The organism is Micromonospora sp. NPDC005172 (assembly GCF_040608555.1).
Classification (GTDB): domain Bacteria; phylum Actinomycetota; class Actinomycetes; order Mycobacteriales; family Micromonosporaceae; genus Micromonospora.
The window spans coordinates 1-44,793 of record NZ_JBEXIL010000049.1; the positions used below are offsets into that span (position 1 = coordinate 1).

The 44,793-nt window shown below is 70.5% G+C and carries 44 protein-coding genes; 29 read left to right on the forward strand and 15 right to left on the reverse strand.

Annotated features, from left to right (window positions below; genetic code table 11):
• Positions 1–505 precede the first annotated feature (505 nt).
• On the reverse strand, positions 506–1,969 hold the full coding sequence (locus ABZV06_RS25990) for an SDR family oxidoreductase (protein WP_355237483.1): 1,464 nt from the start codon (positions 1,967–1,969) through the stop codon (positions 506–508).
• Between the two features lie 144 nt (positions 1,970–2,113).
• Between ABZV06_RS25990 and glyA the strand changes: the two genes are divergently transcribed.
• From glyA to ABZV06_RS26055, 13 genes are all read left to right on the forward strand, one after another.
• Positions 2,114–3,403: a serine hydroxymethyltransferase gene (gene glyA, locus ABZV06_RS25995; protein WP_355624775.1), complete on the forward strand. Its 1,290-nt coding sequence runs from the start codon at positions 2,114–2,116 to the stop codon at positions 3,401–3,403.
• Positions 3,396–3,818: a hypothetical protein gene (locus ABZV06_RS26000; RefSeq protein ID WP_355624777.1), complete on the forward strand. Its 423-nt coding sequence runs from the start codon at positions 3,396–3,398 to the stop codon at positions 3,816–3,818. The genes glyA and ABZV06_RS26000 overlap by 8 nt, the downstream gene beginning before the upstream one ends.
• Positions 3,819–4,009: 191 nt before the next feature.
• Positions 4,010–4,246, forward strand: a complete 237-nt coding sequence (locus tag ABZV06_RS26005; protein WP_355052858.1) for a hypothetical protein — start codon at positions 4,010–4,012, stop codon at positions 4,244–4,246.
• 11 nt (positions 4,247–4,257) lie between these two features.
• The gene (gene atpB, locus ABZV06_RS26010; RefSeq protein WP_355237491.1) at positions 4,258–5,055 is read left to right on the forward strand and encodes a F0F1 ATP synthase subunit A; all 798 of its coding nucleotides are present in this window, start codon (positions 4,258–4,260) and stop codon (positions 5,053–5,055) included.
• Positions 5,056–5,120: 65 nt separating this feature from the next.
• Positions 5,121–5,354: an ATP synthase F0 subunit C gene (locus tag ABZV06_RS26015; protein ID WP_091405890.1), complete on the forward strand. Its 234-nt coding sequence runs from the start codon at positions 5,121–5,123 to the stop codon at positions 5,352–5,354.
• 32 nt (positions 5,355–5,386) lie between these two features.
• Positions 5,387–5,926, forward strand: a complete 540-nt coding sequence (locus ABZV06_RS26020; RefSeq protein WP_355237653.1) for a F0F1 ATP synthase subunit B — start codon at positions 5,387–5,389, stop codon at positions 5,924–5,926.
• The gene (locus ABZV06_RS26025; RefSeq protein ID WP_355237495.1) at positions 5,926–6,747 is read left to right on the forward strand and encodes a F0F1 ATP synthase subunit delta; all 822 of its coding nucleotides are present in this window, start codon (positions 5,926–5,928) and stop codon (positions 6,745–6,747) included. Before ABZV06_RS26020 ends, ABZV06_RS26025 begins: the two co-directional genes overlap by 1 nt.
• Before the next feature lie 116 nt (positions 6,748–6,863).
• Positions 6,864–8,516: a F0F1 ATP synthase subunit alpha gene (gene atpA / locus ABZV06_RS26030; protein ID WP_355624779.1), complete on the forward strand. Its 1,653-nt coding sequence runs from the start codon at positions 6,864–6,866 to the stop codon at positions 8,514–8,516.
• 4 nt (positions 8,517–8,520) lie between these two features.
• Positions 8,521–9,450 carry a F0F1 ATP synthase subunit gamma gene (locus tag ABZV06_RS26035; RefSeq protein WP_355237501.1) on the forward strand — a complete coding sequence of 310 codons (930 nt, stop codon included), beginning with the start codon at positions 8,521–8,523 and terminating at the stop codon, positions 9,448–9,450.
• Positions 9,450–10,904, forward strand: coding sequence for a F0F1 ATP synthase subunit beta (gene atpD / locus ABZV06_RS26040; protein ID WP_355237503.1), 1,455 nt, complete (start codon positions 9,450–9,452; stop codon positions 10,902–10,904). The genes ABZV06_RS26035 and atpD overlap by 1 nt, the downstream gene beginning before the upstream one ends.
• Positions 10,905–11,126: 222 nt before the next feature.
• The gene (locus ABZV06_RS26045; protein WP_355237506.1) at positions 11,127–12,269 is read left to right on the forward strand and encodes an LCP family protein; all 1,143 of its coding nucleotides are present in this window, start codon (positions 11,127–11,129) and stop codon (positions 12,267–12,269) included.
• Between the two features lie 89 nt (positions 12,270–12,358).
• Complete coding sequence (locus ABZV06_RS26050) at positions 12,359–12,640, forward strand: F0F1 ATP synthase subunit epsilon (RefSeq protein ID WP_355237508.1); 282 nt, start codon at positions 12,359–12,361, stop codon at positions 12,638–12,640.
• Between the two features lie 13 nt (positions 12,641–12,653).
• Complete coding sequence (locus tag ABZV06_RS26055; RefSeq protein ID WP_355237511.1) at positions 12,654–13,109, forward strand: DUF2550 domain-containing protein; 456 nt, start codon at positions 12,654–12,656, stop codon at positions 13,107–13,109.
• A gap of 405 nt (positions 13,110–13,514) precedes the next feature.
• Here ABZV06_RS26055 and ABZV06_RS26060 read toward each other — a convergent pair whose 3' ends face one another.
• Positions 13,515–14,087 carry a cob(I)yrinic acid a,c-diamide adenosyltransferase gene (locus tag ABZV06_RS26060; RefSeq protein WP_355624781.1) on the reverse strand — a complete coding sequence of 191 codons (573 nt, stop codon included), beginning with the start codon at positions 14,085–14,087 and terminating at the stop codon, positions 13,515–13,517.
• On the opposite strand from ABZV06_RS26060, the gene murA reads away from it, so the two are divergent.
• Both murA and ABZV06_RS26070 read left to right on the forward strand, forming a co-directional pair.
• Positions 14,086–15,528 carry a UDP-N-acetylglucosamine 1-carboxyvinyltransferase gene (gene murA / locus ABZV06_RS26065; RefSeq protein WP_355237516.1) on the forward strand — a complete coding sequence of 481 codons (1,443 nt, stop codon included), beginning with the start codon at positions 14,086–14,088 and terminating at the stop codon, positions 15,526–15,528. The genes ABZV06_RS26060 and murA overlap by 2 nt on opposite strands.
• A gap of 99 nt (positions 15,529–15,627) precedes the next feature.
• Positions 15,628–16,476: a 3-hydroxyacyl-CoA dehydrogenase family protein gene (locus ABZV06_RS26070; RefSeq protein ID WP_355624783.1), complete on the forward strand. Its 849-nt coding sequence runs from the start codon at positions 15,628–15,630 to the stop codon at positions 16,474–16,476.
• 44 nt (positions 16,477–16,520) lie between these two features.
• Here ABZV06_RS26070 and ABZV06_RS26075 read toward each other — a convergent pair whose 3' ends face one another.
• Together ABZV06_RS26075 and ABZV06_RS26080 are read right to left on the reverse strand one after the other, a co-directional pair.
• Positions 16,521–17,366: an ABC transporter permease gene (locus ABZV06_RS26075; protein WP_355237522.1), complete on the reverse strand. Its 846-nt coding sequence runs from the start codon at positions 17,364–17,366 to the stop codon at positions 16,521–16,523.
• Positions 17,363–18,214, reverse strand: a complete 852-nt coding sequence (locus ABZV06_RS26080) for an ABC transporter ATP-binding protein (protein WP_355624785.1) — start codon at positions 18,212–18,214, stop codon at positions 17,363–17,365. The genes ABZV06_RS26075 and ABZV06_RS26080 overlap by 4 nt, the downstream gene beginning before the upstream one ends.
• Before the next feature lie 151 nt (positions 18,215–18,365).
• Between ABZV06_RS26080 and ABZV06_RS26085 the strand changes: the two genes are divergently transcribed.
• Positions 18,366–20,366, forward strand: coding sequence for a protein meaA (locus ABZV06_RS26085; protein WP_355624787.1), 2,001 nt, complete (start codon positions 18,366–18,368; stop codon positions 20,364–20,366).
• A 17-nt stretch (positions 20,367–20,383) separates the two neighbouring features.
• On the opposite strand, the gene ABZV06_RS26090 is transcribed toward ABZV06_RS26085, so the two are convergent.
• A complete protein-coding gene (locus tag ABZV06_RS26090; protein ID WP_355063537.1) occupies positions 20,384–20,680 on the reverse strand; it encodes a DUF1540 domain-containing protein in 297 nt (98 codons plus the stop codon).
• Positions 20,681–21,479: 799 nt separating this feature from the next.
• Here ABZV06_RS26090 and ABZV06_RS26095 point away from each other — a divergent pair.
• A complete protein-coding gene (locus tag ABZV06_RS26095; protein WP_355624789.1) occupies positions 21,480–22,046 on the forward strand; it encodes a hypothetical protein in 567 nt (188 codons plus the stop codon).
• Positions 22,047–22,138: 92 nt separating this feature from the next.
• On the opposite strand, the gene ABZV06_RS26100 is transcribed toward ABZV06_RS26095, so the two are convergent.
• Positions 22,139–22,756: a DUF4126 domain-containing protein gene (locus ABZV06_RS26100; protein ID WP_355237535.1), complete on the reverse strand. Its 618-nt coding sequence runs from the start codon at positions 22,754–22,756 to the stop codon at positions 22,139–22,141.
• 71 nt (positions 22,757–22,827) lie between these two features.
• Between ABZV06_RS26100 and nucS the strand changes: the two genes are divergently transcribed.
• A complete protein-coding gene (gene nucS / locus ABZV06_RS26105; RefSeq protein WP_039908963.1) occupies positions 22,828–23,487 on the forward strand; it encodes an endonuclease NucS in 660 nt (219 codons plus the stop codon).
• A gap of 6 nt (positions 23,488–23,493) precedes the next feature.
• Here nucS and ABZV06_RS26110 read toward each other — a convergent pair whose 3' ends face one another.
• Positions 23,494–24,153 (reverse strand): methyltransferase domain-containing protein, encoded by a 660-nt coding sequence (locus tag ABZV06_RS26110; protein ID WP_355237538.1) that lies wholly within the window; start codon positions 24,151–24,153, stop codon positions 23,494–23,496.
• 79 nt (positions 24,154–24,232) lie between these two features.
• On the reverse strand, positions 24,233–25,729 hold the full coding sequence (locus ABZV06_RS26115) for an aldehyde dehydrogenase family protein (protein WP_355237541.1): 1,497 nt from the start codon (positions 25,727–25,729) through the stop codon (positions 24,233–24,235).
• Positions 25,730–25,987: 258 nt separating this feature from the next.
• On the opposite strand from ABZV06_RS26115, the gene ABZV06_RS26120 reads away from it, so the two are divergent.
• From ABZV06_RS26120 to ABZV06_RS26145, 6 genes are all read left to right on the forward strand, one after another.
• Entirely contained in the window at positions 25,988–26,404 is a 417-nt protein-coding gene (locus ABZV06_RS26120) for an FHA domain-containing protein (RefSeq protein ID WP_355237544.1), read from the forward strand.
• Between the two features lie 177 nt (positions 26,405–26,581).
• Complete coding sequence (locus tag ABZV06_RS26125; RefSeq protein WP_355624791.1) at positions 26,582–27,721, forward strand: alpha/beta hydrolase; 1,140 nt, start codon at positions 26,582–26,584, stop codon at positions 27,719–27,721.
• 120 nt (positions 27,722–27,841) lie between these two features.
• Complete coding sequence (locus ABZV06_RS26130) at positions 27,842–29,632, forward strand: 3-hydroxybutyryl-CoA dehydrogenase (RefSeq protein WP_355624793.1); 1,791 nt, start codon at positions 27,842–27,844, stop codon at positions 29,630–29,632.
• Positions 29,633–29,745: 113 nt separating this feature from the next.
• Positions 29,746–30,246 (forward strand): hypothetical protein, encoded by a 501-nt coding sequence (locus tag ABZV06_RS26135; protein WP_355624795.1) that lies wholly within the window; start codon positions 29,746–29,748, stop codon positions 30,244–30,246.
• 63 nt (positions 30,247–30,309) lie between these two features.
• Positions 30,310–30,633 carry a hypothetical protein gene (locus ABZV06_RS26140; RefSeq protein WP_355237558.1) on the forward strand — a complete coding sequence of 108 codons (324 nt, stop codon included), beginning with the start codon at positions 30,310–30,312 and terminating at the stop codon, positions 30,631–30,633.
• A 66-nt stretch (positions 30,634–30,699) separates the two neighbouring features.
• Entirely contained in the window at positions 30,700–31,497 is a 798-nt protein-coding gene (locus ABZV06_RS26145) for an alpha/beta hydrolase (RefSeq protein WP_355624797.1), read from the forward strand.
• A 3-nt stretch (positions 31,498–31,500) separates the two neighbouring features.
• Here ABZV06_RS26145 and ABZV06_RS26150 read toward each other — a convergent pair whose 3' ends face one another.
• From ABZV06_RS26150 to ABZV06_RS26160, 3 genes are all read right to left on the reverse strand, one after another.
• Positions 31,501–32,607 (reverse strand): AI-2E family transporter, encoded by a 1,107-nt coding sequence (locus ABZV06_RS26150; protein WP_355237656.1) that lies wholly within the window; start codon positions 32,605–32,607, stop codon positions 31,501–31,503.
• 83 nt (positions 32,608–32,690) lie between these two features.
• Positions 32,691–32,879 (reverse strand): DUF397 domain-containing protein, encoded by a 189-nt coding sequence (locus tag ABZV06_RS26155; protein ID WP_355237563.1) that lies wholly within the window; start codon positions 32,877–32,879, stop codon positions 32,691–32,693.
• On the reverse strand, positions 32,870–33,562 hold the full coding sequence (locus tag ABZV06_RS26160) for a DUF5753 domain-containing protein (protein WP_355624799.1): 693 nt from the start codon (positions 33,560–33,562) through the stop codon (positions 32,870–32,872). The genes ABZV06_RS26155 and ABZV06_RS26160 overlap by 10 nt, the downstream gene beginning before the upstream one ends.
• A gap of 260 nt (positions 33,563–33,822) precedes the next feature.
• Between ABZV06_RS26160 and ABZV06_RS26165 the strand changes: the two genes are divergently transcribed.
• Positions 33,823–34,152 (forward strand): hypothetical protein, encoded by a 330-nt coding sequence (locus tag ABZV06_RS26165; protein ID WP_355237659.1) that lies wholly within the window; start codon positions 33,823–33,825, stop codon positions 34,150–34,152.
• Positions 34,153–34,241: 89 nt separating this feature from the next.
• On the opposite strand, the gene ABZV06_RS26170 is transcribed toward ABZV06_RS26165, so the two are convergent.
• From ABZV06_RS26170 to mce, 4 genes are all read right to left on the reverse strand, one after another.
• Positions 34,242–36,317, reverse strand: a complete 2,076-nt coding sequence (locus tag ABZV06_RS26170) for a hypothetical protein (RefSeq protein WP_355624801.1) — start codon at positions 36,315–36,317, stop codon at positions 34,242–34,244.
• Between the two features lie 177 nt (positions 36,318–36,494).
• The gene (locus tag ABZV06_RS26175) at positions 36,495–37,757 is read right to left on the reverse strand and encodes a cell division protein DivIVA (protein ID WP_355237572.1); all 1,263 of its coding nucleotides are present in this window, start codon (positions 37,755–37,757) and stop codon (positions 36,495–36,497) included.
• Between the two features lie 285 nt (positions 37,758–38,042).
• The gene (gene ccrA, locus ABZV06_RS26180) at positions 38,043–39,398 is read right to left on the reverse strand and encodes a crotonyl-CoA carboxylase/reductase (RefSeq protein ID WP_355624807.1); all 1,356 of its coding nucleotides are present in this window, start codon (positions 39,396–39,398) and stop codon (positions 38,043–38,045) included.
• A 264-nt stretch (positions 39,399–39,662) separates the two neighbouring features.
• Positions 39,663–40,136: a methylmalonyl-CoA epimerase gene (gene mce / locus ABZV06_RS26185; protein ID WP_355237578.1), complete on the reverse strand. Its 474-nt coding sequence runs from the start codon at positions 40,134–40,136 to the stop codon at positions 39,663–39,665.
• Positions 40,137–40,198: 62 nt separating this feature from the next.
• Between mce and ABZV06_RS26190 the strand changes: the two genes are divergently transcribed.
• From ABZV06_RS26190 to ABZV06_RS26205, 4 genes are all read left to right on the forward strand, one after another.
• Positions 40,199–41,383, forward strand: coding sequence for an acetyl-CoA C-acetyltransferase (locus ABZV06_RS26190; RefSeq protein WP_355624803.1), 1,185 nt, complete (start codon positions 40,199–40,201; stop codon positions 41,381–41,383).
• A gap of 17 nt (positions 41,384–41,400) precedes the next feature.
• Complete coding sequence (gene meaB, locus ABZV06_RS26195) at positions 41,401–42,384, forward strand: methylmalonyl Co-A mutase-associated GTPase MeaB (protein WP_355237583.1); 984 nt, start codon at positions 41,401–41,403, stop codon at positions 42,382–42,384.
• 154 nt (positions 42,385–42,538) lie between these two features.
• Complete coding sequence (locus tag ABZV06_RS26200) at positions 42,539–42,952, forward strand: Asp23/Gls24 family envelope stress response protein (protein ID WP_355237586.1); 414 nt, start codon at positions 42,539–42,541, stop codon at positions 42,950–42,952.
• A gap of 105 nt (positions 42,953–43,057) precedes the next feature.
• On the forward strand, positions 43,058–44,746 hold the full coding sequence (locus ABZV06_RS26205; RefSeq protein WP_355624805.1) for a methylmalonyl-CoA mutase family protein: 1,689 nt from the start codon (positions 43,058–43,060) through the stop codon (positions 44,744–44,746).
• Positions 44,747–44,793 lie beyond the last annotated feature (47 nt).

Here is a 44,793-nt window from a genome sequence, read left to right on the forward strand (position 1 = left end):
CACTACACCCCCCCACCCACCCACTTACCCTACACCACCCCCTTCAGCTCTCCCCCGCCCCCGCCCCCCGCCCCCGCCCCGCCCGTCCCTGCCCGCGCCCCCGTTCCCGTCGCGCCCGCCCCGCCCGTCCCCGCGCCCCCGTTCCCGTCGCGCCGATCTTGCAGTTTCTGCGGGGATTTAGGGTGCCTAGGCCGCAAATCGGCAACACAAAGTGCAAGATCGCGTGAGGCGGGGGTTCAGCTCCGGGATGTGCGGGCTCTCGCCGCCGCTGCCGCCCCGCCCCGCCCCGCCCCGGGCCCCGCCCCGCCCCGGGCTCGGGCCCGCCCCGGGCTCGGCGATCTTGCACTTTCTGTGGCGACTTAGGACACCAAACGGGCAAAACGGCAACAGAATGTGCAAGATCGGCGTGGGCGTGGGCGTGGGCATGGCGTGGCGTGGGCGCTGGCAAGGGGTGCGCTTGGGCGAGCGGGTGGGCGTGGGTGTGGGGCGTGGGGCGTGGGGGTGGTTAGGGGGTTTGTTCGGCGTTGCGGGCTATGTTGCGGGCCATCCCGCCGAAGATCACCGCGTGGAACGGCGTCACCGAACCCCAGTAGGCGTGCCCGGCCAGACCGCGGGGGAGGAAGACGGCGCGTTGCTGGTAGCGGCTGTGGCCGTCCTCGGTCGGGAGCGCCCGCATCTCCAGCCAGGCGCGGCCGGGTAGCCGCATCTCCGCGCGCAGCCGTAACAACTCGCCGGGGATGATCTCCTCCACCCGCCAGAAGTCCAGCGCCTCGCCGACCTGGAGGCGGTGCGGGTCGCGCCGGCCCCGTCGTAGCCCCACACCGCCGACCAGCCGGTCCAACCAGCCGCGTACCGACCAGGCGAGGGGGAACGAGTACCAGCCGTGCTCGCCGCCGACTCCCTCGATGACGCGCCAGAGCGCGGTCGGCGATGCGTCCACCGCCCGTTCCCGCACGTCGGTGTAGACGGTGCCGCCGGACCAGTCCGGGTCGCTGGGCAGTGGCTCGGCGGGCGCGTCCGGGCCGCTGGCGGTCGACCAGCGTGTCTCCACCTGCGCGTCGCGTACCTTGGCCAGCGCCAACGCCACCGCCTCGTCGAAGCCGGTGAGGCCGTCCGGCGGGTCGGGCACGTACCGGGCGATGTCGTGTTCGTGGGCGACGGCCTCGTGGATCAGGCTCTCCACCAGCGGGCGGGCGATCTTGTTCGGCACCGGGGTGATGAGGCCGACCCAGTGCGACGAGAGCGACGGTGTGAGGGGCCGGACCGGCAGGATGATCCGCCGCCGCAGGCCGGCCACCCGCGCGTAGCGCTGCATCATCTCGCGGAAGGTCAGCACGTCCGGGCCGCCGATGTCGAAACCGCGGTTGACCTCGGGGGGCAGCGTGGTGCAGCCGACCAGGTAGCGCAGCACGTCGCGGACCGCGATCGGCTGGATCCGGTTGCGGACCCACCGTGGCGTGACCATGGCGGGCAGCCGCTCGGTCAGGTAGCGCAGCATCTCGAACGACGCCGAGCCGGAGCCGATGATCACCGCGGCGCGGAGCACCGCCGTGGGCACCCCGCTGGACAGCAGGATCCGGCCCACCTCGGCCCGGGACCGCAGGTGCGGCGAGGGGACCTCGGCGTCGGCTGCCGGCTCCGGACCACCGAGGTAGACGATCCGGCGTACGCCTGCCGCGCGGGCCGCCGCCGCGAAGTTCGTCGCCGCCGTGCGGTCGGCCGCCTCGAAGTCCTTCCGGCCGAGCGAGTGCACCAGGAAGTACGCGACGTCCACGTCGGCGAAGGCTGCGGCCAGTGTCTCGGGCCGGCTCAGGTCACCCTCGACGATCTCGGCCGCCGCCGCCCAGGGCACGTCGCGCAGGCGTACGGCCTTGCGGGCCAGGCAACGCACGGTGTGCCCGTCGGCGAGCAGCAACGGCGTCAGCCGCCCGCCGATGTATCCGGTGGCTCCGGTGACGAGGCATCTCACGGCTTCCAGTGTGCGGCTCCCGAGGGCCTGTTGCACAAGAACTGGCCGGCCTGCGGCGGGCCCGGACGACGCCTTGCCGGATCGCCGCCCGGACTCCACCTCGGCTCGGCCGCCCTTGTGCAACAGGCCCTAGACTCGTTCGCTGTGGAGACCGAGACGAGCACCTTCTGGGGGCCGGATTTCGCCCAGCTCAGGGCCACCGATCCGGAGATCGCCGGGGTGGTCCTCGGCGAGTTGGACCGGTTGCGGGGTGGCCTGCAACTGATCGCGAGCGAGAACCTGACCTCGCCGGCGGTGCTGGCCGCGCTCGGCTCGACGCTCACCAACAAGTACGCCGAGGGCTACCCGGGCCGGCGCTACTACGGCGGCTGTGCCGAGGTGGACCGGGCCGAGGAGATCGCGATCGCCCGTGCGAAGGAGTTGTTCGGGGCCGAGCACGCCAACCTCCAGCCGCACTCCGGGGCGAGCGCCAACCTGGCCGCGTACGCGGCTCTGGTGCAGCCGGGGGATACGGTGCTGGCGATGGACCTGCCGCACGGTGGGCACCTGACCCACGGCAGCAGGGTGAACTTCTCCGGCAAGTGGTTCCACCCGGTCGGTTACCCGGTCCGCCCGGACACCGAGCTGATCGACTACGACGAGGTCCGCGACCTGGCCCGTGCGCACCGGCCCAAGCTGATCATCTGCGGGGCCACCGCGTACCCCCGGTTGATCGACTTCGCGCGGTTCCGGGAGATCGCCGACGAGGTCGGCGCGTACCTGATGGTGGACGCGGCCCACTTCATCGGCCTGGTGGCCGGCCGGGCCATCCCGTCCCCGGTGCCGTACGCCGACGTCGTCTGCGCCACCACCCACAAGGTGCTGCGCGGCCCGCGCGGAGGCATGATCCTGTGCCGCGAGTCGTTGGCCCAGCGGATCGACAAGGCCGTCTTCCCGTTCACCCAGGGCGGCCCGCTGATGCACGCGGTCGCGGCCAAGGCGGTCGCGCTGCGCGAGGCGGCGCAGCCGGAGTTCCAGACGTACGCCCGGCAGGTGGTCAGCAACGCGCAGGCGCTCGCCGCCGGGCTGGCCGACGAGGGGATGCGCCCGGTGTCCGGTGGAACCGACACCCACCTCGCGCTGATCGACCTGCGGGAGCTGGGGGTGACGGGCGCGGAGGCGGAGGCACGCTGCGACGCCGCCTCGATCACGCTCAACAAGAACGCCATCCCGTACGACCCGCAGCCGCCTCTGGTGGCCTCGGGTATCCGGGTCGGTACGCCGAGCGTCACCACTCAGGGCATGCGCGAGGGTGAGCTGCGGCAGGTGGCCGCCCTGATCGCGCGGGCGGTGCGCACGAACCCGGGTGAGCCGGGTGGCCTCGACGCGCTGACCACGATCGGCGCCGAGGTGGCCGAACTGGTCGCGGCCTTCCCGGCGTACCCCCGTGGCTGAGCCCGGGGTGGTCGAGCCCGCCGCCGACCGGCGGTGGCGGTTGCGGCACCTGCCGGTGCTGTTGGCCGCGTCGGCGGCGCTGGCGGTGGTCGCGGCCGTGGTCGGCGGGGTGACCGGTGGCGCGTCGGCCGCGCTCGGCGCGGCGGCCGGGGTGGGCGTGACGGTGTTCAGCTACACGCTCACGACAGTGGTGCTGGCGCGGGCCGACCAGGTCAACCCGCAGTTGCTGCTGCCGCTCGGTGTGGGGCTCTACGTGCTGAAGTTCACCCTGTTGGGTGTCGTCCTGGTGGCGGTGGCGTCGACCGGTTGGGCGGGGTTGATCCCGCTCTGCCTCGGCATCGTCGCCGGGGTGGCAGTGTGGACGGCGGCGCACCTCTGGTGGCTGACCACGGTGCACGCCCGCCGCTCCGGCTGACCTGGTCACCGACTCGGGGTGTCCCACCTATCGGACGCGCGGCAATGTGTCGGCCTCCGGTCATTTTCCGACGGGCGGAAGGGGAGTAGCGTGCCCACAGACGACGGCGCCCACGAGAAGCCCACACAACGACGGTTGTGCGGGGGGTGAGGCACAGCCTCGTCTTCCCGGCTGATATCGTTCGCCCCGTCATGGCTGATGACCAAACCCCCCGTCCCGCCGGTCAACCGGACGACTATCCGTCCGGGGCCGGTCAGGGTTGGACCGCGCTGAGCTACCTCATCGGAGGCATGCTCGTGTGGGGTTTCATCGGCTGGCTGGTCGACCAGTGGCTCGATACCGGTGGCGTCGCCACCGGGATCGGCTTCGTGCTCGGCATGGCTGGGGGAGTCATCCTGGTCATCCGCCGACTCGGCACGCCTACTTAGGAAGGGACGCGGTGTTCGGACAGGCGAACGTCCTGGCAGCGGGCCAGGCAGAATTCCCACCTAGCAAGGAGGACTTCTACCTGCCCAGCATCCTGCCCTGGGGTGCGGAGAACTCTTACTGGTTCACCAAGTTCACGCTGATGATCTGGATCGCGGTCGGTGTCCTGATCATTTTCTTCCTGGCGACCTACCGCAACCCGAAGCTGGTGCCGACCAAGAAGCAGTGGTTCGCCGAGTCGATCTACGGCTTCGTGCGGAACAACATCGCGGTCGACATGATCGGGCACCAGGGCGTGCGGTTCGCTCCGTACTTCACCACGCTCTTCTGTTTCGTGCTGCTGACGAACGCGTTCGCGATCATCCCGGTCTTCCAGATCTCGCCGAACTCGCACATCGCCTTCCCGGCGATCCTCGCGGTGATCAGCTACGTGCTGTTCAACTACATCGGCATCCGGCACCACGGCTTCGCCAAGTACTTCAAGCACGCCCTGATCCCGCCGGCGCCCTGGTACATCCTGCCGCTGCTGATCCCGATCGAGGCGTTCTCGACCTTCATCATCCGGCCGTTCTCACTGGCCGTTCGTCTCTTCGCGAACATGTTCGCCGGCCACATGCTCCTGCTGGTCTTCACGCTCGGCGGCTTCGCGATGCTCAGCGCCAACGCCTGGTTGGCGCCGGTGTCGGTGGTCTCCTGGGTGATGACCGTGGCGCTGACCCTTCTCGAAGCGCTGGTCATCGTCCTGCAGGCCTACGTCTTCACGGTGCTGAGCGCCAGCTACATCCAGGGCGCGCTCGCCGAAGAGCACTGATCCACGCACCAACCGTTGTCGTCCCGCGTGAGAGTCACGCGTGATAACCAGGAGGAACCACACCAATGGACGCTAGCGTTCTCGCCGAGGTCACCGGTAGCACCGCTGCCATCGGCTACGGTCTCGCCGCCATCGGCCCGGGCATCGGCGTTGGCCTGGTCTTCGCCGCCTACATCCAGTCGACCGCCCGGCAGCCCGAGTCGTCGCGCATGACCCTGCCGTACGTCTGGATCGGCTTCGCCGTCATCGAGGCGCTCGCGCTGTTCGGCATCGCCTTCGGCTTCATCTGGGCCGGCTGATTCCGCCCCTTCCGACCGGGAGGTCACCCATGTTGTTCCTCCTCGCCGCCGAGGGTGGTGAGTCGGGCCACAACCCGATCATTCCGATCTGGCAAGAGATCGTGGTCGGCACGATCGCCTTCGCCGTGCTCTGCTTCGTGCTGATGAAGTTCGTCTTCCCGCGCATGGAGCAGACGTTCCAGGCTCGGGTCGACGCGATCGAGGGCGGCATCAAGCGCGCCGAGGCCGCGCAGGCCGAGGCGAACCAGCTGCTCGAGCAGTACCGTGCCCAGCTCGCCGAGGCTCGGACCGACGCCGCCAAGATCCGTGACGACGCGCGGGCCGACGCCGAGGGCATCCGTCAGGACATCCTCGCCAAGGCGCGGGAGGAGTCCGACCGGGTCATCCAGGCGGGCAAGGACGCGCTCGCCGCCGAGCGGGCCACCATCGTGCGCGAGCTGCGCGCGGAGGTCGGCACCATCGCGGTGGACCTGGCCAGCAAGATCGTCGGCGAGTCGCTGACCGACGAGGCGCGGCGCAAGGGCACTGTCGACCGGTTCCTGAGCGGTCTCGAGAGCACGGGGGCCCGCTGATGCAGGCCGCCAGCCGGGAGTCGTACAAGATCGCGGCCGAGCGCCTCGACGCGTACGTCCGCGGCGCGGAGCCGTCGGCGGTGGCCTCCACCGCCGACGCCGTCCTCTCCGTGGCGACCCTGCTGCGGCGTGAGCCGCGGCTGCGCCGGGCGCTCTCCGAGCCGGCCCGTTCCGGCGAGGACCGCGGGGCGCTGCTCGGCGACATGCTGGGCGGGCGGATCGGCGCGGACGCGCTCGACCTGCTCGTGACGCTGGTCTCCGGCCGGTGGTCGGCACCGTCGGAACTGCTCGACGGCACCGAGCGCCTCGGCGTGGAGGCGCTGCTGGCCAGCGCCGACTCCGCCGGTGAGCTGGGCGAGGTCGAGGACGAACTGTTCCGCTTCGGCCAGGTCGTGGGTGGTCAGCCGGCGCTGAGCAACGCGCTGGCCGACCCGGTCGCCCCGGTCGAGCAGCGGGCCACCCTGGCCCGCGAGCTGCTCGCCGACAAGGCCCGTCCGGTCACCGTCCGCCTCGTCGAGGCGGCGCTCGGCGGTTTCGGGGGACGCTCCTTCAGTGGGGCGCTCACCCGGCTGGTCGAGCTGGCCGCCGACCGGCGTGACCGGCAGGTGGCGTACGTGACCGTCGCGGCCCCGTTGAGTGACGAGGACGAGCGTCGACTGGGTGCGAGCCTCACCGCGATATACGGTCGAGAGGTGTCCGTCAAGCAGACGGTCGACCCCGCCGTTCTCGGTGGAGTGAGCGTCCGGGTCGGTTCCGACCTGTACGACGGCACCATCCTGCGCCGCCTCAACGAGACCCGCAACGCGCTCGCGAAGCGCTGAACGGCTCACCGCCCAGCAACCGGGCGGTTCCGCCGCCCAGCGCCTGGATTGACAGACGCCATTCGGACCGGTTGGTACTAGGTATCCCGGGCCCCTGAATTTTAAGGAAGCAGAGGATGGCCGAGCTGACCATCTCGACGGAGGAGATCCGCGGCGCCCTGGAGCGCTACGTCTCCTCCTACTCGTCCGACGTCTCCCGCGAGGAGGTCGGCACCGTCGCCGACACCGGCGACGGCATCGCCCACGTCGAGGGCCTGCCCTCGACCAAGACCAACGAGCTCCTGGAGTTCGAGGACGGCACGCTCGGCGTGGCGCTGAACCTCGACGTGCGGGAGATCGGCGTCGTCGTCCTCGGTGACTCCGCCAAGCTGGAGGAGGGGCAGCGCGTCAAGCGCACCGACCGGGTGCTCTCGGTTCCGGTCGGCGACGCCTTCCTCGGTCGCGTGGTCAACGCGCTCGGCCAGCCGATCGACGGTCTCGGCGACATCGCCGACGAGGGTTACCGCGAGCTGGAGCTGCAGGCTCCGAACGTGATGGCCCGGCAGTCGGTGTTCGAGCCGCTGCAGACCGGCATCAAGGCGATCGACGCGATGACCCCGATCGGTCGGGGCCAGCGGCAGCTGATCATCGGTGACCGCAAGACCGGCAAGACCACTGTCGCGCTGGACGCCATCCTCAACCAGCGGGACAACTGGCGCACCGGCGACCCGAAGAAGCAGGTCCGCTGCATCTACGTCGCCATCGGCCAGAAGGCCTCCACCATCGCCTCGATCAAGGGGCAGCTGGAGGAGGCGGGCGCGCTGGAGTACACGACCATCGTGGCCTCGCCGGCGTCCGACCCGGCCGGCTTCAAGTACCTCGCCCCGTACACCGGCTCGTCCATCGGCCAGCACTGGATGTACGGCGGCAAGCACGTCCTGATCGTCTTCGACGACCTGAGCAAGCAGGCCGAGGCGTACCGGGCCGTGTCGCTGCTGCTGCGTCGCCCGCCGGGCCGTGAGGCGTACCCGGGTGACGTCTTCTACCTGCACTCCCGCCTGCTGGAGCGCTGCGCGAAGCTCTCCGACGAGCTGGGTGGCGGCTCGATGACCGGTCTGCCGATCATCGAGACGAAGGCCAACGACATCTCGGCCTTCATCCCGACCAACGTCATCTCGATCACCGACGGCCAGATCTTCCTGGAGACCGACCTGTTCAACCAGGGCGTTCGTCCGGCGATCAACGTCGGCACCTCGGTCTCCCGAGTCGGTGGCGCCGCGCAGGTGAAGCCGATGAAGAAGGTCTCCGGTTCGCTGCGGCTCAACCTGGCCCAGTACCGCGAGCTGGAGGCGTTCGCCGCCTTCGCCTCCGACCTGGACCGCGCCTCGCAGAACCAGCTGAACCGTGGTTCGCGTCTGGTGGAGCTGCTCAAGCAGTCGAACTACTCGCCGTTCCCGGTGCAGGAAGAGGTCGTCTCGGTCTGGTCCGGCGTCGAGGGCAAGCTCGACGACATCCCGGTCGGCGAGGTGCGGCGCTTCGAGTCGGAGTTCCTCCAGTACCTGCGGCACAAGCACGAGGGTGTCCTCGCGTCGATCGCCGACAACCAGTGGAACGACGACATCACCGGCTCCCTGGACACCGCGATCGCGGAGTTCAAGCAGGTCTTCCTGAACAAGGAGGACGAGCGCAAGGTCAACGACGCGCCGGCCGCTCCGCTCGAGGGCGACGAGAACCGCGAGACGGTGACGCGCTTCCGCGACGGCGCGACCGACCGCCCGGCCGAGAGCTGATCCGATGGCGGCCCAGGTACGCGTTCTTCGTCAACGAATCCGCTCGGCGAAGTCGATGAAGAAGATCACCAAGGCGATGGAGCTCGTGGCGACGAGCCGGATCGCCAAGGCCCAGGCGCGGGTGCAGGCGTCCCTGCCGTACGCCCAGGCCATCACCGGTGTGCTCACGGCGCTGGCGTCCAACGCGCGGATCGACCACCCGCTGCTCACCCCGCGCGAGCGGGTGCGGCGGGCGGGCGTCCTGTTGGTCACCAGCGACCGTGGCCTGGCCGGCGGTTACAGCTCCAACGCGATCAGGATGGCCGAGTCGCTGATCGCGCGGCTCAAGGCGGACGGCAAGGAGCCGGTGCTCTACGTCATCGGGCGTAAGGGCGTCGGGTTCTACCGGTTCCGTGACCGGCCGATCGAGGCGAACTGGACCGGGTTCAGCGAGCAGCCGTCGTTCGAGGACGCCCGCGCCGTGGGTGAGACGCTGATCAAGGCGTTCACGGCCGGTGCGGACGACGTCGACGGTGCCGCCGGCGCGGACGGGGTGCTCGGCGTCGACGAGTTGCACATCGTCTACACCGAGTTCCACTCACTGATGACGCAGAACCCGGTCACCAAGGTCATCGGTCCGATGCAGGTGGAGGACCGGCCGCGCTCCGAGGGGCTGCTGCCGGCGTACGAGTTCGAGCCGGAGGCGGAGGCGCTGCTCGACGCGCTCCTGCCGAGGTACATCAACACGCGGATCTACGCGGCGTTGCTCGAGTCGGCGGCGAGTGAGTCGGCGGCACGGCGGCGGGCGATGAAGAGCGCCACCGACAACGCCGAAGAGATGATCGAGAAGTACACGCGTGAGATGAACTCGGCCCGTCAGGCCGGGATCACCCAGGAGATCAGCGAGATCGTCGGCGGCGCCAACGCGCTCGCCGCGTCGGGAAGTGAAGTGTGATGACTGTATCGACTGCGGCTGGCGGACCAGCCGAGACCAAGACGGCCACGGGTCGCGTGGTCCGGGTCATCGGCCCGGTCGTCGACGCCGAGTTCCCGCGCGACGCCATGCCGGCCCTGTTCAACGCCCTGAACGTCACCGTGAACCTGTCCGGCGGTGAGAAGACGCTGACTTTGGAGGTCGCCCAGCACCTGGGTGACAACCTGGTCCGCGCGATCTCGATGCAGCCGACGGACGGTCTGGTTCGCGGCGCGGAGGTTCGTGACCGCGGCGAGCCGATCACCGTTCCGGTGGGCGACGCGGTCAAGGGCCACGTGTTCAACGCGATCGGCGAGGTGCTCAACCTCAAGGAGGGCGAGACCCTCACCCCGGACGACCGCTGGGGTATCCACCGCAAGGCCCCGGCCTTCGCGGACCTGGAGCCGAAGACCGAGATGCTGGAGACCGGCATCAAGGTGATCGACCTGCTCGCCCCGTACGTCAAGGGCGGCAAGATCGGCCTGTTCGGCGGCGCGGGCGTGGGCAAGACGGTGCTCATCCAGGAGATGATCACCCGGGTTGCCCGTAACTTCGGTGGTACCTCGGTCTTCGCCGGCGTGGGTGAGCGCACCCGCGAGGGCAACGACCTGATCGCCGAGATGACCGAGTCCGGCGTCATCGACAAGACCGCGCTGGTCTACGGCCAGATGGACGAGCCGCCGGGCACGCGTCTGCGGGTCGCGCTCTCCGCGCTCACCATGGCGGAGTACTTCCGCGACGTGAAGAAGCAGGAGGTGCTGCTCTTCATCGACAACATCTTCCGCTTCACGCAGGCCGGTTCGGAGGTCTCCACCCTGCTCGGCCGTATGCCGAGCGCCGTGGGTTACCAGCCGACCCTGGCCGACGAGATGGGCGAGCTCCAGGAGCGGATCACCTCCGTCCGGGGCCAGGCCATCACCTCGATGCAGGCGATCTACGTGCCGGCGGACGACTACACCGACCCCGCCCCGGCCACCACGTTCGCCCACCTCGACGCGACCACCAACCTGGAGCGGTCGATCTCCGACAAGGGCATCTACCCGGCCGTGGACCCGCTGGCGTCCTCGTCCCGGATCCTCGCCCCGGAGTTCGTCGGCGCCGAGCACTTCCAGGTGGCCACCGAGGTCAAGCGGATCCTGCAGCGATACAAGGACCTGCAGGACATCATCGCCATCCTCGGTATCGAGGAGCTCTCCGAGGAAGACAAGATCACCGTGGCCCGAGCCCGGCGGATCGAGCGCTTCCTCTCGCAGAACACCTACGCGGCGGAGCAGTTCACCGGCGTGCCGGGCTCGACGGTCCCGATCAAGGAGACCATCGAGGCGTTCCGCAAGATCAGCGAGGGTGAGTACGATCACTTCCCCGAGCAGGCGTTCTTCATGTGCGGCGGTCTCGAGGACCTGGAAGCCAAGGCTGAGGAGCTGATGAAGGCCTGACAGCCCTCGTCGTACCCGTACCGCAAAAGACTGCCCCGGCAATGTCGGGGCAGTCTTTTGTTCATCTTCACGTCTTACCATCGTCGCGGTCCGTTACTCGTGGTCGTCGCTCGACCGGTACGCGAGATACGGTCGGTCCGCGCGTTCACGTGAACGGCGCTGACTTCTGCAACCTTTCGACGACGTGCGCCCGTCTCCACTACGTGGGCGTAGCGAACGGAGATGAGCGTGGGTAAGGCCGGCAAGCGTGGCCGCAAGTCGTCCATCTGGCGGGGTGTGCCGCGCTGGGCCAAGCTCTGCACCGTCTTCGGCCTCGTGCTGACCGTGCTCAGCGGTGGGGCGCTCGTCGGCAGCGAGGTGCTGATGGCCCGCTACGAGGGTGCCGTCGGCAAGGCCGACCTCTTCGGTGACCAGGCGGCGGGCGCCAAGGAGAAGAAGAGCGACATCAAGGGCCCGCTCAACCTCCTGCTGGTCGGCATCGACCCGCGTACGCCGACGGCCGCGCCGCTGGCCGACTCGATCATGGTGCTGCACGTTCCGGCGTCGATGGACCGGGCCTACCTCTTCTCGTTGCCGCGCGACCTCTACGTCGACATCCCGGCGTTCAAGAAGGCCAACTTCGGCGGCGAGACGACGAAGATCAACGCTGCGATGTCGTTCGGCAGCCGGGTGCCGGGCGGCAACCCGGACGCGGCGCGCGGCTTCGAGCTGCTGGCCACCACCGTGCAGAACGCCACCGGCATCAAGCGCTTCGACGCGGGCGCGATCATCAACTTCACCGGCTTCCAGAAGATCGTCGACGCGATGGGCGGCGTCGACATGTACGTCGAGCGGGACGTGAAGTCCGAGCACAAGCAGCCGGACGGCAAGCCCCGGCCCGGCAACACGCGCGGCGAGGGCTACGTCGGCCCGCAGGCGATCTACAAGAAGGGCACCCACCACCTCAGCGGGTGGCAGGCCCTGGACTACGTCCGGCAGCGCTACCCGAAGAACGGTGTTCCGGACGCGGACTACGGCCGGCAGCGCCACCAGCAGCAGTTCGTGAAGGCGATGGTCGGCCAGGCGTTCAGCGCCGACGTCGTGGCCAATCCGATCAAGCTCGACAAGGTGCTCCGCGCCGCCGGCCAATCGCTGATCTTCAACGGTCGGGGCAACAGTGTGGTCGACTTCGGGCTCGCCCTGAAGAACATCCGCCCGAACACCATTCAGATGATCAAGCTGCCGGGCGGACCGGTCTTCGAGGGCAAGACCTACAAGGGTGAGCAGTTCCAGGCAGGCGTCCCGGAGTTCTTCACCGCCCTGCACAATGAACAACTGGACCCGTTCCTGCTGGAGCACCCGGAATTCCAGAACAAGAGCAAGTAGGCGTGGCGCAGCTCTCGCCACCCGCGTTGGGGGCGGTTCGGCGGCACGACTAGACTTTTGGCAATCCGTAGCCGCAGCAAGGAGACAGCGTGGCACAGCAGCTTCACGTCGAGCTCGTCGCCGTCGAGGAGAAGGTCTGGTCAGGTGAGGCCGAGATGGTCGTCGCCCGGACCACCGAGGGCGAGCTGGGTGTCCTGCCGGGTCACGCGCCGCTGCTCGGCCAGCTCGCCGAGCCCGGCCAGGTTCGCATCAAGCTGGCCGGCGGCGAGCAGGTCGCGTACGAGGTAGCCGGCGGCTTCCTCTCGGTGAGCGCCGAGGGCGTCACCGTGCTGGCCGAGAGCGCTACCCCGGTTTCCGCGCAGAGCCGCTGAGCCACAACCGCGGATGCAGATCGTCGAAGGGATCGGGATCGGCGTCGCCGTCATCCTCGTCGCGCTTCTCGTGCTCTTCGTCCGGCGGGCCGTCGTCACCCGCAGCGGTGGCATCATCCGGCTCAGCGTTCGGGTGACCACCGTACTCGACGGGCGTGGTTGGTCACCGGGGTTCGGCCGGTTCGCCGGTGAAGAACTGCGCTGGTACCGGATGTTCAGTTTCGCACTCCGTCCCAAGCGGGTCCTGTCCCGCAAGGATCTCGCGGTCGAGCGCCGGCGGTTGCCCGAAGGGCAGGAACGGCTCTCCATGCCGGCCGACTGGGTGATCCTCCGCTGTACGAGTCACCACGCACCGGTGGAGATCGCCATGGCGCGATCGACCGTCACCGGCTTCCTCTCCTGGCTCGAGGCCGCCCCTCCGGGGGCGGTCTCGCCGCGTCTGGCCTCCCAGGACTGGCCGGCTGCCTGAACTGCTCTGTCGTTGCTCCTGAGCTTTCCGTGGGCGCTGTTCGGTGTTTCCGGGGCAGCCCGCCCGGCTCCGGGCGGTCAGGCTTGATCCTTGCGCCGGGCGGGCTGCCCCGGAAACCCGTCCGCGGCGCTGTGCGTCGGTCCGGTCCGGTTTTTGATCACCTGCCGTTACCGGTTTCGGTGAGTCCTCGCCTCCTCGGCGGCCGGGGTTTCGCTTGGTCCCGCCTCTTCGGTGGCCGCGGGGGTTGATCGACTCGGCTTTCTTGACGTCGGGGTGTTCCCGTGGCGGGGATGCCCCGACTTCGTTGGACCGGAGTCGATCAACGCGCTGGTCGGGTCCAGGTGGCAGCTCCGCCGACGCGTGAGTGCGGCTGGAGCGGGAACTACCCCTGCACGGTGCCCATCATCAGCGCTTGCCGCCCGGCACCCATAGCACATCGCCCGCCGGATTTGCCGTTCTTGACAGGATAAAGAGCAGATCGGAGAGCCGGTTGAGATACTTTGCCGGGAGCGGGCTGGTCCGGTCCGGATCGTGGCTGACCAACGCCCATGCTGCCCGCTCGGCTCGTCGGGCGATGGTCCGCGCCACGTGCAGCAGCGCCGCGCCCGCGGTGCCGCCCGGGAGGATGAAGGAGTCGAGCTTGCTCAGGCGCGCGTTGTACTCGTCGCACCAGCCCTCCAGGCGCTCGACGTACTTCTCGGTGACCCGCAGCGGCGGGTACTTCGGCTCCGGCTCGACCGGCGTGGACAGGTCGGCGCCGACGTCGAACAGGTCGTTCTGCACCGACGCCAGGACGACTCGCAGCTCGTCGTCGAGCTGGCCCAGGGCGAGCGCGACACCGATCGCCGCGTTGCACTCGTCGACATCCGCGTACGCGGCGATCCGTGGATCGGTCTTCGGGACCTGTTCGTTGTTGCTCAGCCTGGTCATGCCGGCGTCGCCGGCCTTGGTGTAGATGCGCGTGAGGTGGACGGCCATGACGCACAGCCTACGGATACCCGACCTGACGATCCCCGCGCGACCGGACGCGACAGCCGGCTGGCCGGCGGTGGTGGGCCCGGGCGACGCCGGTGATACGGCGGTCAACGACGTCGACGTCATCCGCGTCTGCGGTGCGGCCCGCCTGGCCGGCACCGTGCACGTGGTCGGCGCGAAGAACTCGGCGCTGAAGCTGATGGCCGCCGCGCTGCTCGCCCCCGGCCGCAGCGTGATCACCAACGTTCCCCGGATCACCGACATCGCGATCATGGGGGAGGTGCTGCGGCGGCTGGGCTGTGACGTCCGGTTCGACGCGGACGACCCCGTCGACCCGATGGTGGCCCGGGGCGGGGTCGCGCGCTCCCGTTCGGTGACCATCGACGTACCCGAGCAGCCGGGCGCGGAGGCCGACTACGACCTGGTCCGGCGGCTGCGCGCGTCGATCTGCGTGCTGGGCCCGCTGCTGGCCCGCCGGGGTTATGTGCGGGTCGCCCACCCGGGCGGCGACGCGATCGGCTCGCGCGGCCTGGACATGCACATCTCCGGGTTGACCCGGATGGGCGCGGAGATCTCCGGCGAGCACGGCTTCGTCATCGCCGAGGCCCCGCACGGGCTGCGCGGCGCGGACATCGTGCTGGACTTCCCCAGTGTGGGCGCGACCGAGAACCTGGTGATGGCGGCGGTCCTGGCGCAGGGCACCACGATGATCGACAACGCGGCCCGGGAGCCCGAGATCGTCGACATCTGCACGATGCTCAACCAGATGGGCGCGCGGATCTCCGGCGCCGGCACGTCCACCCTCCGGATCACCGGCGTGCCCGGCCTGCGCCCGGTGCGGCACGCCACCGTCGGGGACCGGATCGTCGCCGGCACCTGGGCGTTCGGCGCCGCGATGACCCGCGGCGACGTGACGGTGACCGGGCTGGACCCGGCCTACCTGGAGGTCGCGCTGGACAAGGTCGTCGCGGCCGGCGGCCTGGTCGAGACGCGCGGTGACGGCTTCCGGGTACGCATGGACGACCGCCCCCGCGCGGTGGACGTGGTGACTCTGCCGTACCCCGGGTTCGCCACCGACCTGCTGCCGATGGCGATCGGGCTGGCCGCGGTCAGCGACGGCGCGTCCCTGATCACGGAGAACATCTTCGACGGCCGGTTCATGTTCGCCAACGAGATGATGCGGCTGGGCGCGGACATCAAGACCGATGGGCACCACGCGGTGGTCCGGGGGCGGGAGCGGCTGTCCGGAGCGCCGGTTCGGGCCACCGACATCCGCGCCGGCGCCGGGCTGATCATCGCCGCGCTCTGCGCGGACGGGCCCACCGAGGTCTCGCACGTGCACCACGTCGACCGGGGGTACCCGGATTTCGTGGCCGACCTGCGTGCGCTCGGGGTTGCGGTGGAGCGGGGGACCGCGCCCGAGGAGCCGTCGCTGGAGATCTGACCACCGACTTAGCCATCGTTCAGGCTCGCGGGCTAGGGTCTGTTTCACACAGACCCCTAGGGTGCAGGCAGGCACTCAATCGCAGCGAGGGAGAAGCAGATGGCGGGTCGACTCGCGGTCGTCGGGGCCGGGCTGATGGGCTCCGGCATCGCCCAGGTGGCGGCGCAGGCGGGCTGGCAGGTGACGCTGCGCGACCTGGACGACGCGGCCACCACCCGAGGGCTCGGCGGTATCCGGAAGTCGCTGGAGAAGTTCGCCGAGAAGGGCAGGATCGAGGCGTCCGACGTCGAGGCGACGCTTGCCCGGATCACCCCCACCACCGACCTGGAGGCCGCGGCCGACGCGGACATCGTGGTCGAGGCGGTCTTCGAGCGGCTGGAGATCAAGCACGAGGTGTTCCGGGCTCTGGACAGGATCTGCAAGGCCGACGCGGTGCTCGCCACCAACACGTCGGCCATTCCGGTCACCCAGATCGCCGCGGTCACCGAGCGGCCCGAGGCCGTCGTCGGCACGCACTTCTTCTCGCCGGTGCCGATGATGCAGCTCTGCGAGTTGGTGCGCGGCTACAAGACGAGCGACGCCACCCTCGACACCGCGCGGGCCTTCGCCGAGGAGATCGGCAAGACGGTCGTCGTGGTCAACCGGGACATCGCCGGTTTCGTGACCACCCGACTGATCTCCGCGCTGGTGATGGAGGCGGTCAAGCTCGTCGAGTCCGGCGTGGTGTCGGCCGAGGACCTGGACACGGCCTGCCGGTTGGGCTTCGGGCACGCCATGGGTCCGCTGGCCACCACCGACCTGACCGGGGTGGACGTGCTGCTGCACGCCTCGAAGAACATCTACACCGACACGGCCGACGAGAAGTTCTTTCCGCCGGAGCTGCTCCAGCGCATGGTCACCGCGGGTGACCTGGGCCGCAAGACCGGCAAGGGCTTCTACACGTACTGAGTGGGTGACGACCGGGGCGGCGCTGCCCGCCCCGGTCGGTCCGCTCACCCGTCGCGCTTGGTGGTCCAGCGGAAGGTGGTCAGGCAGAGCACCAGGCCGATCACGCACCACAGAGCCAGCACCAGCGCCACCCGCCCCAGCTCGAACGAGCCGCCCGGTTCCTGCGCCCCGAAGCTCTCCGGCAGGAAGACCGCCCGTAGCCCCTGACACATCCACTTCAGCGGGAACAACGCAGCCACCTGCTGCATCCAGGTGGGCAGGTCGGTGAAGACGAAGAACACCCCGGAGATGAACTGGAGCACCAGGGCCACCGGGGTGACCACGGCCGAGCCACTGCGGGCGGTGCGAGCCAGCGACGAGATGGCGATGCCGCACAGGGTGCACGCGGTCACCCCGAGCACGGAGACCCAGCCGAAGGTGAACCACTTCCCGGCGCTGCCGGGCAGGTCGAGGTCGAACAGCGCCACCGCGACGGCCAGCAGCAGCACGGTCTCGGCGATCCCGATGGCCACCACCATGATCACCTTGCCGGCGAACCAGACCCACTTCGGCATCGGCGTGCCCCGGTAGCGCTTGAGCACACCCCGATCCCGCTCGATCGGGATCCAGATGCCCAGGTTCTGGAAGCTCACTGTCATCAGACCGGTCGCGATCATGCCGGTGATGAAGTACTGGGTGAACCTCACCCCGCCCCCGATCGTCCCGTCGAAGATCGACGCGAAGATGAGGATCATGATGATGGGGAAGCCCATCGTGAAGACCACGGACTCCCGGCTGCGCAGGAACTGCGTGATCTCCAGCCGGCCCTGGCGTAGGGCGAGGGAGCCGGCGCGAGGTGGGCGGCCGCGGCCGGCGGTGATCGGTGTGGCCGGCTTCGTCGTGGTCGTCATCGCGCTTGTCCGATCATGGTGAGGTAGACGTCCTCCAGGGTCGGCCGGGTCACGGTGAGCCCGGGGACCTCGCCGCCGTAGCGCGCGGCCAGGTCGGCCACGAAGGCCGTCGGCGTCGCGCTCTGCGCGCTCTCCCGAACCCCTTCCGGGGTACGCCAGGAGACCGTCGCCAGGGACTCCTGGCGGTTGCCGAGCCGGTTCGGTGCGGCCACCTCGACCAGCCGGCCGCCGGCGATCACGCCCACCCGGTCGGCGAGCGTCTCCGCCTCGTCCAGATAGTGCGTGGTGAGCAGGATCGTGGTGCCGGCGGCGGCGAGGTCGCGGATCAGCTCCCAGAACTCGCGGCGTGCCTCCGGGTCGAAGCCGGTGGTCGGCTCGTCGAGGAAGAGCAGTTCGGGGCGGCCGATGATGCCCAGCGCCACGTCGAGGCGGCGCTTCTGGCCGCCGGAGAGGGTGTGCGTACGGGCCTTCGCCTTCGCGGCGAGCCCGACCCGCTCGATCACCTTGGCGGGGTCGTCGGCGTCGGGATAGAAGCCGGAGAAGTGCCGGACCACCTCGGCCACGGTCAGCTCGTCGAACTCGCCGGTGCCCTGCAACACGAAGCCGACACGGGAGCGCCAGCCGGCGTCGGGTCGGGCCGGGTCCGCGCCGAGCACGGCCACCTCGCCGGCGTCCCGGTGCCGGTAGCCCTCCAGGATCTCCACGGTGGTGGTCTTGCCCGCGCCGTTCGGGCCGAGCAACGCGAACACCTCGCCCCGGTGGACGTCGAGGTCCACGCCCGCCACCGCCACGTTGTCGCCGTACGCCTTGCGCAGCCCCCGGACGGAGATGGCCAGCTCGTCATCCATGACGTCCAGTGTGCGTCCTGGTGGCGATCGGCGGGTGCCCGGGGTATGGCGGTCCGGGCCACCGCGCGCGCTTCGCACCCGGGCGTCCTCGACATGGACCTGTGCGGTTTTCCACAACCTCTTCTACTGAACGGTAACTTAGACTCCGGCCATGGATGAGACGCCCAGCCGGTTGCCCGAGCGGGATCGCCCGTGGGTGATGCGCACGTACGCCGGCCACTCGTCGGCCGCCGCCACGAACGCGCTCTTCCGCCGCAACCTCGCCAAGGGTCAGACCGGTCTGTCGGTCGCTTTCGACCTGCCCACCCAGACCGGGTACGACCCCGACCACGAGCTGGCCGCCGGTGAGGTCGGCCGGGTCGGCGTGCCGGTGGCCCACCTGGGGGACATGCGGGCGCTCTTCGACGGCATCCCGCTCGCCGAGATGAACACCTCGATGACCATCAACGCCCCGGCGATGTGGCTGCTCTCCCTCTACGGGACCGTGGCGATGGAGCAGGGGTGGACCGTCGACAGGCTCTCCGGCACCACCCAGAACGACATCATCAAGGAGTACCTGTCCCGGGGGACGTACATCTTCCCGCCGGCGGCCTCGCTGCGGCTGACCGCGGACGTCATCGCCCACACGCTGACGGCGATGCCGAAGTGGAACCCCGTCAACATCTGCTCGTACCACCTCCAGGAGGCCGGCGCGACGCCCGTGCAGGAGGTCGGCTTCGCGCTCGCCACCGCCGTCGCCGTCCTCGACGCGGTCCGCGACTCCGGCCAGGTGCCCGCCGAACGGATGGGCGACGTCGTGCAGCGCGTCTCGTTCTTCGTCAACGCGGGCGTGCGCTTCGTCGAGGAGATCGCCAAGATGCGCGCGTTCGGCGTGCTCTGGGAGGAGATCACCCGGGACCGGTACGGCGTGACCAACTCCCGGCAGCGGCGGTTCCGCTACGGCGTACAGGTCAACTCACTCGGCCTCACCGAGGCGCAGCCGGAGAACAACATCCAGCGCATCGTGCTGGAGATGCTCGGCGTGACGATGTCCCGGGACGCCCGGGCCCGTGCGGTGCAGCTACCCGCCTGGAACGAGGCGCTCGGCCTGCCCCGCCCCTGGGACCAGCAGTGGTCGCTACGGATGCAGCAGGTTTTGGCGTACGAGTCGGACCTGCTCGAATACCCCGACCTGTTCGCCGGCTCGCACGTGATGACCGCGCTCGTCGACGAGATCGTCACCGGGGCACGGGCAGAGCTGGACGCCGTGTTGGAGCTGGGCGGCGTGGTGGCCGCCGTGGAGACCGGCTACCTCAAGAGCGCGCTGGTCGCCTCGCTGGCCGAACGCCGTCGCCGGATCGAGACCGGCGTCGACGTGGTGATCGGCGTCAACCGGTACGCCGAGACCGAGGCCTCTCCGCTGACCGCCACCGGTGCGCAGGCCGTCGAGCAGGTCGATCCCGCGGTCGAGGCGGCCGCCGTGGAGGGCGTACGCCGGTGGCGGGCCGACCGGGACGCGGCAGTGGTCGACGCGGCGCTGGCCCGGCTCCGCGCGGACGCCGCGACCACCACCAACCTGATGCCGGCGACCGTCGAGTGTGTGCGGGCCGGGGTGACCACCGGCGAGTGGGCCGGCGCGCTGCGCGAGGTCTTCGGGGAGTACCGGGCGCCGACCGGCCTGGCCGGCGCCACCGGCAGCGGCGGTGAGCCGGGCCTCGTGGCTGTCCGCGAGCGGGTCGCGGCCACCGCGCGGGAACTGGGCACCGGCCGGCTGCGGCTGCTCGTCGGCAAACCCGGCCTGGACGGGCACTCCAACGGTGCCGAGCAGATCGCGGTACGCGCCCGCGACGCCGGCTTCGAGGTCGTCTACCAGGGCATTCGGCTGACCGCCGGACAGATCGTGGCCGCCGCCGTGGAGGAGGACGTGGACCTGGTCGGGCTGTCCGTGCTGTCCGGCTCGCACCTGGCGGCCGTACCCGCGGTGCTCGACGGGTTGCGCACCGCCGGCCGGGCGGACCTGCCGGTGGTGGTGGGCGGCATCATCCCCGCCGGTGACGCCGACACCCTGCTCGCCGCCGGGGTGGCCCGGGTCTTCACGCCGAAGGACTTCGCCCTCACCGGGATCATCGACGACCTGGTGACGGTCATCCGGCAGGCCAACGACCTGCCCTGACCGGGTCCGTCGAAGGGTCAGCGGCCGGCGTAGGTCATGCAGTCGGCCATGTCGTTGTCCGGGCCGACCTTGATGGACGACGCGTGGCACTCCAACTGCTCGTTGTGTCGGCAGTCGGAACGCTGGCAGGCACCCACCTGCGCGGTCAGGCCGTCCACCCCGCCCCGGACGGGTGACTCGACGAAGGTGTGGCAGTGCGCGTGGTCCATGCTGCCGATGGTGATCGCAAACGCGTGACAGTCACCGCCCTGGTTGTACGCGCACGCCGCGACGACACATTCCTGGACTCGGGGCATCTCCATTGCAGTGGTCATGCGACCTCCTCTAGGCTCCTGCCCCGATATTAGGCATTTGCCAGCCTGCGCTTACCCCGATACGCCCGTCTGGCCGTCAGCCTTACCGGCCATGTCGGCATGATCGACACGAGGTCGCCGATATCGCGGTGTCATCCGGCCCCGGATACCCCGACTTCGGCGATGTCGAGCCGATCATCGCTCGGTTGCGCCCGCCCGATCGCGCCGGCCGACGGTATGTCCGGCTGTGGGGGTCTTCACGGGGTGACCGGATGTGCCTTGGTGGGCGGGAAGGTCGTTGGCGCGCCGGGGCGTCGTGGCCCCCCGACGATCGCAGGAGCGCAGGTCATCGCCCCGCCGTCCGTCAGGTCGGGCGCCATCACCGCGCGTCCTTTGCTCTGCTTCAACCGAGGAGACACCCGGTGTCCGATTATCGGACGGTAGGTGTTTCCTGGGTTGAAGCAGAGCAAAGGCGGGTCACCGCCCCCGGCCCCCGGGCCCCGGGAATGGCCCCGAACCGCCGCTCGTTACGCGCTGACCCGCCGCGGCGAGCACCCCTGATCACAGGGCCGCCGCCTTCGGGAATGACCCCGGACCGCAGGTCGTTACACACGGTCCCGGCGCGGCGAGCCCCGATCCCCCGCGGATCCTCAGCCCCCGGGAATGGCCCCGGCCGGCAGGTCGTTACACACGGACCGGCCGCCGCAGGCCGCCCCCCAGACTTTGCAAGCGCCCGGACGAGGTGCTGACACCCCGCGTCACCAATCCCCCCGAACGGGTGGTGTGTGGGTGTTTCCTACCCCCGAAGGAGCAACCCCCCATGAACACGATCTTCCGCAAGAGCATGCTGTCCGTTGCTGGTCTCGCGTTCGCCGGTGGCGTCTTCGCCGGCCCGATCGCCGCCCACGCCGCCACCCCGGCCGTGGACGCCAGACCCGCCGCCGTGGCCGTGCACACCGCCGCGCCCAAGCCGCAGGGCGACCAGTCGCACATCACCCTCAACGATGAGCAGACCGCCAACGTCAAGGCGATCATCGCGGCCACGAAGAAGGCCGGCCTGCCCGAGCGGGCCGCGGTCATCTCCATCGCCACGAGCCTGCAGGAGTCCAAGCTGGAGAACCTGGGCCACCTGGGTGACGCCAACGACCACGACTCCCTGGGCCTGTTCCAGCAGCGCCCCACCAGCGGTTGGGGCACGCCGGAGCAGATCACCAACCCGGAGTACTCCACCACGGCGTTCCTCAAGGGCCTGCGCCAGGTTGACGGTTGGCAGGACATGCCGCTGACCGACGCCGCGCAGACCGTACAGGTCTCCGCCTACCCGGACGCGTACGCGCAGTGGGAGCAGCAGGCCACCGACCTGGTTGGCCAGCACTGGAACAGCTGAGAACCACCGATGGCCGGCACCCCACACGGGGTGCCGGCCATCGTCGTACCCGCACATCTTGGAGGTGCGAGCGCTACCGCCGCAGCCCGAGGTCAGACGCGGAAGCCAGCGGCGCGGGCCGCCTGGCGTTCCCGCCGGCGTTCGGAGCGTCGACGCAGGAACCAGTAGACGAAGCCGACCAGCCCCACCAGGAAGGCGAGTACCAGCACCGGCAGGATGACCGCGACCAGGGACATGACCACGCTCGTCGCGTCCTCGGCGGTGCTGGCCACCGGTGCGCCGAACCCGGCGGTGGTCGCGTTGATGACTGGCCGCGCGGCGGACTTCAGCAGATGTACGCCGAAGGCGAGCAGGACCCCCGTGGCCACGGGCACCCACTGGTGCGAGGTGAAGAAGCTCCCCGGGTCGCTGACCGTCACGGTCTCCGACGACGAGCCCGCACCGAAGGCGAGGCCGCCGGCGGTGGGCCGGACGACGGTCTGCACCACGTCGTTGACGTGGTCGACGACGGGCACCTTGTCCGCCACCATCTCGACGGCGAGAAGTACGGCCAGGATGACGATGACCCAGCCGTTGCCGAGCCAGGTCCAGCCACTGGGCAGGTCGATCAGGTTGGTGTAGCGGCCGAGTAGGCCGAGGACGAGCAGGGGTATGTAGGCGTTCAGACCCGCCGAGGCGGCGAGACCGGTACCGGTGAGGACTTCGAACACGGTCTCAGCATCGCACCGACGCGCCAGTGCCGCTCGGTGGCGCTCGCGGGCCCCTCGGCTACCCTCGTCGGGTGCGGTTGGTCATTGCGAAGTGCTCGGTGGACTATGTCGGACGGCTCTCGGCTCACCTGCCGCCGGCCACCCGGCTGTTGATGGTGAAGGCGGACGGGTCGGTGTCGATTCACGCCGACGACCGTGCGTACAAGCCGCTGAACTGGATGAGCCCGCCCTGTCGGCTGGAGGAGGCCCCCGGCGTGTGGCGGGTGGTCAACAAGGCCGGCGAGGAGCTGCGGATCACCCTGGAGGAGGTCTTCCAGGACACCTCGTACGAGCTGGGCGTTGATCCCGGCCTGCGCAAGGACGGGGTGGAGGCGCATCTCCAGGAGCTGCTGGCGGCCAACCCGGGTGTGCTGGGCGAGGGGTACACGTTGGTGCGCCGCGAGTACATGACGGCGATCGGTCCGGTCGACCTGCTGTGCAGGGACGCGAACTCCGGTGCCGTCGCCGTCGAGATCAAGCGGCGCGGCGAGATCGACGGGGTGGAGCAGCTGACCCGCTACCTGGAACTGATGAACCGCGACCCGCTGCTCAGCCCGGTCACCGGGGTGTTCGCCGCGCAGGAGATCAAGCCGCAGGCCCGGGTGCTCGCTGCCGACCGGGGCATCCGGTGCGTGGTCGTCAACTACGACCGGCTGCGCGGGATCGAGAAGGACGAGCTGACCCTCTTCTGAGCCGGCTCACGCCCCGGTCCGGACGGCGATCAGCGACTTCGGCAGGCCGACCACCCGCTCGACGAGCATCGCCGAGTCGGGGAAGTAGTGGCGCATCTGCGAACGGTCCAGCAGTTCGGTCCAGAGCACCTGGTGGATGGCTGCCTCGTGGCTGCGGGTGGGTTTGTGCCCGAGGGGCCAACGGCGGGCGAGCGCGGTGCGCATCCGGATCGGCAGGAACTGCATCCCCGGTGCGATCCAGTGCGGCTCGATGGGGAAGTACCGGTAGGGCGTCTGCACCCAGTGCCGATCAGCCAGCGCGCGGGCCGCGGCGGCGAACCGCAGCCGGCGTTCGTGGCCACCGACGTGCTCCAGCACGGAGTTGGAAAAGACCAGGTCGTAGGTGCCCTTGGTGACGTGGGCTGGCAGGTCGCAGGCGTCGGCCTGTTCGACGTGGGCCCACTCGGGTACGGCGGCGGGCGGCGGTTCCAGGTTGACCACGGTGACCCGGGCCGGCCGTACGGTAGCGCGGTGCCAGGTGCCCAGCCGGCCACCGAGGTCGACGACGTGCATGTCGCCGATGTCGGGGAAGGTGCGCGCCAGCCATTCCGAACGACGACGCCGCTGCCGAGCGCTCCACGACTGGTCACTGTCGACAAGGCGGTGGCGCAATCGATTGTGGCCCATTTAACGCAATGTACCGCCGTGCGTACGGCGTATAAACATGTGGATACACCGATCGGCTCGCAGATCGGCTATCCGACACTCATCTGCCGTACATCACCTTGATGGCCTTGACGAGGCGTGCCACGTCGCCAGGGGTGCGTTCGAAGGTCATCGACGGCAGCAGTGACCGCGCCCGACGTCGCGTGATGGCCTTGGCTCGGCCGAATTCGCGGAGACCGTCCTCGCCGTGGATCCGGCCGAAGCCGGAGTCGCCGACGCCGCCGAACGGCAACGTGGACATCCCGGCGAAGGTCAGGGTCGAATTGACCGAGGCCATGCCCGAGCGCATGCGCCGCGCGATGGCCACCGCACGCTGCCGGCCGAAGACCGAACCGCCCAGGCCGTACGACAGGGCGTTGGCGCGTGTCACGGCCTCGTCGGCGTCGCGGACCCGGCTGATGGTCACCGTCGGGCCGAAGGTCTCCTCGCGGACGGCGGCCGACTCCTCCGGTACGTCCACCAGCACGGTCGGGTGCACGTACGGTGGCTGCACCGCGTCCGGGCCGCCGAGCACGGCGCGACCGCCGGAGCCGACCGCGGCCTCGATGTGGCGGCGGATCACGTCGATCTGGCTGGGCATGGTGATCGGGCCGATGTCGGCGCCGTCCGGTCCGACGGTCAGCCGGCCGGCGCGGGCGACCACCTTGTCGACGAAGGCGTCGAAGACCGCGTCGACGGCGTAGACGCGTTCGATGCCGATGCAGGTCTGGCCGGCGTTGGTCATGGAGCCCCAGACGCAGGCCTCGGCGGCGGCGTCCAGGTCGGCGTCGCTGTCGACGATCATGGCGTCCTTGCCGCCGCCCTCGATCAGCACCGGCGTCAGCGTCTCGGCGCAGGCGGCCATCACCTTGCGAGCGGTCGCGGTGGAGCCGGTGAAGGCCACCTTGTCGACCCCGGAGCGGCACAGGGCCGCCCCGACGTCGCCGAGCCCGTGCACGGCGGTGAGAACCGGCTGCTCGGGCACCACCTCCGCGAATGTGTCCACCAGCCACTGGCCGACCACGGGTGTGTATTCGCTGGGCTTGAGCACGACGGCGTTGCCGGCGGCCAGGGCGTACGCGACAGAGCCGATCGGGGTGAGGACCGGGTAGTTCCACGGCCCGATCACACCCACCACGCCGTGCGGCTGGTATTCCAGATGCGCGGAGAACTCGGCGAGGACGAGCCGGGACCGCACCCGGCGGGGGCCGAGCACGCGGCTCGCGTTGCGGGCGGCCCAGTCGACGTGCTCGATCGCGCTGGCGATCTCGACGATGCCGTCCGGGATCGGCTTGCCGCCCTCGACGTGCATCAACTCGGCGAGCTGCTCCACGCGCTGGGCGAGCAGCGCGCGCCAGCGCAGCAGTCGCTGGCGACGGCCGGCGAAGCCCAGACCGGCCCACCACTCTCCGGCGGCGCGGGCACGCTCGACGGCCTGCCGTACGTCGGCGTCGGTGGCGGCCGGGAGACGACCGGCCTCGACGCCGGTGGCCGGACTGGTGGAGACCAGTTGGTCCGCCTCGATGAGGGGGGTGCCGGGGACATGCACAGCCGTCATGGGCGGAAGTCTAGACCCGAACATTACTCATCGGTAGGCCGCGATTTCGGGTAGCCGGGACGGGAGTCGCGCCCACCGGCCCGCTCGTTGATCAGTGCAGGTCAGGTGCCAGGTGGCAGGGGGCGGCCGTCCGAATCGTCGAACAGTGGGTGACCGGGAGGTGACGAGGAGCTGACCGGCCGGTCGGTATTGACGATTACCGTCTGATGGCAGGCTGACGCGCGGAGTAACGGTGTGGGGTGGAAGGGCTGACTGTCCATGGAGGAACATCCGGAACTGATGCCGTTGTTGACGGTCGCCGGTGGGCCGATGCGCGGAGCGAGCTTTCGTCTGCGGGCCGAGCCACTGGTGATCGGTCGTGCGCCGACCGGTCACGTGGTCATCAACGACCCGCATCTGAGCCGCCGGCACGCCGAGCTGTGGCTGGCGCCCGAGGGCGCGTCGCTGCGCGATCTGGGCTCGACCAACGGCACCTGGCTCAACGATCGCCGGATCACCGAGGTGGAACGCCTCTCCGACGGTGACGTGATCCGGCTCGGCCGCACCGAGCTGCGCCTGTTCGATCCGGGGGTCGCCCACACGGATCCGGTCGGGCTCAGCTTCGGGGTGTCCCGGCGCGACGTCCGACCGACGCTGCCGCTGCCACTGGCCACGCCACCCGGTGCCCGCCGCTGATCGCGCGCCCACCAGCCGTGGAGCTGGTCGCAGTCCACCGGCAGCGGCGCTGGCCGTAGTCCACCGGTAGCGGCGCGGTGATGGCCGCGCCGCTACCGGTCGGCCACACCGGCAAGCACCGCCACGTGGCCGGTCGACACCTGGACCGGCGGGGACCGGCGTGGCAGCATGCCGCGGATGGAAACCGAGCAGAGGGTCGTGACGGCGAACGGCACCACCCAGGCGGTACGGGTGGCCGGTCCGCCGGACGGCACTCCGGTGCTGCTGGTCCACGGCAACTGCTCCTCCGCGCTGTTCTGGGAGCCCCTGATCCGGCGGCTGCCACCGACGCTGCGGGTCGTCGCTCCCGACCTACGCGGATTCGGCGACTCGGCGACCGCGCCGGTGAACGCCACCCGGGGCCTGCGGGACTTCGCCGACGACGTGGCCGCCCTGCTGGACGACCCGACGCTCTTCCCCAGCACCCGGCACGGCAGCGCCGGGGGTGGCAGCGCCGAGTCCCGCCGCGCCGAGTCCCGCCGCGCCGACACCGGCAGCGCTGGGGTCCGGCCGGTCGTGGTCGGGCACTCCCTCGGTGGGGGAGTGGCCATGCGACTGCTGGTCGACCATCCGCACCGGGTGGGGGCGCTGCTGCTGGCCGCGCCCGTGTCGCCGTACGGTTTCGGTGGCACGCGCGACCTCGTCGGCACGCCGGCCACCCCGGACTTCGCGGGCACCGGCGCGGCCAGGGTGAACGAGGACTTCGTCGCCCGACTCGCAGCCGGCGACCGGAGCGTCGACGTGCCGACCAGCCCACGCGCCGTGCTCCGGGCGACCTACGTGGCCGATCCCGCCGCGCTGGGCGAGGACGAGGAGTTGCTGTTGGACAGCATGCTCTCCACCGCCACCGGGGACGACAACTACCCGGGCACGGCGGTGGAGTCGGAGAACTGGCCAGGCGCCGGGCCCGGGAAGCGGGGCGCGCTCAACGCGCTCGCGCCGACCTGGTTCCGGATCGCCGACGAGTTGGTGTCCGTCGCGGAGAAGCCGCCGGTCACCTGGGTACGCGGGGACGCCGACGTGATCGTCTCGGACACCTCGCTGCTCGACCTGGCGTACCTGGGTTCGCTGGGTCTCGTGCCCGGTTGGCCCGGCGCGGACACCCGCCCGCCGCAGCCGATGGTCGGCCAGACCCGGACGGTGCTGGAGCGGTACGCGGCGGCCGGCGGGTCGTACCGCGAGGTGGTGTTGCCCGGCTGTGGACACAGCCCGCACCTGGAACGCCCGGCGGAGTTCGTGACGGAGCTGCTGGCGCTGACCGACGCGCAGGCCGCGTAGGGGCGCACCGTGGGTGAAATATGCCACGGCGTCTCGACAACCCTGGGTCACGTGGCAGACTCGCGCGCAAAGCCTTAGCGGCCGTTCAGTGGCCGTGCGGAGTGTCTGGGGAGGCCGGTCGTGGCGCGCGAGTTCAGCACCGTGGGTGTCGTGGGGCTGGGCACCATGGGTGCCGGCATCGTCGAGGTCTTCGCCCGCAACGGTGTCGACGTCGTCGCGGTCGAGATCTCCGAGCCGGCGCTGGAGCGCGGGCGGGCCACCCTCACCAGCTCCACCGATCGTGCCGTGGCCAAGGGCAAGCTCGCCGTGGCGGACCGGGACGCGCTGCACGAGCGGGTGCACTTCGAGGTCGGGCTGGACGCGTTGCGTTCGGTGGACCTGGTCATCGAGGCGGTCCCCGAGCACCTGGACCTCAAGCAGCGGATCTTCGCGGAGCTGGATCGGGTGTGCCGCCCGGACGCGATCCTGGCCACCAACACCTCGTCGCTGAGCGTCACCGAGATCTCGGTTGCCACCAGCCGGCCCAACCAGGTGATCGGCATCCACTTCTTCAATCCGGCCCCGGTGATGAAGCTGGTCGAGGTGGTCCGCACGGTCGTCACCGCACCCGAGGTGGTCGCCGACGTCGAGGCGCTGTGCGCCCGGCTCGGCAAGGTCGACGTGACCATCAACGACCGGGCCGGCTTCATCGCCAACGCGCTGCTCTTCGGCTACCTCAACCACGCGGTCGGGATGTTCGAGTCGCACTACGCGACCCGGGAGGACATCGACGCCGCCATGAAGCTCGGTTGCGGCCTGCCGATGGGCCCACTGGCGCTGATGGACCTGATCGGCCTGGACACCGCGTACGAGATCCTGGACACGATGTACCGGCGCGGCGGGCGGGACCGTCGGCACGCGCCCGTGCCGCTGCTCAAGCAGATGGTCACGGCGGGACTGCTCGGCCGTAAGTCCGGCCGGGGTTTCTACACCTACGAGCGGCCCGGTTCGCCGAAGGTCGTACCCGACGAGACGACGCCGCGGACGACGGACGCGGCGCTCGCCGACGGCGCGCGGGCCATCACGAAAGTCGGCGTCGTCGGTTCCGGGACGATGGCCACCGGGATCATCGAGGTGTTCGCGAAGGCCGGGTACGAGGTCGTCTCGGTGACCCGTGGCGCGGAGAAGTCCGCGTCGGTCTGCGAGGCGGTGAAGACCTCGCTGAACAAGGGCGTGGTCCGGGGCAAGCTCGCCGAGGTCGACCGGGACGCGGCGCTCGGCCGGATCACCTGGACGGCCACCCTCGACCACCTCGCCGACGTCGACCTGGTCATCGAGGCGGTCGTCGAGGAGTTGAGCGTCAAGAAGGCGCTCTTCGCCAGCCTCGACGAGATCTGCAAGCCGGGCGTGGTGCTGGCCACCACGACCTCGTCGCTGCCGGTTGTCGACGTGGCGATGGCCACCCAGCGGCCGGCCGACGTGGTGGGCCTGCACTTCTTCAACCCCGCGCCGGTCATGCCGCTGGTCGAGGTGGTCCGGACCATCCGCACCTCACCGGAGGCCACCGCCACCGCGCGGGCGGTCTGCGCCGCGCTGGGTAAGACCGCTGTGGTCTGCGGCGACCGGTCCGGGTTCATCGTCAACGCGCTGCTCTTCCCGTACCTGAACGACGCGGTCAAGATGCTGGAGGCCAGCTACTCCACGGCCGACGACATCGACCACGCCATGAAGCTGGGCTGCGGCTACCCGATGGGGCCGTTCGAGCTGCTCGACGTGGTGGGGCTGGACGTCTCCCTGGCGATCCAGCGCGAGCTGTACCTGGAGCTGCGTGAGCCGGGCTTCGCACCCGCGCCGCTGCTGGAACACCTGGTCACCGCCGGCTACCTGGGCCGCAAGGCCCGCCGCGGCTTCCGCGACCACTCGCACCGCTGACCGGGTCAACGCCGAAGGGTCCAGGCCGCGTCTACAGGATGTGACCTTCGAGGAGTACGTCGGCAGTCGTGGCCCGGCCCTGATGCGGCTGGCGCGGCTGTTGACTGGTCACGATGTGGCAGCCCGCGCCGGGCCTCTACGCCCGTGCCGTCCTGCCGAACGGGAACGCGGCAGCGCTGGAGCGGGCGGTCGGGGCCCTGCGCTGGAACCAGGCCCGACGCTGCCAGGCGCCGCTTCGGCTCACCTCCCTGCCCGAGGGATCGAGGGTCACCGGCTGCGCGGTCGACATCGCCTCGTATCCCCGGCTGGTCACCGCCCGACTCGCCCTCCAACGAGCCGACACCGAGATCATGACGGTCGAGTACCGGTACGCCAGCTCGGCGGGTACCTCCACGACGTCGGACCGGACCATCGCCGGCCGTCCGGCGCTGTTGACCGCGAAGGGGACGAGGCTGGAGTTGATCGGCATTCCCCGGACCACGGTCCTCGCCGACTTCGGTTGGCCCTGGCAGGGGGAACCGCCGGCGCACATCTTCACCGAGGCGGACGCGACCAGCGTGCTGGCGGGAGCGCAGGTCACCGCTGACCCGACGCGGCCGGAGAGCTGGAAGTGATCCCGGCCCGGGCGGGCCGGCCGAAGGGCCGCCCCGCCCGAGGCGGCCGTACGCTTGGTGACTGTGAGCCCCCGTCGCAACCGCCCTCGCCGGGACGAGAACGCCAACCTGGACGCCGACCGGGCCCGCCAGGGCGTTGCCTCGGTGCAGCAGTGGACCGACGGCGCCTGGCAGGTACGCGGGATCGGGGCGGGCGCGTCGGTCAAGACGTACCGCTGTCCCGGTTGTGACCAGGAGATCCGACCCGGCGTGGCGCACCTGGTGGCCTGGCCGGCCGACGGTCTGGGCGACCTGACCGACCGCCGGCACTGGCACAGCGGCTGCTGGCGTGCCCGGGAGCGGCGCGGGCCGGCGGTGCGGCGCGGCCGGGGCGCGCCGCGTTACTGAGCGATCTGAATCACCCTGTTCGTGCCTCGGTGGGCGGCGGCGGCGACTTCGCGACAGACTTGGGCGGTGAGCACAGCGATCCGCGCGTCGTCGATCCTGCCCGGCCGCCGGGAGGACATCGAGCTGCACACCGCCGACGGGCTACGGCTGGTCGGCGAGCTGGCCCTGCCGGCCGACCGGCCACCGGCGGCCACCCTGGTCTGCCTGCACCCGCTGCCCACGCACGGCGGGATGATGGACAGCCACGTTTTCCGCAAGGCGGCGTGGCGGCTGCCCGCGCTGGCCGACCTGGCCGTGCTGCGGTTCAACACCCGGGGCACGAGCAGTGTGCGCGGCACGAGCGAGGGCGCCTTCGACGGCGCGGTGGGCGAGCGCTACGACGTGGCCGCCGCCATCGAGTACGCGGAGTTCGCCGAACTGCCCAACATCTGGCTGGTCGGGTGGTCGTTCGGCACCGACCTGGCCCTCAAGTACGGCTGCGACCCGGCCGTGGCCGGTGCGATCCTGCTCTCCCCGCCGCTGCGCTTCTCCGCGCCGGACGACCTGGCGACCTGGGCCGCGTCCGGTCGTCCGCTGGTGGCGCTGGTACCCGAGTTCGACGACTACCTGCGCCCGGTCGAGGCCCGGGAGCGGTTCGCGGCGGTCCCGCAGGCCGAGGTGGTCGGGGTGCCCGGCGCGAAGCACCTCTGGGTGGGTGACGCGGAGACGGTGCTCGACGAGATCGTCAAGCGGGTCAACCCGGCCGTCGACGTACCCCTGCCGACGACCTGGGACGGGCCGATGGAGGCGGGCGACGTCAGCGCGTACGCCGACCGGACGGTGGCCGCCTTCGCCGACACCCCCGTCCCCGGCCCGGCCGACTGATCGTCAGTTCCGCTCCTGACGGGGGAGCACCACCTCACGCAGGATCAGTTGCAGTGCCGCCACCGTGGGGATGGCGATCAGCGCGCCCACCACGCCCAGCAGGGCCACGCCGAGCAGCGCGCCCAGCAGGGCGGCCACCTCGTTGACCTCCACCGAGCGCCGCATCACCTTCGGGTAGATCAGGTAGTTCTCGACCTGCTGGTAGATGAGGAAGAAGATCGCACAGGCGATGCCCGTGGGCAGGTCGGCGGCGAAGCCGACCAGGCTCACGATCACCGCGCCCAGGGTCGCCCCGATCTGCGGGATGAGGTCGGTGACCGCGACGACCACCGCCAGTGCGAACGGGTACGGCAGACCGACGATCAGGGCGAAGACGAAGGTCGTCGCGCCGGCCAGCACCGCGATGCTCAGCGCGCCGACCATGTACGCGCCCACCTTGGTGAGGATCGCGTCGCCGATCAACGCCGCCCGCTCGCGGCGCGACCGGGGGACCAGCGCGTAGCCCAGGGAGCGCAGCTTGTCGAAGTAGGCCAGGAAGTAGATGGTCAGCACCAGCACGGTCAGCGTCCGGAACACCGTGCCGAAGATCAGTTGGGCCCCGCCGAGCACCCCGCCGAGCGCTCTGCCGATGGTGTCGGCGTTGGCCGCGCCCTGCACCCGCTCCACGACGTCGTACCGCTCCACCAGGTCGTTGACTGTGGGATTGCGGCGCAACTCGTCGAGCAGACTCGGGATCTGGTCGATGAACTGCCCGGACTGCGTCACGATCGGCGGGACCAGCGCCACCACGCCCCCGCACAGCAGCAGTACCACGGTCAACGCCACCGCCGTCACCGCCAGACCGTGGGGAACCCCCCAGGTGCGCAGGCGCACGACCGCCGGGTTGAGGCCCACCGCGAGGAAGAGCGCGATCACCACCAGGACGAGAATGCCGCCGGCATTCCGAATCCCCAGATAGAGGGTGTACGCCAGCAGCACGCCCAACGCGCCGGTGAAGCCGACCAGGAAGCTGCTGCGCCGCAGTGGACGCCCCGGGGTGCCGAACTTTCCCGACGGGACCGCCGGAGGCTCGTCCGGGTCGATTCCCGGGGCCGGTACCGGCACGGGCACGGGTGCCTGGGCCGAGGAGGACTCGGGGGTCACGTCCGGTTCGTCGCCGGACGGGTCATGCTGCGGCACCAGGGACCTCCGGCTCAGGCGGTGGGACGACGGGTGGCGGCCACGAACGCCCGCCACGCGGCCGGCGCGAAGACCAACACCGTGCCGGACGGGTCCTTGCTGTCGCGCACCGCCACCACCCCGGGCAGGTTGTCCGCCACCTCGACACACTCACCGTTACCGCTACGGCTGGACGTGCGCCAGAGCGCGCCGGTCAGGTCCATGAGGTCACAACTTCCTTCATCAGTTCGATCGACTGGCGGCGGGACAACGCACTGCTTCTGATCATCTCCCAGCGCGCCAGCAGCGTAGCCACCTCATGGTCGCCATCCACCACGAGACCGTCAATCTGGTGCTCCATGTGCCCAACCCAACCACCGTCGGCACCACGGGCCAGGTTGAACGGCCCGGAGAGGCCGACGTGCAGCCGGACGTCGGCCGGAATGACGTGCAGGCTGACGTGTGGTCGCTCCATGCTGGCGACGAGGTGGGTGAGCTGCTCGACCATCAAACCGCGGATCTCCTCGCCGGCCCGCCGCAGCACCAACTCGTCCACCACCGCCACGAACTGCGGCGGATTCGGCTGCATCAGCAGCGACTGGCGGTCCAGGCGGGCGTGGACCCGGCGTTCCACCTCGTCGTCGCTGAGCAGGTCGTCGCAACGGATCACGGCGCGGGCGTAGTTCTCGGTCTGTAGCAGCCCCGGGATCAGCGTGGGTTGGAAGCACCGCAGTTGGCGGGCGCTGCGCTCGGCGTCCAGCCACGGACGGAACCAGCTCGGCTGACCGTCCCGCTCCGCGAGCTTGAGCAGGTGGACGAGGAGGCCGTCGGTGGTCAGCACCTCGTCGGCGCGGGCCAGGAACAGTCGGTCCAGGGGTCGTTGGCCCAGCTCCAGTGCCGACACCATCGACCCGGAATAGTGGACCAGTCGACGGTGATGCCTTCCGACCGTAGTGGCCTGGTCAGCAGACTGTCACGTACCGGATCGTGCGGCTGTCGTCGCCTCAAGCCCTGTCCCCGGCGGCGCAACCGTTTCCAGTCGAGGAGGTACCCATGCCCAGTTCTCGCCGTGCCGGTCGCGCGCTGCCCGGCACCGCGGCGCCCCGGTCGAGATGCACGCCGTCGGGCCCTGGAACGGGTGACCGGGGCCGTACGCCGGCATCAAGGCTGCCGCAGCCGCGACTTGGGCCGTACCCCGCGTTCCCCCGGCCCTGCGGTGCGCGGACGCCGCACACCCCGCTGCGACCCATGTGGTGCTGTCGGGCCGACGGTCGACCATGGCCCTGTGCGGACGCCCGGCTGCTGCTCAAGGCCGAGTTCGACGAAGATCCTGCCGCGCTGACCATCTATCTGGCCGGGCTCTACCACGAGGCAGCACACGACCTCTACCAGCTCAATCCCTACGACGGGCCGACGCCCAGGGAGTTGTTCGAACGTTTCGTGGCGTGGGGGCCGTTCCGCCGCCCGATCATCGATCCACCCCCGCACGTCAGCTAGACCATGCCGGCTCCGTGCAGATCGTGGACAGTTTCCGTCACGTGCCAACGGAAACTGTCCACGATCTCGATGCTCGGTGTGGGCGCCCGTCAGTCCTTCTCGATCGTGACCTTGCTGGGCTTGGCGCTGCGCTCGTCGGTGGTCGGCTTGCTGGGGCGCTTGCCGTTCTCGCCGGTGCTGGTGATCCTGGTCGGCTTGGCGCCCCGGCCACCCTCGCCCGGAACGGCCGCCACCGTCGGCTCACCGTCGACCCCGGCGCTGGCCGTGCCACCGTCGACAGTGGTCACCGGCTCGGCCACCGGTCGCGTGGTGGACTGCCCGGCCTCGTCGGCGCTGGCGTTCACCGGCTGCGCAACGCCGTCGGGCGCGGCCTTGAGACCACCGGCCGCACCGTCACCGTCGGCCGGGCCGTTCCCGCCACCGGCCGCCACGGTCGCGGGTACGGCGGAAGCCTCGCCGGTCGCCGGCGCGTCGTCGGGGCGATCGCCCGCCGCCGGCGCGGTCGGACCGTCGATCGGGCCGGTGGTGCTGTGCAGCCGCACTTCGGCCATCTGCCGCTCGATCTCGTCGGACTCCTGCCGGGCCTTCCAGGTCTCCTGCCGCAGGTCGGCGAGCTGCTGCTGAGCCTGCGCGATCTCCAACATCACGTGCGCGAGCTGCTGCCGGCCCGCCGCCGACTCCTGCTGCGTCGCCGCCAGGTGCTGCTGCGTGGTCGCGAGGTGCTGCTGGGTGGTGGCCGCGTACTCCTCGAACTGGCGACGCGAGGCCGCGACGTGCTCGTCGGCCTTGCGGCGCTTGTCGGCCGCCTCGGTCTCGGCGCGGCTCAGCAACTCGGCGGCCTCGGTCTCGGCGCGCTGGCGCAGGCTCGTCGCGTCCGCCTCGGCCGCCTGGCGGATCGCGTCCGCGCCCTGCTCGATCTCGTTCTTGCGGGTGGTGTACTCGGTCTCCAGCTCGTCGCGGCGCGCGGTGTACGTGGACTCCAGCTCGTCGCGGCGCGCGGTCCAGCCCGACTTCAGCTCCTGCTGGCGGGACTCGTGCTGCTTGTCCAGCTCGTCGTGGCGCTTGGCGAACTCCTGCTCGGCGGTGGACCGTCGCTCGGCCAGTTCCCGATCGGCCGCCTCGCGCCGGGAGTTGACCTCCTGCTCCACGCCGGCCCGCCAGGCGCCCAGCTCCTGCTGCGTCTGCGCCCGGGACTGCTGCACGTACGCCTCGGTCTCGCTGCGCATGCGCTGGACGTACGCCTCGGTCTCCGCCCGGCTGCGCTTGGCCGCCTCGGACGCCTGCGTGGCGACCCGCTCGGCCTCCTGCTGGGCCTTGGCCCGGGTGGCCCGGCCGGCCATCGACGCGTCGTCGATGATCTGCTTGGCCTCCTGCTGCGCCTTGGCGTGGGTCGCCCGGCCCGCCTCGGTCGCCGTGTCGGTGAGCCGCTTGGCCTCCTGCTGGGCCTTGGCGTGCACCTCCTTGGCGGCCTCGCGCAGCTCGGCGGCCTCCTGGCGGGCGGTGGCCAGCGCCTCGCGGGCCGCCTCGCGCAGCTTGGTGGCCTCCTGCTGGGCGCGGGTGTGGATCTCCTTGGCGGTGTCCCGTAGCTGGGTGGCCTCCTGCTGGGCCTTGGCCAGCTCGTCCTGCGCCGTCTTGCGCAGCTGCGCCGATTCGTCCTTGGCCGAGCGCAGGGTCGCGTCCGCCTCCGCGCGGCGGGAGGCGCTGTGCCGCTCCTCCTCCTGACGCCGAGCGGCGAGAGCGATCTCGAAGTCCTTCAATGCCCGGGCGGCCTGCTCGCGGGCTTCCTCGATGATGTGCTCGGCGGCTGCCCGGCGGGCGTCGATCTCCTCGTTGGCCGCGGACAGGATCTGCTCGGCCTGCTCCTCGGCGAGGGTGAGGATCGACTCGACGCGGGGGCCCAGGTGCCGGAAGGAGGCCCTGTCGACCACGTTCATCTGCTTGCGGACCTGGGTCAGATCCCGTTGCAGAACCTCGACCTGGCCGGCGAGCTTGTGGATCTGTGTATAGGCCTGTTCCCGTTCTGCGGCGAGGGTCGCGATCTCGTGCTCGGCACGCGCGACATACCGGTCAACCTGTTTCTTCTCGTACCCCCGCAGAGCGGACTCGAAGCTGGGCTCCGTGGTCACATCCCCGCCGAGAGCGAACAGTTCCTCGCCGTGCGACATGCCCCCATCCTCACACGCATCGCCCCCTGCTGGGGCGATACGGACGCCCCTTGTGGGACCTACTTCACTCCGTGGCGAGGGCACCACGCCAAGGGTTGGGAAACGCACACGGCGCGAGGTCACACCGGTTACCCGGTGTCACCTCGCGCCGCCGATGCCCCAACCTGACGCCTCGCGTCAGCCGGCGGTCTCCGCGGTCACCCGCTCCTGAGCACCGTCGGTCTTCTTCGCCTCCGGCTTGGCCGCCGGGGCAGCCGCTGCCGGCATGCCGGGCACGATGCCGGCGAGCCCGGAGAGCATCTGCCCGAGCTGCGAGGTGACCGCGTCCTTCTGCCGGGTGAGGTCCTCGACCTCGCGGCGGGCGGCCTGCGTGGTCAGCTCGGCCTCGGTGCGAGCCTCGCTGAGCAGGCGCTGCGACTCGGCCTTGGCCTCGTTGAGCGTCTTGTCGGAGAGCGCCTTGGCCTTGTCGATCGTCTCGTTGGCGTGGCGCTCCGACTCGACCCGGCGGGCCTCGGCGCGCTGCTCGATCTCCTTGGCGCGCTCCTGGGCGGCACGGGCGCGCTGCTCGGCCTCGCTGACCATCTTCTGGGTCTGGGAGACCTGGGCGGCGTGTCGCTCGGACTCCTCGCGCTCGGCCTTCTCGCGCCGCTCGGCGAGTTGCAGCTCCAGAGCCTGGAGGTCCTTGTCGCGCTTGTCGCGCGCGTCGGTGAGCAGCTTGGTGGCCTCGGCGCGCTTCTCCTCGGCCTCGCGGGCGGCCTTCGAGCGGTGCTGGGTGATCTCGCGCTCGGCGGTGGCCCGCAGGGTGGCCACCTCCCGCTCGACTGTCGACTTCAGCTCGGCGACCTCGTGGGCCGTGACGGTCCGGAGCTGCTTGGTCTCACGGTCCGCGTCAGCGCGCAGCGTGTCGGCCTCACGGCGGGCCTGCACCCGGACCTCGGCGGCCTCGCGCTCGGCGGCGGTGCGCAGGTTGCCTGCCTCGCGTTCGGCGCTGGCCTTCATCGCGGCGGCTTCGGCGCGGGCCTTGTCCGTGATCTCCCGGGCCTCGAGGCGGGCGGCGGAGAGAATGCCCTCCGACTCGCGCTTGGCCTCGTTGCGGTGGTCGTTGGCCTGCTCCTCGGCGAGCCGGAGGATCTGCTCGACGCGGGTGCCGAGCCCGGACAGGGTGGGTCGGCTGTTCTCTTCGAGCTGCTTGTTGGTGTCGGTGAGCTTCTGCTCCAGCGCACTCATGCGCTGCTCGGCCTGGCGGAGACGACGCTGGGCGTCGTTCATCCGCTGCTCGGCCTCGGCACGGGCCTGCTCGGACTGGGTCAGCGCGGCGGTCATCCGGCCGATGAAGTCATCGACCTGGTGAGTGTTGTATCCGCGCAGGCCAACGGTGAAATCTGGCTGCGAGTTCGCGTTATCGAAGAACGCGAGAGGGGAGGACTGCTGCTGGGGCATTGGGACATACTGGCAGACGCCCCAGGGTGCTTCGCAAGAGCGGTACGAAGCTTTCGTGTCCTCTTTACATGGTCAACTGCCCTGGCCCGCGAGGCCGGACCAATCGGCGATCTTGGCAGGTCCCGGGCGGGACGGACGCCACGCAGCGTGACGCGAAAAAGGGCCACGGGTGTGTCCCGTGACCCTTTGTTCGACCCGGATGGGTTCGAGCTAATGCGGGTGGAAGAACAATGGCCGATCACCGCATTGGCCATCGGGTGCTCATCCGTCCGGCCGGTGCCTCGCTCAGTGCCCCCGGAACCGGTTGATCGCTTCCTCGTGCCGCGCCCGCAACTCCCCGTCGCGGACGCCCAGCCCGTCCGTGGGCGCGAGGCAGCGCACGCCGACCTTGCCCTGGTGCGCGTTGCGGTGCACCTCGTACGCGGCCTGACCGGTCTGCTCCAGCGGGTAGGTGCGGGACACCGTCGGGTGCACCTTGCCGAGCGCGACGAGCCGGTTGGCCTGCCACGCCTCGTGGTAGTTGGCGAAGTGGCTGCCCACGATGCGCTTGAGGTGCATCCACAGGTAGCGGTTGTCGTACTGGTGCTGGAAACCGCTCGTGGACGCGCAGGTGACGATGGTGCCGCCGCGCCGGGCCACGTAGACGCTCGCGCCGAACGTCTCCCGACCCGGGTGCTCGAAGACGATGTCCGGGTCCTCGCCGCCGGTCAGCTCGCGGATGCGCTCACCGAACCGCCGCCACTCGTCCGGGTCCTGGGTCTCCTCGTCCTTCCAGAACCGGAACCCCTCGGCGGCCCGGTCGATGACCAGCTCGGCGCCCATGCTGCGGCACAGCTCGGCCTTCTCCGGCGAGGAGACGACGCAGACCGGGATCGCGCCGCCGTTGAGGGCCATCTGGGTGGCGTACCCGCCGAGGCCGCCGGACGCGCCCCAGATCAGCACCACGTCGCCCTGCTTCATCTGGGCGCCGTGGTGGGACACCAACTGCCGGTACGCGGTCGAGTTGACCAGCCCCGGGCTGGCCGCCTCCTCCCAGCTCAGGTGACGCGGCTTGGGCATCAGCTGGTTGGCCTTGACCACGGCCAGCTCGGCCAGCCCACCGAAGTTGGTCTCGAAGCCCCAGATCCGCTGCTGCGGGTCGAGCATGGTGTCGTCGTGTCCGGCGGCGTCCTCCAGCTCGACCGAGAGGCAGTGCGCGACGACCTCGTCGCCGGCCGCCCACCGGGTCACGCCGGGACCGGTGCGCAGGACGACGCCGGCCGCGTCCGAACCGACCACGTGGTACGGCAGGTCGTGGCGGCGGGTCAGCTCGGACACCCGGCCGTAGCGCTCCAGGAACCGGAAGGTGGACACCGGCTCGAAGATGCTGGTCCACACCGTGTTGTAGTTGATCGCGCTGGCCAGCACGGCGATGAGCGCCTCGCCCGGCCCGAGTTCCGGCGTCGGCACCTCCTGCACGTGCAGCGCCTTGCGGGGATCCTTGTCCCGGGTCGCCATGCCGTCGAACATCCGGGACTCCTCGGCGCGGACGACCACGCCTCGGTAACTCTCCGGTACGGGCAGTTTGGCGACGCCGCCCAGTTCTCGGTCCGGGTCGTTCGATTCCTCCGCCGCCATGATCGCTTCGAGGATGTCCTGCACGGTGACCTCCGGTTCGTCCCCGCACCCGCGCGGGCCCGGGTGCTGCCATCGTCGGCGCCGGTGGGACGCGACCGCCATGTCGGCATTCGACACATCCGGCACCGGCCGCGCTCCTGTGGGCCGGGACGTTACTGAACGGTAGCTAAAGCCGGAAGTCCTCTGTGAAAAACTGCATCGGCCGATGCGTGAAGATGCCCGACCAGCGCGTCAACCGCGCACCGACGCGCGTCGCCCGCCCTCGGCAGGGGCGGGCGACGAGATCCGTCAGTGCGTCGCGGCGGGCTCCACCAGTTCGACGAGGACGCCGCCCGCGTCCTTCGGGTGCACGAAGTTGATCCGGCTGTCCGCGGTGCCGCGCCGCGGCTCGTCGTAGAGCAGGCGCATCCCCCGCTCGCGCAGTGCCGCGCAGGCCGCGTCGATGTCCGCCACGGTGTACGCGACCTGCTGCACGCCGGGTCCGTTGCGATCCAGGAATTTCGCGATCGTGGACTCCGGGGTGAGCGGGGCGAGCAGCTGCACGCAGCCGCCCTCGGTGGTCGGTCCGACGGCCAGCATCGCTTCCCGTACGCCCTGCTCGGCGTTGGTCTCGACGTGTACGCAGCGCATCCCGAAGGTCCGCTGGTAGAAGTCGATGGCGGCATCCAGGTCGGCGACGGCGATGCCGACGTGGTCAATCTTGCGAAGTCCGATGTCTGTGACGTAGTCCGCACCGGGCTCGACGGGGGAGTTCTCTGCCATGGCGCTAGTCTGGCCGAACAATCGTTAAGGCGTACAGCTCGGCACCCCCCTCGGAGGCAGGCATGGCTTCGGTGATCGTCAGCGGCGCGCGGACCCCGATGGGGCGGCTGCTGGGCAACCTCAAGGACCTTCCGGCCACCAAGCTCGGCGGGGTCGCCATCAAGGCCGCTCTGGAGCGGGCCGGTGTCAGCCCCGACCAGGTCCAGTACGTGATCATGGGGCAGGTGCTCCAGGCCGGCGCCGGTCAGATCCCGGCCCGGCAGGCGGCCGTCGAGGCGGGCGTACCGATGTCCGTCCCGGCGCTGACCATCAACAAGGTCTGCCTGTCCGGCCTGGACGCGATCGCTCTTGCCGACCAGCTCATCCGGGCGGGCGAGTTCGACATCGTGGTGGCCGGCGGCATGGAGTCGATGACCAACGCCCCGCACCTGCTGATGGGCCAGCGCACCGGCTACAAGTACGGCGACGTGGTGGTCAGGGACCACATGGCGCACGACGGGCTCAGCGACGCCTGGGACTGCTGCTCGATGGGCGAGTCGACCGAGCGGCTCGGCACGAAGCACGGCATCACGCGCGAGGAGCAGGACGCCTTCGCCGCGGCCAGCCACCAGCGGGCCGCCGCCGCGCAGAAGAACGGCCACTTCGCCGAGGAGATCACCCCGGTGCTGATCCCGCAGCGCAAGGGTGACCCGTTGGTGATCAGCGACGACGAGGGCATCCGCCCGGACACCACCGTCGAGTCGCTGGCCAAGCTGCGCCCGGCCTTCGCCAAGGACGGCACCATCACCGCCGGCAGCTCGTCGCCGATCTCCGACGGCGCCGCGGCGGTCGTCGTGATGAGCAAGGCCAAGGCCAACGAGCTGGGGCTGACCTGGCTGGCCGAGGTCGGCGCGCACGGCAACGTGGCCGGCCCGGACAACTCCCTGCACTCGCAGCCGTCCAACGCGATCAACCACGCCCTCAAGAAGGGTGGCCTGAGCATCGACGACCTGGATCTTATCGAGATCAACGAGGCGTTCGCGCAGGTCGGCATCCAGTCCACCCGCGACCTCGGTGTCAGCCCCGACAAGGTCAACGTCAACGGCGGCGCGATCGCCCTGGGCCATCCGATCGGCATGTCCGGCGCGCGACTCGTACTCACCCTCGCCCTGGAGCTGAAGCGGCGCGGCGGCGGCACCGGCGCGGCGGCGCTCTGCGGCGGCGGCGGCCAGGGCGACGCGCTGATCATCCACGTGCCGGGCCAGTGAGCGAAGGGGCCGAGCGCGTGCCTGCAGCGGGCACCACGTCGGTGCGCCGCAGTCGGGACGTACCGCTGCTGGTCGAGCGGGCCCGCACCGGTGACCCCCGTGCGGTCGCCCGCCTGATCACCCTGGTCGAGAACGGCGACCCGTTGCTGCCGGAGATCGCCGCCGCGCTGGCGCCGTACGCCGGGCAGGCCCAGGTCGTCGGTCTGACCGGCTCGCCCGGCGTGGGCAAGTCGACCACCACCAACGAGCTGGTCCGCGCGCTGCGGGCGCGCGGACACCGGGTCGGCGTGCTGGCGGTCGACCCGTCCAGCCCGTTCACCGGCGGAGCGATCCTCGGCGACCGGGTGCGGATGCAGGACCACGCCACCGACCCGGGCGTCTACATCCGGTCGATGTCCAGCCGGGGCCACCTCGGCGGGCTGGCGGCGGCGACGCCGCAGGCGGTCCGGGTGCTGGAGGGCGCCGGCTGCGACGTGGTGCTGGTGGAGACGGTCGGCGTCGGACAGGCCGAGGTGGAGGTCGCCTCGCTGGCCGACACCACGCTCGTGCTGCTCGCCCCGGGTATGGGCGACGCGATCCAGGCCGTCAAGGCCGGCATCCTGGAGATCGCCGACGTCTTCGTCGTCAACAAGGCCGACCGGGACGGCGTCGACGCCACCGTCCGTGACATCCAGGGCATGATCGCGCTGGGCGAGCGCGGACCGGGCCAGTGGCGACCGCAGGTGGTTCGCGCCATTGCCGCCCGGGGTGAGGGCATCGACGACATCGCCGCCGCCGTCGACAAGCACCGTGGTTGGCTGGTCGAGCACGGCGAGCTGCGTCGCCGGCAGGAGGCGCGGGCCGCCGCCGAGATCGAGGCCATCGCGCTGGGCGCGCTGCGCGCCAGGATCGGTTCCCTGCGCGACGGTACGGAGTTGAGCACGCTCGCCGCCAAGGTCGCCGAGGGCGCGATGGACCCGTACGCGGCGGCGGACGAGCTGCTCGCCCAACTGGCTCGCTGACCCGTGTCGGTCGGCCGCGCCGCGCCGCGCGGCCGGACGCGAAGCACCCTCCGCTTTTAGTAGGCTCGCGGCTCATGGCCGGCAGCGAGCTGCCGCGCAGCGGGCCGACGAGCCGGTCGGTCCACAGTGCACCGGGACCAGGGGAGATGTGATCATGACGGACGCGGTGGAGAACGCCGGTGCGGCGCAGCCCACGACGGGGGCGACCCGGGGCGTGACCTCGGTCTCCGACGAGGTGGTGGAGAAGATCGCCGGCGCTGCCGCCCGCGCCGTGCCCGGCGTCGCCGACCTCGGCGGTGACGTGGCCCGGTTCTTCAACAGCGTGCTCGACAAGGTCGGCCTGGACGAGGTGGGCGACGCCCGCCGGGGCGTCTCGGCCGACGTGAAGGGCACCTCGGCAGTCGTCAACGTGGTCCTGGTGATCGACGCCGGGCACGTCGTGGCCGACGTGACCGAGGCGGTGCGGGCCGCCGTGATCGAGGCGGTGGAGCGGTACGGCCTGACGGTCACGCAGGTCAACGTCACGGTGGACGACATCGAGCTGAAGCAGCCGGGCGCCACCGTCTGACCGTGGGTCGCCTGGTTACCCGCCGGTACGACGTGACTTAGCGATCGTTCAGGCAAGGGCTCTACACTCGAATTCCAGTCCAGGAACCGAGGAGGAGCCCTGCGCATGGACGCCGACGAGATCGACGCCGGACGGGCACGCTGGCAGGCCCGGTACGACTCCGCGCGCAAGCGGGACGCCGACTTCACCACGCTCTCCGGGACGACGGTCGACCCGGTCTACGGGCCGCCCGAGGGCAGCTCCTACCCGGGCTTCGAGCGCATCGGCTGGCCGGGCGAGTACCCGTACACCAGGGGTCTGTATCCCACCGGCTACCGCGGTCGGACCTGGACGATCCGGCAGTTCGCCGGCTTCGGCAACGCCCAGCAGACCAACGAGCGCTACAAGATGATCCTCGGCGCGGGCGGTGGCGGCCTGTCGGTCGCGTTCGACATGCCGACGCTGATGGGGCGCGACTCGGACGACCCGCAGTCGCTCGGCGAGGTCGGGCACTGCGGCGTCGCCATCGACACGGCCACCGACATGCAGGCGCTCTTCGACGGCATCGACCTGGCCGGCGTCACCACCTCCATGACGATCTCCGGCCCGGCCGTGCCGGTCTTCTGCATGTACCTGGTCGCCGCCGAGCGGCAGGGCGCCGACCTGTCCACCCTGGACGGCACCCTCCAGACGGACATCTTCAAGGAGTACATCGCGCAGAAGGAGTGGCTGTTCGACCCCGAGCCGCACCTGCGCCTGATCGGTGACCTGATGGAGTACTGCGCGGCCGAGATCCCGCGCTACAAGCCGCTGTCGGTCTCCGGCTACCACATCCGCGAGGCCGGCTCGACCGCCGCGCAGGAGTTGGCGTACACCCTCGCCGACGGCTTCGGCTACGTGGAGCTGGGTCTGTCGCGCGGGCTGGACGTGAACGTGTTCGCGCCCGGGCTGAGCTTCTTCTTCGACTCGCACCTCGACTTCTTCGAGGAGATCGCCAAGTTCCGTGCCGCCCGCCGGATCTGGGCCCGCTGGCTGCGCGACGTCTACGGCGCCACCAGCGAGAAGGCGCTGTGGCTGCGGTTCCACACGCAGACCGCCGGGGTGTCGCTCACCGCACAGCAGCCGGTCAACAACGTCGTACGCACCGCCGTCGAGGCGCTCGCCGCAGTGCTCGGCGGCACGAACTCGCTGCACACCAACGCCCTGGACGAGACCCTCGCCCTGCCCACCGACGAGTCCGCCGAGATCGCCCTGCGTACGCAGCAGGTGCTGATGGAGGAGACCGGCGTCGTCAACGTGGCCGACCCGCTCGGCGGCTCCTGGTACGTCGAGGCGCTGACCGACAAGATCGAGGCCGAGGCGGAGGAGATCTTCGCCCGCATCCGGCAGCTCGGCGGGGAGGGTCCGCACCAGATCGGCCCGATGACCTCCGGCATCCTGCGCGGCATCGAGGACGGCTGGTTCACCGGCCACATCGCCGAGTCGGCCTTCGTCTACCAGCAGGCCCTGGAGAAGGGCGACAAGAAGATCGTCGGCGTCAACTGCCACACCGGCACGGTCGCCAAGGAGCTGGAGATCCTGCGCATCTCCCACGATGTGGAGCTGGAGCAGCGCCGGGTGCTCGCCGAGCGCAAGAGCGCGCGGGACGAGGCCGCCGTCCGCGCGGCGCTCACCCGGATGATCGGGGCCAGCCGTACCGACGAGAACATGATCCCGGCAATGCTCGACGCCGTACGCGCCGAGGCGACCCTCGGTGAGATCTGCGACGCGCTGCGGGCCGAGTGGGGCACCTACCGCGAACCCGCCCGTTTCTAACCCACCCACCCCCCCCCCCCCGCCCCCCCCCCCCCCCCCGCCCCCCA

Excerpts from the sequence above, each read along its gene's own strand:
- ABZV06_RS26005 (WP_355052858.1), top strand. The coding sequence starts at position 4,010 with ATGGCTGATGACCAAACCCCCCGTCCCGCCGGTCAACCGGACGACTAT.
- ABZV06_RS26015 (WP_091405890.1), top strand. The coding sequence starts at position 5,121 with ATGGACGCTAGCGTTCTCGCCGAGGTCACCGGTAGCACCGCTGCCATC.
- ABZV06_RS26025 (WP_355237495.1), top strand. The coding sequence starts at position 5,926 with ATGCAGGCCGCCAGCCGGGAGTCGTACAAGATCGCGGCCGAGCGCCTC.
- atpA (WP_355624779.1), top strand. The coding sequence starts at position 6,864 with ATGGCCGAGCTGACCATCTCGACGGAGGAGATCCGCGGCGCCCTGGAG.
- ABZV06_RS26035 (WP_355237501.1), top strand. The coding sequence starts at position 8,521 with ATGGCGGCCCAGGTACGCGTTCTTCGTCAACGAATCCGCTCGGCGAAG.
- atpD (WP_355237503.1), top strand. The coding sequence starts at position 9,450 with ATGACTGTATCGACTGCGGCTGGCGGACCAGCCGAGACCAAGACGGCC.
- ABZV06_RS26045 (WP_355237506.1), top strand. The coding sequence starts at position 11,127 with ATGAGCGTGGGTAAGGCCGGCAAGCGTGGCCGCAAGTCGTCCATCTGG.
- ABZV06_RS26055 (WP_355237511.1), top strand. The coding sequence starts at position 12,654 with ATGCAGATCGTCGAAGGGATCGGGATCGGCGTCGCCGTCATCCTCGTC.
- murA (WP_355237516.1), top strand. The coding sequence starts at position 14,086 with ATGACGCACAGCCTACGGATACCCGACCTGACGATCCCCGCGCGACCG.
- ABZV06_RS26060 (WP_355624781.1), bottom strand. The coding sequence starts at position 14,087 with ATGGCCGTCCACCTCACGCGCATCTACACCAAGGCCGGCGACGCCGGC.
- ABZV06_RS26070 (WP_355624783.1), top strand. The coding sequence starts at position 15,628 with ATGGCGGGTCGACTCGCGGTCGTCGGGGCCGGGCTGATGGGCTCCGGC.
- ABZV06_RS26075 (WP_355237522.1), bottom strand. The coding sequence starts at position 17,366 with ATGACGACCACGACGAAGCCGGCCACACCGATCACCGCCGGCCGCGGC.
- ABZV06_RS26080 (WP_355624785.1), bottom strand. The coding sequence starts at position 18,214 with ATGGATGACGAGCTGGCCATCTCCGTCCGGGGGCTGCGCAAGGCGTAC.
- ABZV06_RS26085 (WP_355624787.1), top strand. The coding sequence starts at position 18,366 with ATGGATGAGACGCCCAGCCGGTTGCCCGAGCGGGATCGCCCGTGGGTG.
- ABZV06_RS26090 (WP_355063537.1), bottom strand. The coding sequence starts at position 20,680 with ATGACCACTGCAATGGAGATGCCCCGAGTCCAGGAATGTGTCGTCGCG.
- ABZV06_RS26095 (WP_355624789.1), top strand. The coding sequence starts at position 21,480 with ATGAACACGATCTTCCGCAAGAGCATGCTGTCCGTTGCTGGTCTCGCG.
- ABZV06_RS26110 (WP_355237538.1), bottom strand. The coding sequence starts at position 24,153 with ATGGGCCACAATCGATTGCGCCACCGCCTTGTCGACAGTGACCAGTCG.
- ABZV06_RS26115 (WP_355237541.1), bottom strand. The coding sequence starts at position 25,729 with ATGACGGCTGTGCATGTCCCCGGCACCCCCCTCATCGAGGCGGACCAA.
- ABZV06_RS26120 (WP_355237544.1), top strand. The coding sequence starts at position 25,988 with ATGGAGGAACATCCGGAACTGATGCCGTTGTTGACGGTCGCCGGTGGG.
- ABZV06_RS26125 (WP_355624791.1), top strand. The coding sequence starts at position 26,582 with ATGGAAACCGAGCAGAGGGTCGTGACGGCGAACGGCACCACCCAGGCG.
- ABZV06_RS26135 (WP_355624795.1), top strand. The coding sequence starts at position 29,746 with ATGTGGCAGCCCGCGCCGGGCCTCTACGCCCGTGCCGTCCTGCCGAAC.
- ABZV06_RS26155 (WP_355237563.1), bottom strand. The coding sequence starts at position 32,879 with ATGGACCTGACCGGCGCGCTCTGGCGCACGTCCAGCCGTAGCGGTAAC.
- ABZV06_RS26160 (WP_355624799.1), bottom strand. The coding sequence starts at position 33,562 with ATGGTGTCGGCACTGGAGCTGGGCCAACGACCCCTGGACCGACTGTTC.
- ABZV06_RS26170 (WP_355624801.1), bottom strand. The coding sequence starts at position 36,317 with ATGTCGCACGGCGAGGAACTGTTCGCTCTCGGCGGGGATGTGACCACG.
- ABZV06_RS26175 (WP_355237572.1), bottom strand. The coding sequence starts at position 37,757 with ATGCCCCAGCAGCAGTCCTCCCCTCTCGCGTTCTTCGATAACGCGAAC.
- mce (WP_355237578.1), bottom strand. The coding sequence starts at position 40,136 with ATGGCAGAGAACTCCCCCGTCGAGCCCGGTGCGGACTACGTCACAGAC.
- ABZV06_RS26190 (WP_355624803.1), top strand. The coding sequence starts at position 40,199 with ATGGCTTCGGTGATCGTCAGCGGCGCGCGGACCCCGATGGGGCGGCTG.
- ABZV06_RS26200 (WP_355237586.1), top strand. The coding sequence starts at position 42,539 with ATGACGGACGCGGTGGAGAACGCCGGTGCGGCGCAGCCCACGACGGGG.
- ABZV06_RS26205 (WP_355624805.1), top strand. The coding sequence starts at position 43,058 with ATGGACGCCGACGAGATCGACGCCGGACGGGCACGCTGGCAGGCCCGG.